The organism is Chitinivibrionales bacterium, assembly GCA_035516255.1.
GTDB lineage: Bacteria > Fibrobacterota > Chitinivibrionia > Chitinivibrionales > FEN-1185 > FEN-1185.
The window spans coordinates 1-57671 of record DATJAL010000047.1 but is presented as its reverse complement, the minus strand read 5'-3'; the positions used below and the strand labels follow the sequence as shown (position 1 = coordinate 57671).

The following is a 57671-nucleotide window of genomic DNA, read 5'->3' as shown; positions in this document are numbered from 1 at the left end:
ATTTTTTATTTTCATGGTATCCTTAATTGTTTCCTGGTCCCCGCGCAAAATCCTCCATTAAGGAGAGAAGAGCAATGCCGAAATCAGACGCCTCAATCAAGACGCTCGAGAGCAAGCTGAGCCAATCCCCCTCGTCCCTTGTGTTTTCGCGGCTTGCCGACCGGTACCGCAAGAACGGCGAGTTCGAGCAGGCCATCAGCGTATGCGAGGAGGGCCTCAAGAGCCACCCGGACAGCGTGACCGCCCGGGTCATCCTCGGGCGGTGCTACCTTGAGCAGGAGAAGCACCAGGAGGCGATCGCGGAGCTCACCAGGGCCGCACAGCTTGACAGGCGCAACCAGGTCGCGGTGAAGCTGATCGCCGACCTCTTTGCCGCCCAGGGCGAACGGGAGAAGGCGGGCGATTTGTATGCGTGGCTGCTGCGCATGGACCCGGACAACAAGCCGCTCATCAAGCTTTCGGCGACCTTCCGCGGGCCGGGCGAAACCAACATCCAGAACATCATCGGCCAGGGCAGTTGGGCGCCGCAGCCCGCTGCCGAGGAAGAATTCAGCGTTTCGGCGCCGTCGGACGTCATCGTCGACGCGGACCGGACGATCCAGATGGACCGCATTCCCCTCGAGGCGCCGCAGCAGCAGGACAGTGTTGACTTTGGAGAAATGCTCGTCAAGACGCAGCAGTTCGACGCCGCACAGCTCGGCGCGGCGCCGGAACAGGCCGTTGAGCTCGGCATGGAGACGTCCGAGACCCAGGGCGGGGTCGTCACCGGCGATGACATCAGTTCGCGCATGGACACCCTGTTCGGCGAACCCGAGGCGCCGGCGCCTGCGGCACCGGCGGAGGCACCCGAGGAGCCCGTGACCGAGGTTGCGGGCAAACATGAGGGCGCGGTCACCGGCGACGACGTCAGCTCGCGTTTGGACACCCTGTTCGGCGAGCCCGAGGCACCGCCGGTTTCCGCCGAGCCGGAACCCCCGGCGGCGGAAGTCAAGGAGATCACCCTGGAAACAGTTGACAAACACGAGGGGAATGTCACCGGCGACGATATCAGCTCGCGCATGGACTCCCTGTTCGGTGAAACCGGGGCCCCGGCGGTTGCCGCGGAGGCCGATGCTCCCGCCGAAATACCCGTACAGGTGCCGGAACCTTCGGAGTCCGCAGAGACACTCGCGGCCTCGCCCGAGCATGATGCGCTGGCCGAAACACTTGCGGGCGAGCCGGGGCCGGAAACGTTCGAGCATGTCGACATCGGCGCTGACCACGGCATGACCCATATTGAGACGTCGGCGCAGACCCGCGCCGACGCCAAAGACGACTGGGTGGTTTCCGCAAACGACATAAGTTCCCGTCTCGAGCAACTGTTCGGCCAGGGGAAACCCGAGGCTCCCGAAGATCTTGGGCCCGAGGCCGAGTTCACGCAGGCCTTTGAAACCGAGGAGATAGATGGAGCGGCAAAGGATACCCAGCCGAAGACGTCGCTTTTCACCGCGCCGACGCAGGAGCTCAAGCGCGACGAGTTGCGGCCCATGGAGGCCACGGAAATCTCCGCCGAAGACGTCACTTCGCGGCTCAACGCGATGTTTGAGGACGCACCCGCACCCGAGCCGCTGGGACAGGACACCGATCTGTCAAGCAAGCCCGCGGTTGAAACCGAGGAAGCCCCTGTTTTTGACGTTGCGTCCTCCTCGAGCGCGAGCAGCGCCACCGAAGAGATCAAGGTCCCGGACGCGGACAAGGCGGCCGCAGAGCCGGCCGGCCATGAAATTTCGGGCGACGATGTTGCGCAGCGGCTTGAAACCATTCTTGGCGATGGTGAGGAGGAGGCGGGGCACGACTCGGCCGGCACCGACGTGATCCCGGCCGAAAAACTTGAAACGCCGCGCTCGGAGGAGGAAACAAAGCATCCGCTTGCCGGCGCAGACCGTCCCATCATCGTCGGCGACGAGGATTTGGAAGGCGGAGCCGAAACAATAATCGCGCCGAGGGCAAAGCTGTCTCGGGGAAAAACCGGCGATATGGGCAAGGAGCCCGCGCCGGCCATTGACGATATGGAAGAGGAAGACGCGTCTCCCGGCATGTCGGGCGACGACGTGGCTGAGCGGCTGGACAAGATATTCCTCGACAGCGTCACCAAGGGCCGCGACGAGACGACCGCAGGGCCCGGGGCCGGTCTTGACAAGGAAGACGATGCGGTGACCCAGGCGTTTCGCCCCGGTCCGGAGGAAAACGCCAAGGCGAAGGACGCTGAAACGGACAAGACCATGCCGCCCGCTCCCGGTGATGAAGAGGAAGCGGTGCTGGAGGTGGACACGCTCGACATGGGACGCGAGCCCGAGGAAAAAACCGTGCTCATGGACGAGGACGCCGGCGGGGAGACCATGGCGGCGGAGGAGGAGATAATACCGCCCGAGGAGGAGACCATGCTTGCGGAGGAGGAGACCATCCTTGCCTCGGGCAGGGACCCGTTCCTTCCGAAACCGGCCGCGGCGCCTGCAAATATTGACGAAAGCGAAAAAGACGAGACCGTGCGCGCCGCAAAGACGCCCGCCGCGGGCGGTGACATTTTCAAAGAGGAACTTCAGGCGGAAACGCAAAAGGAACCCGGCGCGACGAAGTCCCAGGAATATGACATCCCCGACCATGTGCTCACGCCCACGCTTGCCGACATTTATTTCCAGCAGGGCCAGCCGCAGCTCGCGCTGCAGATCTACCGCAGGCTCCTGTCCGCAGACCCGGACAACGAGCGCATGGCGAAGAGGATCGCGGAAATAGAACGCAGCATCGAGACCCAGGAGGCCGAAGAAACGGTGGCCGTCGAACGCGCCAAAAAGAAAACCGCCTCCCCCAAAGAACCGGCGGCGCCGTCTCAGGAAAAAAAGCCGAAAAAATCGTCCGGACAAAAACCTCTTGCGGGCGTGCGGATCAAGCGGAAGTACAAGGCGAAAAGAAAGAAAATCAAATAGGACATTGTCGGTATCCTCGTGTCCCGTGCTATGGCCAACAAACGACTTTCCCGCATAAAAGATTTCCTTGACAAAGGCTCATTCGCCAGCGTTTTCATTTCCGACACCGTTGACGTGGAATATCTCACCGGGTTCCGGTCTTCAAACGCCTATTGCATCGTTACGCGGCGCCACAACCTCCTCTGCTCCGATTTCCGGTACCGGGAAGCGGCGGTGGCGTTCTGCAGAAAGCGCCGCGAATGGAAATTCCTTGAAATCAAGGAAAATGATTTTTCATCGCTCGCGGGAGCGTTCGGCGCCCAGGGACCGGCCGGATTTCAGTCCCACGTGATGACCGTTGACCAGTTCCGCTTGCTCAGGGCACGGTGCCCCGGCGTGCAATTTTTGCACCTTCCAAGGGAATTCCAGGATATTTTTACACCGAAAATGCCCGGAGAAATTCTTTGCATGCGTAAAGCAGCCGCCATCGGTGACAAGGCCTTCGCCGCCGTGCTCCGGTCCGCCAGGCCCGGTATCACCGAGATTGAGCTTGCCGCGGTCTGCGAAGACGCCTGCCGCAGGCTCGGCTCCGAGCGGCCGTCGTTCGACACCATCGTGCTGTTCGGCCGCAGGGCCGCGCTCCCGCACGGCCGGCCGTCCAACGTCCGGTTGCGGCGCGGGGACTGGGTGCTGTGCGACTTCGGCTGCACCGTGAGCGGGTTTGCGTCGGACATGACCCGCACCTTCGTGATGGGCAAGGCGTCGGCGCTGCAGAAAAAATTGTACGCCGTGGTGCTGCGGGCCCAGGAAATAGGCAGGCATGCCGTTGCCGCGGCCGTCAGGGCAAGCGACATTGACAAATGCGTGCGCCTGGAAATAGCGCGGGCGGGATACGCCCCGCTTTTCGGCCACGCGACGGGGCACGGCCTGGGCCTGCGCGTACATGAAAAGCCTCGCATCGGCGGCAATGACAAAACTATTTTACAAAGCGGCACCGTCATCACCATTGAGCCGGGCATCTACCACCGCCGGTTCGGCGGCGTGCGCATCGAGGACATGGTCGTGGTGCGGGACCATGGGGGCGAGGTACTCACGAAATCGCCGCGCCACCTCATCGAGGCGGGAACAAAATGATCGATATCAACAAGCTGCTCAAGACGATGTTCGAAAACAAGGCGTCCGACCTGCACATCCGCGTGGGCACGCCGCCGACGTTCCGCATCAACGGCGCGTTGTTTCGGGCGCAGATGGAGGCGGTGTCGTTCCAGGAAATGGAGCAGGTGTGCGCCAAGATCATGCGGCCCGACCAAAAGGAGACCTTTGACAAGACCAACGAGCTCGATTTCGCCATGGGCCTCAAGGGCGTGGGCCGCTTCAGAATCAACGCCTCGCGCCAGCGCGGAACGCCGTCGCTCGCCATCCGGTCCATCAAGACGCTCATTCCCGCGTTTTCGGAGCTCAACCTTCCCAACGTGATCCTCGACCTCGCCATGAAAAAGCGCGGCCTCATCCTGGTGACCGGCACCACGGGCAGCGGCAAATCGACGCTGCTGGCCTCCATGATCGACCACATCAACGAAAGCACCGCCGTCAACATCGTGACCATCGAAGACCCCATCGAGTACCTTTACAAAGACAAAAAGAGCATCATCGCGCAGCGGGAGGTAGGGCCCGACACCTTCCGGTTCGCCAACGCGCTGCGCGCGAGCTTCCGCCAGGACCCGGACGTGATCCTCATCGGCGAGATCCGGGACAAAGACACCATGGAAACGGCCATGAGCGCGGCCGACACCGGCCACATGGTCATGAGCACGCTCCACACCATGAACACCATGGAGACGATCTCCCGCGTGCTGTCGTTTTTCCCGCCGCACCAGCACCAGCAGGTGCGGCTCGTGCTGTCCAACGTGCTCGTGGCCGTGGTTTCGCTGCGGCTCCTGCCGAACAAGGCGAACAACGGGCGCGTTCCCGCCGTCGAGATCATGATCAACAATGCCGCGATCGCCGAATACGTCCTGAACCCGGAAAAGGCTCACCTTATTTTGCCCGCGATCTGCGAAGGGTACACGCAGTACGGGTCGCAGTCGTTCGACCAGTCGCTGCTGCAGTTGTACCGCGACGACCTGATCACGCTCCAGGTGGCCAAGCAAAACGCGACCAACCCCGACGACTTCGAGCTCAGGGTGAAGGGGGTGGAAGGGACCAGCGACCGTCGGTGGATCACATAAGATCGATTGATGATTGCAGAATGTAGGTTGACAAGAAAGAAAAAGGGAGAAACTATGAGAAGACTGGCGATGATTGCGGCGGCGGTGTGCATGGTTGTCTGGACCGTGGGCGCTGAAAGCGTCGCGAAGATCACGTCCTTCGAGGGGAACGTGAGCATCCTCAAGAAGGGCGCGGCCGACTGGCGCGACGCAAAGCCGGGGTCCGCGCTCGAGGTGGGCGACCAGGTTTACACCCGCGAAGAAAGCTTCGCCGAAATACGCTACGCCATCGGCACCGTGCTGCGCATGGACGAAAAGACCAAGGTGACCATCGAGGAATCGTCCGAAAAGACCATACGCACCAAGAGCGGGCTCGGGAGCGTATGGGTCAACATGCGCAAGCTCATTTCCTCGGGCAAGCAGTTCGAGGTCGCCACGCCGACTGCCGTGGCCGCCATACGCGGAACCGTGTTCGACTTTTCATATACGCCCGATTCCGCCACCTACGTCAACGTGTTCGAGGGCAAGGTGGCGGTCGGCCCTTCCGACAGCTTGAAAAAGCAGCTCGACCAGGAAAAAAAGAAGGAACAGAAAAAGGAAACGGTAAAAAAAGAGCACATCGAGGTGCCCGGCCCCGAAGAGATCCCCGGCCCCTACGAGGTGTCGCTCGAGCAGTGGCTTACCATCGTGGCCGGCCAGAAGATCTCGGTGCGCAAGGACGGCAAGTTCGCCAGGGAAAAAATGGACATGGCGGCGGTGCAAAAGGAGAAGTTCGTGAAGAAGAATTTGGAGCTGGACAAGGAGTTGATGAAGGAGAAAGTGAAATAATAAATTGTTTTCCGACTGATAAAGAACGCCGGTTGCTGGTGAGCAGCCGGCGTTCTATCTTTTCTGTCGGGGGAAGGGCTCTATACTTTTTGATATAACAATTTCTCCCACCACGCCTTGTTGTCAAGATACCATTTGATCGTCGTCCGTATCCCCTCATCGAATTTCACCCTCGGCTTCCACCCCAGCTCGCGCCTGATCTTCGCGGCGTTTATGGCGTAGCGCCGGTCGTGGCCGAGCCGGTCGGTCACAAAGGTGACGAGGCTTTCGGGTTTCCCCAGCTCCTTGAGGATGAGCTTGACAATGTCGATGTTTCGCCGTTCGTTGGAGCCGCCGATGTTGTACACCTGGCCGGGTTTTCCTTTGGCAAGCACCGCGGCAACGGCGCGGCAGTGGTCGGAAACGTGCAGCCAGTCGCGTATGTTAAGGCCGTCGCCGTACACCGGCAGCGGCAAATCGCGCAGCGCGTTAGTGATCATGAGCGGGATGAGCTTTTCCGGGAACTGCAGCGGGCCGTAGTTATTGGAGCAGCGCGTGACGATGACCGGGAACCTGAAGGTCTCGAAATACGCGCGCGCGACAAGGTCACTGCCCGCCTTGCTCGCCGAATACGGGCTGTTCGGCGCAAGCGGGGTTGTTTCCGAAAAAGCACCCTTGCGGCCGAGCGTGCCGTACACCTCGTCGGTGGAGATGTGGATGAAGCGTTTTTTGCCGGCCTTGCCCTTCCAGGCGTTTTTCGCGCTTTCGAGCAGGTTCTGGGTGCCCAGGACGTTGGTGAGCACGAATGCGGCCGGTCCCTGGATGCTCCGGTCGACATGCGACTCGGCGGCGAAATGCACCACCGCGTCGACGTCGTGACGGTCGAATGCGGCGGCGCAAGCGTTCCTGTCGCAGATGTCGGCCTTGACAAAAGTATACCTGCTGTCGTTCTCAACCGAACGCAAATTGTCCGGGTTGCCGGCGTAGGTGAGCGCGTCGAGGTTGACAATGGAGCAGTCCTTGCGTGACGCAAGCATGTGGAGGACGAAGTTCGAGCCGATGAACCCGCAGCCGCCGGTGACGAGAAGTTTCATGGAAGATGAGCTCCTGAAGTAAATTATTTAAAATTTCATTTGGTTGTCACAAGCAACATATACAATGATGACATTAAAATTGACGCTGAAATGCCATAGTCCATTCACCGCGTAATGGCAACCTTAGAGCGGGCAAAAAGCCTACGAGCGCAAATCCCGTTTTAATTCGCCATTTTCCCCCTGCTTCAGTTAGATCTGGCCCGAAAACTCCTGAATAATAAATTGGGGGATGCTTCTTTCCTTGTTCAATTAGGTGTTTTCCTGAAGTAAGGTAGGAGGCCCGAATTGGCATTTTCTTAATGAATTCTATTTTATATTCAGAAATTATGCCGTCAATTGAGCCGATCCCCGGAGTCCCACCAGTCGACAAATCATCCTGAACGGTCCCTTTGAAAGTGTGTCCGTCAAATTCGCTTATGTTAATTTCAAATCGGGTTTCAATATAGGGAATTAATTTCCGCATTAACCAACCGGAATAGCGGTACGACCCTGTCCATTTACCGATCATTTTTTAAAGATTCCAGTTTTAGGTTGCTTCTAATACCGCGACCGAGGGCCAATAATCATTGATGGCCCTTTTATACCAGCGTGTCTCCCGAGTAACTTTTATTCTTGATTTTTCTTTCCAATTCATCAATATACTTTTCGGACTCCTTCAACCCTTTTCCAGAAATGTCTTGATACTGCTTAACGGCTTCGCCCTTGCTGCCTTCTTTGAGCAGCGCGTAAAGCCGGGTGTCGAGGTTTCGCTGTTTTCTATGGTCGTGGGCGTCTTTGCCGAAATGTTCCGCGATGGCGGACAGGTAATCCTCCAGGCGGGACATACTTCTTGCGCTGTCGGCTTGGATTTTGTCAACGCCGTTGATCAGGGTTTGCTGGTGTTGATTTGAGGATTTAAGCTGCTTTAGGATTTGAAATAATAAGATTGTAGCGATAATTGATAGTGTTATCAGCAGAACAAGTAAGATTCCCATATTTTTTCCTGCCTCAGATTTTAATTATCATTAATAAATCAAGGTAAGAAAGCTTTCTCTTAATCAACTACCCTCCGCGGGTGCGCCCACCAAAAGTGTGAATCTTGCCGCTGTCGGTACCCGGCCGCACCCAGGAAGGGGTGCGGGTGCAGATCGCCACCGCTTCCGGCCTACATTTTCTTTTCTGTGAAGGAGGCGGTGGAAGCTGCACCCCAGGGGGAAACCTCCCCCTCCAATACTATATCTTTTTCTCTTCCTCCAAATATTCCTCCAACCCCATCTCCCACCTCGGCATGGTATTCATCAGCAGCTTTTTCAGTCTCTCATTCTCCAATACGCTGTTTGCCGGTCTCGGCGCGGGCCGCGGGAACTCAGCCGTCGTGCAGGGAACCACGTTTGCCTTTATGGCGTATGCCTTCACAATCGCGCTTGCAAAGTCAAACCAGGAGCACGACCCCTCGTTCGTTCCGTGATATATCCCGAAATGCTCGGATTGCATCAGGGAAAGCAGCTGCCGGCAAACGTGCATCGTGTAGGTGGGTGTGCCGATCTGGTCGTTGACCACCTTGACCGGTTCGCCCGTCACCGCGCATTTCTGTGCGCGGCTGCGGATGGTCTTGAGGAAATTGTTTCCCCTGGTGCCGTAGAGCCAGGCCACGCGGACGATGAAGCACCGGTCGTAGGTTTCGGCGAGCAGCTTCTCTCCCTCGAGTTTGGATTTTCCGTACACGGAAAGGGGGTTGGGCTTATCCGTTTCCACATAGGGCGTTTTTTTCATCCCGTCGAAAACATAGTCGGTGCTGAGGTGCACGAGCTTCGCGCCGCACTCCGCCGCGGCAAGCGCGAGGTTTTTCGCGCCGTCGGCGTTGACCGCGAACGCCTTCGCGGTCTCGGATTCGCATTGGTCAACAGCGGTGAACGCGGCGCAATTGATGACGGCCGCCGGGCGGTACCGCGCCACCGCTTTCGTGACGCTGTCAAGGCGCGTGATGTCAATGCCGGGGAAATCCTCGCCGTGCACGGCGAAGCCTTTGGCGGCGGCGGCGAGCATCATGTCCCGGCCGAGCTGGCCCCGGTGCCCGACAACGAGAACGCTCATGGGCTTGTCTCTGTTCGGGGTGGACATCATTCCTACTGCAGCAGGGTTTTGCATGAGTCAAGGATCGGGTCGGCAATGGCCCGGCCGCCCCGCATGCCCTGCCGCACCGGGAGCGAGTGCTCCTTGAATGCCCAGCCCTTTACCTCGGAGAATTTTCCGTATTCGTCCATGGCTTCCAGGGCGCTGACGTTGGTCTGGATATGGGCGAGCACCTGCTGGGCGAGCAGCGCGGTGAGCACGGTGTTTTTCGATGAAAACTCGTTGAAGATTGCTTTAAGCACCTTTATCTGCCGCGCCTTGAAATCCTCCAGGCCCGAAAGGGTGGGCTTGAGAAACGTGGAGAGCTGCTGGTTGGTGAGTTTCTGCGGCCCCCGGGAGAGGTGCATGTAGCCGGCCGCCTTTTCGTCAACGTCGACGTTGTTGATGCCGCCCAGGGCGCCGGCGACCCTGATGATGTCATCCTTCTCCAGAACGCAGAATTTCGAGACGCGCATGTCCAAGATCTGCTCCACGAGCGAGCTCACGAAACCGCCGCCGCCGAACAAAAACGCCTGGTCGAGCGTGGTGCAGCCCTGGGCGAATTCCTCCACCGAGGTTTCCGAAGGGAGGCGCACCAGGTGGAATGAGCCGGTCTGGTACTGGACCGAGCCGAAATAATAGACGGTGGGGACGCCGCAGAACACGAAGTTGAACGGCATGCGGCGCGTCATGAAGCTTGTTTTGCCTTTTGTCAAAAACGAGAAGCGCTCGGCGGGCGCGGCTCCGGCGCCAAGCGACGTCACCTGGAACGGCCTGTTATCGCCGTACACGGCCGCGGACTGGCCCGAAATCAGGTTGATCGCCTCGCTGCCCGCGACGCGCTCGACCAGCAGCATCCCGTCCAGGGTGCTCACGTCGGTGCGGCCCGGGTTGATCGTAATGGTGAAATCGGCGCCGCCGCCCCCGACCGTGACGTTGACCAGCGGCGTGGTGATCTTGAACAGGTCGGTTTTCGCCCCGTAGGCGATTTTGTACCACACGGTGCCGGATTTCTGGAACAGCGCGGTGGTCAAACGGCCGCCCTCTGCCGCGGCGATCCTGTCGGCGGCGAGCTCCGATGAATGGTCGATGTCGATGTGCGAGAATGCGGACACCGACAGCTCGGCCTGCGATTTCTCCCTGGTGACCACGCGGTCGCCTTGGTTGATCTCCATTCCCTCGGCGACGGGCCGCGCCTTGCCGTCCGGCGCGATCACCGATAGGGTGTCGAGAAAAAATTCCACGCGCAACTTGTTCGGCTCTCTTTTCAGAGTGACCGGGTTGGGCATGGTGCCCACCTGCAGCTGCTGGTTGTCGGTGATGGGCCGGGCGAGCTCGAACTGCGAGATGTCGGAGGTCGGCCGCACGCCGGCGACCTTGAGGATCTCAAAATGGGTGGTGCCGGGCGGTACGCTGTACTGGCCGGGCCTCAGCACGTTTCCGGTGATGGTGACGGTGTAATTGTCCCACGCGCCGCTCCGGTCCGGAAAAACAAGCGGGCGCACTTCGGAAACCAGCCGCCACGCGATTGCGGCGGCGAGGATCGTGTACACGACATGCCGTGCGATCCGCTGTTTGTCTTTTTGCGATGTGCTCATACTCACTCCCTGTATTTTTCCCGCACGATCCGCCATTGGCCGCTTACGAACTGCCAGATGATGGAATACACGCGGTGCGTCGAGTCCGCGCCCATGGCAACGGTGGCGGCGCAGTCAGTCTCGTAAAACGGCATCGCCACCGGCTCGGGCCAGATGCTGTCGATGGCGAGAACGGGCGCGGTGCCGTCCTGGCGGAACAGGCCGCTTTTTTCATATTCCCATTCGGTAAATCCTCCGCCCGGATATTTAAACCGCGCGGTGTCGTAAAAAGAAAGAAACCGCGTCAAGTTCTTTTCGTTGAGCGCCCTCTGCCATTGCCGCAGGCTGTCGCTGAGTCCGGCGAGGGGCGCGGCGTCGGCGGAAACGGCCTGGACGATTCGCGCGGCCGCTGAATCCGACGGCGGCGCCTTTTGCCCTGGCGCGAGCGCCTCAAGCGACGAGCCGGCGCGGGGGCCGAGAAACCGTATGGGTTCCTTGTTACCAATATAAGATATTTTTCCCCCGGCGGTGCCTACGCCGAAAAATTTCAGGGCCGCCGGGACGAAGGGGGCGCAGAACAGGAGGGCCAGGAGGATCCAGAAGGTTTTTCTGCGCAGCAGGTGCTTTGCAAATGAGAGGGACATGGCGGTGTAGTGGGGGGCCGAATACACCAGCGTCTGCATGGCGCCCTTGAGTTTGGATTCAAAGGCAAGGCCCATTTCCCGCACCGAAAGCTTGCGCTTTCCCTCCTCATGGTCGTCCTCGTAGGTGTATTTGTAGGCGTAATAGCGGTAATACCCGTAGTAGTACGGATAGTAGCCGCGCGAATGGGAGATGCCGTTGAGAACGGCCCCGGCCACCGAGCAGCCGATGCGCTTGAGCTGGTTCTTCGCCTGCTGCGCGGCCTTCACGGGCGTCCAGAGCGCCCGCACCACCATGATGCACGCGTCGACCTTCGGCGCCATGCTCAGTCCGTCGCTCACCGGCAGCAGCGCGGGCGAATCGAAGATCACAAAGTCGGCCATGCTGCGCAGCGCGGCGACGAGCTGCTCGAAGCGGGCGCCGCCGATGAGCTCCGCCGGGTTCTGCGGATGTTCGCCGGCCGTGATGACGGAGAGATTGTCGTGCACCGTTTTCTTGATGATGCCCTCCACGCCGCTCGTGCCGAGCAGGAAATCGGAGAGCCCGTTTTTTTTGGGAAGGTTGAACAGGGTGTGCATCTGGGCGCGGCGCAGGTCGCCGTCAACGAGGATCACTTTTTTTCCGTCGAGCGCGAAGGTGATGGAAAGGTTGGCGGCGAGCGTGGTCTTGCCCTCGCCCTTCACCGCGCTGCAGACGATGAACGTTTTTATCCGCCGGGTCTCCGCGAGGTGCTTGAGCGTGGCCCGCAGGGCACGGAACGGCTCGAGAATGGTTTTCCATTTGGCGACCGAACTGTCGATGACCGCGTTTTCCAGCTCGATGGTGGGCACGATGCCGAGCAGCGGCACCTCGAGCGCGCGTTCGGCGTTCTGCGGGTCCTTGATCGACTGGTCGAGGAACTCGACGAGAAACGCGAGCGCGACGCCGAGCAGGAGCCCGATGAGGATGCCCATGAGCATCTTGCCGATGTTCGTGCTGGAAACGGTGGCCTCGGGGAGCGGCGCCGGTTCCAGGATTTTGAGGTCGGATTCCTGCGAGTCGCGCTTTATTTTCGCCTCTTCGTACCGCGTCTTGAGGAGCTTGAGCACGTTCACGAGCGACTCGGTCTCTCTTGTCAATTGCGCGAACTGGAGTTCGACCGCGGGGAGCTTGAGGAGGTCCCCGTCGAGCTGCTTGATGAGCTGCTCCTGGGCGGCGCGCCTGGCCTCGTTCGCGCTCTTTTCTATTGAGAGGTTGACCACCTCCTGGAGGAGCGACTCGCGGATCGGGTTCTTGATGAGGGTGCGCGATGCCGCCTCCTGCGTGATGTCGCTCTTCATCGCCGCCTGTATCTTTTCGATCTGCCCCTTGATCATCTTGACCTTGAAGTGCTCGGGGCTGTATTCGGCGGAGGCGGCGTTGAGCTCGAGCTCGAGCTCGGCGAGCCGCGCCTGGAACGGGTTGTTGTAGGTCATCGACTGGATCACGTTGATGTCCTGCTGGTTGATCTCCTGCCGCAGCCCCGTGAGCCGCTCCCGGCTTTCCAGCATGTCAAGCTCGGTCTTCTGCTTGGCCAGCTCCATCTCCGACAGCTTGGAGATGGTGATGTTCGTTTCGGTGGACAGCTGCACCGTGCGGTTGTTCTCCTTGAACTCGCGCAGGGAGTTTTCCTTTTTGTCCAGATCCACCTGCATCTTCCCGATCTGGTCCTCGAGGTTGACGATGAGCCTCGTGAGGTCCTGTACGGTCACTTCTTTCATGTACTCGGTGTATTCACGGCAGATCTGGTTGGCCACCGTCTGGGCCATCCTTGGGTCTTTGTGCTTGAACACGATGTCGACGATGTCGGTTTTCTCGCCGTTGCTCTGGCCGCGGGTGACGGTGAGCAGCGGCAGGATTTCTTCGGGCGTGATCTTGTTGCCGAGCGATTCGGAGACGCGCTTGAGCACCACCTGGGACTTGAGCAGCTCGAGGTGCGTGTTGAACCGCTGCTCGTCCCGGGTCCACGACGCCCATGAGCCCATGTCGCCGACCATGACTTCCTGGTAGCCGGGCGAGAACAGCATGCGGGCGTGGGCGGGATAATACCTCACGGCGTGGAAATAGGTGAACAGGGAAACCAGCACCGCGGCTGCGGCGACGGCGATGATGATGTTTTTCCTGCGCACCAGAACGCCCAGGTAGCGCATGATGTCGAATTCGGAATCTTCGTCGGATTCAGCCTTCGGGTCGCGTCCGGCGGCGGGTCCGGGGGAAAAATCAGCGCCGGCGCCGGTGGCGCGGGCCGGCACGGTCGCGCCGGGCGGAACTTTGGGTCCCGGTCCGAGCTGGTCATGCGCCTGTCCCTGCGGTTCCATTTCCCCGCCGCGGGCGGATGTAAAGCTATACGGGGGGCGTGACGGGGGTTCGGGCGGCGGCTGGGCCGGGTCGGGCTCGTTGGCAACGGATTCGTCGGACGACGCCCTGCTCTCATTGAGCTTCTGGATGATGTCGCCCAACCGGAATTTTTTTTTGCCTTGGTCTTTCATCAGCCGTGCTTTCGCATGTCGTCAAGGATGAGTCCGATGTCTTCACCGCGGATTTCCGGGAGCTCCTGCGCAAAGCCGTAATTGAGCGCGAGCTTGCAGAGCCGGTTGATCTCGCGCGGAACGCCGCCGGTGGCCCTGAAAATCATCTCGAGCGCGGGTGCCGCGAAGATCCCGAGATTTTCCGGGCCGGCGATGCGCAGACGGTGGAGGACGTATTTCGTGGTGTTGTTGTAGTCGAGGGTGTTGAGGTGGAAGCGCAGGAAGATGCGCTGGTCCACCTGCCGCAAGGCGCGGATTTTCTCCCGCATCTCGGGCTGGCCCACGAAGAAAATGGTGAGGTAATTCTGCGTTTGTGAGGTGATGTTTGTGAGGTTTTTCACCTCGTCGAGGACCTCGTTGGCCATCTGCTGGGCCTCGTCGAAGATGAGCACGAGGTGGCGCTTCTCCTCGTAGGCGAGCTTTTCCAGCTTCTTTTTGAACAGGGCCATCAGCAGGTACTTGTCGTCCCTAGTCGCCTGGGCCTCCTCGCTCGAAAGATCGAGCCGCGCCTCGCGGAACGTGGTGCGGGTCACGATATCGTAAAGGATGTCGAGAAAGGTGAAATTCGAATTCTCGAACCCGATCACCTCGAAATGCTGCTTGGGGAGTGAGCTTTCGAACACGCTTTTCGTGATGGTCTTGCCGCAGCCCACCTCGCCGGTGAGCAGGCCCATGTTCATGTTGCGGTCGTTGACCACGTACAGCATCCGGTCGAGCGCTTCGCGGTGGTCGTCGCTTTCGAAAAAGAACCGCGTGTTGCAGAGCTCCTCAAACGGTTTTTCCTTGAGCTTCCAGAATTTGAGGTATCCCATAGCGCCGATGTCCTTTTGTCAAGACGCCGCGGCTGGACGCGCAGGAGCGGGGAGGGAATGGTGCGGGTTTATTTGGCCATGTACTGCGAATAAATAACTATTTCCATGGAGAGAATGATGACTGTAAGCACCGTGGTGATGAGCGCCCACGGGATTTCGAAGCTTTCCGGCACATACATGGTGTCGCCTGGGTAGAGCACATATTTTTTGGTGTCTCGCTTGCCCTCGCCGCCCCACAGCGTCTTTGTTTCCACCGTAACAATAGAACCGTCGGCCCGGATGATGCGGATAGTTTTGATCCGCAGGTTTTGCAGCCCCCCGCACATTGCGACGGCCTTGAGGATATCGATCGGCTCGTAAATTTGATATTGGCCCGGCTGGCGCACGGCGCCGATGATATAGATTTTGTTCGAATAATATTCCTCGATGGACACTGAGACAACGGGATTGTTGACGTAGGACGACAATTTGCCCTGCATGATTTTCACGAGTTGGGCGCAGGTAAGGGTGGCCACGTCGAGTTCGCCGATCACAGGATAGTTTATTCTGCCATCCGGGCGGATCTTGTGCCTGCCGGAAAATTCCGGGTGCTCCACCACCGAAATTGAAATGACGTCGCCGGGCTGAAGAACGTACTCTTCGGTTTCGCCGAAACAGAGGGTAACTAATGCCGCGATAAACAAAAGAGCAAGGGTCGGTCGCTTAATTCGTGTGTGGACAAAGCACCCGCCTCGGACTGGTGAAGAGTCTTCAGAAAACATCATGTCCCCGTTTATTCCAGCCCTTTTGTGGGAAAATTATAAATTTTTCTATATAATTACGAAGATAGAAATGTTAAATTTTCCTGCCTAAGGATTTTCAACGCAAGAGAGTTAATTATAAGTTATTTACATCCTTATTATCAAGTGAAATATACTTATTGTATAGAGTTCTCAGGGAAGAATAACTGGTTTATTCTTTGGATAAGGAATCTTGCGGGGAAACAGCCTGTTTTCTCTGAAGGGAGGCGGAAGGACCCGTTTTTTCGGGAAGAGCGGGGCTTTTCTCCGGCTCAATCTGTTTTGAGAAAACGGTCGCTGAATCGGGCAAGGGCTTGGCCGAGGGGGCCGGCGCAGGAGCGGCAGCTGGGGGCGATGATGAAATTCTCGGGTGGAGCCGCGGAGGAGAAGGTTTTTTTACAGGATTCGGATTCATGCTGTCGGAGGATTGGGCTTTATACGGTTTGACCGTGTCGGCTTTAAACGAAGCCGGGGGTACTGCAGCCATCGGTTGCGGTGAATTTACGGGTTTGTTTGTTTTTGCTGGAAGTGAAAAAAGACGGTTGCGCCCTGGCGAGGAAATCGAAAATGAAATAGTGGTACCGGACAGGGTGAAATAGAGTTGAAGTCCTGCTGCGACAAGCAGAACGCCAAGGATTGCTGCGGTAAGTTTTGCCGGAAGGCCGGAATTTGATCGCCGTTTCATCGACGATCCCTTTTTGGTCACCACGAGGTTGTGGTAGGTCTGCTGGAACACAAGCCTCATCTGCGATTCAAAATCTGAAAGGTCCTCGGCCGGTATTGGGACCGGTACCGCTTTTTCGTTCTGCGGATCAGTGTTGTTGGACAGGTGCTTTGTCTGCTGCGCTTCGTACCATTCACCAAAAGGAACGTCGCGGGAACCTGCGGCGAGGTAGTTTTTTTGGATCTTTTTTAAAAACGGCACAAGGACCGCCATTGCTTCGGCGTGGCTTTTTCCGTGCTTCCTCATGTCAATATAAGTGGTACGAATGCTTGGCGCTGCAAGCGTATAAAATGCGGAAGGATCCCCGTTGCCGGCAAGGTGGACCAGCAGGTCTTGCGGCGACTGAATTGAAGTCATGCATGTAAAATAAATCCGTGTAAAATCCGGTATTGCCTAAAGTTGTTGGAATATGACAGCATGAGGTATTTTAGCAATTGCAAAGCAAGGTAAAATTTGACTGATAAAATCGGAATTTTTACAGGATTTTTACGGGAACGTTAACATGCCCGGCAATGCCGACACTTGCACCGAACAGGATTTGCGCTTTATGTCGCTGGCCGTGCATTTGGCTGATAGCGTAAAAGGCGCCACGTTTCCCAATCCCGCCGTGGGCGCGGTCATAGTAAAAAAAGGAAACATCGTTGGAAAAGGCGCGACATCGCACTGCGGCGGACCGCATGCCGAAATTAACGCCCTTGCGGCGGCAAAGGAAAAAGCGCGGGGCGCGACGATGTACGTCACGCTCGAGCCCTGTTGTCATTTCGGAAAAACGCCGCCCTGCACCGCGGCGATCATCGGTGCCGGAATAAAGCGGGTGTGCGTTTCAACCAAAGATCCGAACCCGCTTGTCAACGGCAAGGGTTCCGGCATTCTTAAAAAAAACGGGATCGAGGTTGTCACTGGCCTCATGGCGCATGAAGCGGAACGGATCAACGAAGACTTTTTTTTCTGGATAACCCAAAAGAGCCCATGGGTGAGCCTAAAACTCGCCATGACGCTCGACGGAAGAATCGCCGACGCGGCGGGCGCATCGCAATGGATCACCTCAAAAGATTCAAGACGGTATGGACATTATTTGCGCGCCAGGAATGCGGCGGTCGGGGTCGGCCGCGGCACGCTGATCAAGGACAATCCAAAGTTGACCGTGCGCCATGGAAAAGGCTCCGATCCGGTACGGTTTGTCTTTTCTTCAAAAGCTTCAGTGCCATCCAATAGTTATTTTGTAACAATTGCAAAAAGGCGCCCGCGCAGTATTCTTGTCGTGGCAGGCGGCGATGCCGGTTCAAAAGAAAGACGTGAGAACGGCGTCGAAGTCTGGCGCACCGGCACAATCGACAGGGAAAAAAACCTGCGCTCATTTTTGCGGATGGCGGGGAGTGAAGGAATTTCTTCGATTCTCATTGAAGGCGGAAGCGCGCTGGCTTCGTCGTTCATCGAAAACCGGCTGGTCAACCGGCTCTATCTGTTTTACGGCAACAAAATTCTCGGCGGCGGTTTGCCTGGTCTGGCGTTTTCACGCCGGCTTGCACTTGACAAAAGCATGACGCTCGGCCGAATCGAAATCAAGAGGCTCGGCGGGGATGTCATGGTCACCGGTCTTCTGGCCAGGAGATGAAACATGTTCACCGGAATCATTGAGACGCTGGGCACCATTCGGGAAGTCCGCCCCGGGGACCGTGGCTTTGTGCTCGGCATAGAGCCTGTCATGGCGCCTTTTGAAGTCCTGCCAGGGGCCTCGGTATGCGTGGACGGAACATGCCTCACGCTGGAATCGCAACGCGGCGCCGTCCTGTATTTTACCGCGGTCGCCGAAACGCTGTCGCGGACGACGCTGAAGACCAAACGAGCGGGCGACATGGTGAACCTCGAACGCGCCCTGCCGGTGCAGGGCAGGCTCGACGGCCATTTCGTGCTGGGACATGTCGACGGCGTGGCAAGCATCGCGGCCGACCGCAGCATCGGCAATAGTATGGTGCGCACGCTCAAGGTGCCGGAATCCCTTTCTCCGTTCTGCGCGGAAAAGGGCTCCATCGCCGTTGACGGCGTCAGCCTGACCATCGCGGCCGCGGCCGGCAATGAGATCGGCGTGGCGCTCATCCCGTTCACGCTCGAAAAGACCACGCTCGGCCGCAAGCGCCCGGGCGACGGCGTGAACGTCGAATGCGACGTGCTCGCGCGGTACCTTTTGCGCCTGCTCGAGGCCGGGACAATTGGCAAAAAGGACATCACGGGGTCCGCCGGCTCGCTGGCGGATTCCCTGGAAAGGGCCGGATTTTGACGCAGTATAACGACGTGGAAGCGGCGATCGCCGAATTCCGAAAAGGTAATTTCGTCATCATCGTCGACGACGAGGACCGGGAGAACGAGGGCGACCTCGCCTTCGCCGCGGAGCTGTGCACCGCGGAGAAGATCAACTTCATGGTGAAATATGCCCGCGGGCTCGTCTGCACCACCATGGAAGGGGAGAGGCTCGACGAGCTCGGCATCCCCATGATGGTGTCGGTAAACACCTCGCGCTTCGAGACCGCGTTCACCGACAGCGTTGACGCGCGCGAAGGAACCACCACCGGCATCTCGGCGGCCGACCGTGCGGTCACGGTGCTTGCGCTGGTCAATCCCAAAACCACGCACAAGGATTTCGTGCGGCCCGGCCACATGTTCCCCCTGCGCGCCCGCGAGGGCGGCGTGCTCGTGCGCAGCGGCCAGACCGAGGCCTCGGTGGACCTGGCGCGGCTTGCCGGCCTGTACCCGGCGGGCGTCATCTGCGAGATCATGAACGAGAACGGCACCATGGCCAGGCTGCCGCAGCTCAAGAAATTTTCCGCCGAACACGGCATACGGATCGTCACCATCGCCGACCTCATCCGCTACCGCACCGCGCATGAGCATTTTGTCAAGTGCACGGCCGCCGCCGAGCTGCCGACGCGGTTCGGCCGTTTCGTCGTCAAGTGCTACGAGGACATCCTGAGCAAGGGCGTACACGTCGTGCTGCAGAAGGGCGACATCAAGTCCGCGAAGCCGGTGCTGGTGCGCGTGCACTCGGAGTGCTTCACCGGCGACATCCTCGGGTCGCTGCGGTGCGAGTGCGGCGACCAGCTTTCCGTTTCCCTGGAGCGGATCGGCAAAGAGGGCGGCGTCATGCTCTACCTGCGCCAGGAGGGCCGCGGCATAGGGCTGGTCAACAAGATAAAAGCATACGCGCTGCAGGACAAGGGGCTTGACACCGTGCAAGCCAACGAGCAGCTCGGGTTCCCGGCCGACCGCAGGGACTACGGCATCGGCGCGCAGATCCTCGCCGACCTGGGCATACGGTCGATCCGCCTCATGACGAACAACCCGAAAAAAATCGTGGGGCTGAGCGGGTACGGCATCGAAATCGTGGAGCGGGTTCCCATCGAGATTCCGGCGCGCAAGGAAAACGCGAGATACCTGAAAACAAAAAAGGAAAAACTCGGACACCTTCTCAAAGGAGGAGCACAATGTCAACCGTGACCGAAGGACTGCTGAATGCATCGGGCAAGCGCTTCGCGATCGTCGCGAGCAGGTTCAACGAGCTGATCAGCAAGAAGCTGCTCGAAGGGGCCATCGACTGCCTGCTGCGGCACAACGGCCAGCAGGAGAACATCACCATCGTGTGGGTGCCGGGCGCCTTTGAGATCCCGCTCGTGGCCAAGAAGCTCGCCAAGTCGGGCAAATACAGCGCCGTGATATGCCTGGGCGCCGTGATACGCGGCGGCACCCCGCACAACGAGTACATCGCGGCGGAAGTTTCCAAGGGCATCGCGATGGTCAACCTTGAGTTGGAAGTACCGGTCATTTTCGGCGTGCTCACCACCGACACCATCGAGCAGGCGGTGGAGCGGGCCGGCACCAAGAGCGGCAACAAGGGCTGGGACGCGGCGCTGTCGGCCATGGAGATGGCCGATGTGCTGGAAAAATTAAAATAAAGATAGTCACAGAAGCACAGAGAACACGGAGAAAAAAGGTGACAATTGCTATCTAGTCATTTATCCTGAATACTTTTTTTAATTTTTTCTGTGTCCTCCGCGTCTCTTTGGTGACTCTTTAAAACCCTATGCAACAGAACAGACGAAAATCCCGCGAGCTCGCCCTGCAGACCCTGTACGCCTGCGAAGTGGGCAACACCGCCGAGTTCGGCAGCGTTCTCGAAGGAATCGTTCACGACCAGGGCGACGATTCCGGGGCGAAGGAGTACGCCGGCGTGCTCGCAGGAAAAACGCTTTCGTCGATCAAGGAGATCGACGCACTACTCGGCCAGCACGCCGCGAACTGGGACCTCAAGCGCATGACCGTCATCGACCGCAACATCCTGCGCATGGCCGTGGCCGAGCTCCGCTTCTGCGCCGACGTGCCCTTCAAGGTGGTCATCGACGAAGCGGTGGAACTTGCCAAGCAGTACGGCACCGACGATTCCGGCAAGTTCGTCAACGGCGTGATTGATTCGATCCACAAGGAGATGCTGCTGAAAAAAGACGAAGGTGCGTGAAAGTACCGAATTAAAAGGTCGCGCTGATTCCAAATTTTTCACCGCTTTTCTCATTGCCGTCCGTCAAAAAAGAAGGTGCGCCAGAGCACGGAAAGGCTCGCGTTGCGATGGAGAAGACCCACAGAAGGCTGAACACCATTTTCGCCCTCATCGTGCTGGGCATCACCATGGCCACCTATCTTTACATTCTTTCACCCACGGTGAGCTTCTGGGACTGCGGCGAATACGCCGCCTCCTGCCACACGCTCGAGATCCCGCACCCGACGGGGAACCCGCTCTACATCATGATCGGCCGCGTCGTTTCGGCCTCGTTATTCTTTGTCAAGGACTTCGCCTACCGTCTCAACCTCCTCACCGTGGCGATGGACGCCGTCATCGTCATGTTCATCTACCTCATCATCGTGCGCGCGCTGGTGGGGTTCATGGGCATTCCCGACACGCGGTGGAAACGGGTCACCATCTACGTGGGCGCGGTGATGGGGGCCCTGTTCGCGGCGCTCGGCCGGACCATGCTTTTCGACTCGGTGGAAGCGGAGGTAAACGGCCCGCAGCTGCTGCCGATCGTGATCAACGCCTGGCTGCTGCTGGTATGGGCGCAAAGCAAGGACCCCAAACGCGACCGGCTGCTCCTCCTTACCACCTACCTGGCGTTTCTGGGCATCGGCATCCACATGTATTCGGGCACCGTTCTGGCGCCCATGGCGCTGTTCGTGGCGCTCGTTGACAAACAGAAACTCCGCGACTGGCGGTTGTGGACGACGGCCGCGGCGTGCGGTGTCATCATGTACGACAACGCCCTCTATTACATGTGCGGCGCGGCCGCCGTGGCGGTGATGGGCCTGGGCGCGCTCGTGAGCCGGCAGAACAAGGCCACGTGGGCGTTCTGTTTCTGGCTTGCCCTTTTGTCAATTGTCGGGTTTTCCTGCTACCTGTACATCCCGGTGCGGTCGGCGCTCAACCCCATGATCGACGAGAACCATCCCGCAACCCTGCAGGCCTTCAACGATTACCTTGAGCGCAAGCAGTATGGGTCAGAAACCATGGTCCAGCGCATGTTCTGGCGCCGCGGCACGTGGGCGCACCAGTTCGGCATCGAGGGAAACATGGGGTTCGGCGGGCATTTCATCACCCAGTTTTTCCATTTCTCGGACCTCGACACCCAGAACGACGGACAGGGAAAGCCCTACATCCTCACCAAAAACGGCGCCGCGGCCGGGGCGGGGAAAATGCTTGCGTATTTGCTGCCCGTCGGTTTCATCCTTTTTGGTTTTTATTATCTGTATAAAAAAAACCGGAATGCCGCCGTGCTGCTCATGGCGCTGGAACTCATGACCACCGTCATCCTCACGCTGTACATGAATTTCGCGGACGGGACAAAGGCCGAGCAGCGCGACTACATCGCGTGGTCGCAGCACGGCAAGCAGGGCCCCATGCCCGTGGTGCACCGCGAGGTGCGCGTCCGAGATTATTTCTGGGCCGGCGGATTTTTGTTCCAGGGAATGTGGCTCGGCCTTTCGGCGGGCTGCCTCATGTATGTTATGTTTACAAACAGGAGAAAGTTCGTCCGCACCGCCGCGGCGCCGGTGTGCGCGGTGCTGTTCGCGGTGTCGCCCGCGCTGCCCTTTTCGCAGAACGTAAACGACCAGAGCCGCCGCGGCAACCACGTGCCCTTCGATTACGCCTACAACCTTCTCATGACCTGCGACAGGGAGGGCATCCTCATCACGAACGGCGACAACGACACGTTCCCGCTGTGGGCCCTGCAGGAGGCGTTCGGCATCCGCAGGGATGTCCGTATTGTCAATTTGAGCCTGGTCAACACCGACTGGTTCATCAAGCAGCTCAAGGACCTCGACCCCAAGGTACCCATCTCCTACAGCGACTCCCAGATCGAGGGGCTCATCCACGAGGCAAACCCGTTCGCCGAGCCCACGCCGTATGTCATGCCCAACGCGGGCATAAACATCGTGATTCCGGGGCGGCAGCGGCAGCCGGTGCTGCGCGTGCAGGACAAGATGGTGCTCAACATCGTGGACTCGAACCGGTGGCGCAGGCCCATCTATTTCGCCGCCACCGTGTCGGAGGACAACTTCATGGGCCTCGGCCCGTACCTGCAGATGCAGGGGCTCGCGTACCGCATCATGCCCGTGGTGGTGCCGCAGGACAGGCTGATCGACATCGACAAGACCGTGTACCTCCTCGACCATGTCTACCGCTTCAGCGGCCTCGGCGACGGCACGTCGCACCTTGAGCAGACGTCGCGCAAGCTGCTTTCCAATTACGCCGCCTGCTACCTCCAGCTGGCGCTCGCGCTCCGCAAGCCGCTCATGGACCTGCACGACGAGGTCGACTCGCTGCAGAGGCAGCTTGCCGGCCCGACGAAACAGGCCTCTCCCGAACAGGAGGCGCTCCTGGCCTCGAAGCGCGCGGAGTACGGGGAGAAGGTCGACCTCGCCGTCTCCACGATGGACCGGTGCGTGGCGATGATGCCCTGGGACTGGCGGCCGCGCATGCTGCGCCACGAGTTCCTCACCGACCACAACCGCGCCGCCGAGGCCGAGAAGCGCGCGCGCGAGGCGCTCTCGATCGATTCCGGCAATATCGAATATGTCAAGATGCTCGCGCAGGCGCTCGACCTCGAGGGCAAGCGCAGGGAAGCCGGCGTCCTGTTCAAGGAGATCGTCGAGCGCGACCCCGACCCGTGGAACGAATGCGTGTCGCTCTCCCGGATATACGAGGAGGAGGGCGAGTACGACAGCGCGCTCACGGTCATCGAGACGTTCGCGGCGTCGCATCCGGGCGACAAGCGGGCGGCCGAGCTCTCGGCGCGGCTTCAGCGGCTCGTACGGTCGCCGCTGCCCGGGCCGGGGGCGCAGGATACGGGGAGGTTCCGCTGACGGCACGGCCGAAGCGATGATCAAGAGAAGATTTGGGTGATTAAGACGGCGGCGCTCGGGGTAACGGGCGCCGTTTTTTTTATTTGTAAATACCTGCTTAACATGGAATAATTGAACATAATGTGGTGGGGGAAGTTTCCCGCTGGCCCCCGGCTTCCGCCTCGTCCCCAATGTAAAGCAAAAAAGTGCAGCGGGGATGCGGCGGTGATATTATAGCCGACACGGGTTACTTCAGGAATATCTTTTTGCCTTCTCTGTGTCTCTGCGGTAAAATTTTTGTTTTTACTTTCTTGGCCCTCGGTGGTGTCTGGCTGCTGATGCGTTTAATTTTGACAAGGGGTTGACAAATGCGGTAGTTGACTGATTGCCGCGCGCCAGGCAGGACCGGATGCCGCGCCGGGGTGCCCTGATTTTAAGTAGCATTCTTTGGGATTTGGGGTATCGACAACCCCCGTTTATCAATTTCCTGTTTTGTAAATTACGCTCGTCTGGTTCACATTGTGCTTCGGGTTCAAGAAATATAAAAGCGCGTCGGCGATGCTCGGCGATACCGTGGTCTCGTAGGAAAGGCCGGGCAGCAGCGGCTCTAGGCGCTTGACCCGTTTGTCAAGGTTGTTTTTGGTGAGGAACACCACGCGGTTGGGCATGATGCCGCCGCGCGATTCGATCTGCGGCCGCAGCGAGTCCACGCCCGCCGTCGCCGTGACGTAATAGAGGGGGACCTGGTTCCTGCCCAGGTAGAACAGCGGCATCTGGGGCGCGGCGGCGTCGGTGGTCTCGATGAGCACGGCGCGAAGGCCGGGCTCGCGGGAAAGAAACGAGAGGGTCTCCACGCGGGACTTTTTGGAATAGGTGAAGGTGGCGAGCAGGAGCAGGAGTGTATTGACAAACCAGAACCACGCCCACAACCCCCGCATCAACGGCCTGCCGGGGGACCAGAACCGCGAGCGTTCGGCGAATTCCTGCCATCCGATCACGCAGCCCATCACGATGAAGGGAAGAACGGGAAGAATGAACCGTTCCTGCTTGTTTGGGAAAAACGAGTGCAGGAGGAAAAAGGCAAGGGCGGGCCAAAAGATGAGCGCATGTTTTTTCCAGGTCCTGCAGAACCCATACAATAAAAGGAGGCTCGTTGGCGGAATGAGAACGCCGAGGGTCAGCCCGAAATATTGGTAGACGGGCCCGGTGGTATAGGCATAGGCGGCGGATTTGTTGTAGAAGAAATAGTTCCAGAACGAAATGAACGGCGCGCCGTAGCCGGCCCAGTCGGGAACCCCCAGAAAGCAGAACGCGGACAGGAACAGTCCAAGGGCAAATATCGCGGCGGGTTTGATTTCCTTCCTGACAAGCAGAACGAGGATGATTGTTCCTGCCATTGAAAGGGTCTGGAACCGGATGGCGAAGGCCAGGCCATAGAATGCGCCCGAGAGCAGGAGCACCCGAGCGCGGCCACGGCTTTGATCCTTCACCAGCAGATACGTTCCGATCACCAGCGGCGGCACGCACACGAATTCGACCAGGTTGCGCACCGCCATGAATGGAAACGGCCATAAAATCGCCAGCAGAAGGCCGGCGAGCCTTGCCTTGTTTTCGTCCGAAACGACCAGAACGGTCTTGTACCCGAAGTAGACGGTGAGCAGGGAATAGAGCGCGTGGAAAAACCTGACCGCGTACATTTTCGCCTGGGGATCGAAGATCCCGAATTTCTGCAGCAGGCCGAAGAGCAGGAAGTGCAGCCACGGGTACAACGGGCTCAGCCATCCCTGCCCGGGGCCGTAGGGGTGTTCCGTTCCGTCAAGCCAGCGCTGGGCAAGGTCGATGACGCCGAAATGGTCGTCGTGCATGCCGTAGCCCTTGGCAAAAACGAACGCGAAAAGCCGGAAGAGGATCGCGAGGAGCATGATGACCGCGAGGGGGGATTTCCGCCAGGTCGACGACAGCGCGGCCACGGCGGGCTTCATACCGCGGCGGCCCTTTCGTCGAACAGCGTTTCCCGCTTGAAAAACACCCGTTCTTTTTCCGCATTGTCAAACGCCGCGGCGCTCCCCAGCACCGTGACCGCGAAGGAGGGATTGTCAAGGAGCATCCGCGCGGTTTTTTGCATGCTTTGGGGCGAGGCCGACAGCACGGCGTCGCGTAGTGCCTGGCGGAACTCCCTGGTGCGGCCGCACAGAAGCGCCACGGTCTCCCCGAACCCCTGCTGATGCGGCGTGTGCGGCGCGTCGATGCGGCCGATGGTGCTGATGACGCTCTGCTCGACCGCGTCGGCCGCGAGCCCCGCCGCGGCCTGCTGCAGGCCCTTCTCGAAATGTTCGAGGGTGCGTCCAAGGTTGGGGTCGCGGTACGACGCGCATTCGAACACCGGGTGGCCGGCCGACACCATTGCCATGCCGCCGTAGGCGCCGCCCTCGACGCGCACCTTGTCCCACAGATACCCCGACGAAAGGTTCCTGGCGAGCAGAAGGAAATCGCCCGCGTCGGCGGCCGTGGACGGGCCGAGCTTCCAGGCCTTTGCCACGAAATTGACCGAAGAGCTGATCTCGATCCCCGTGTAACCGGTCTGTTCGGCGTGCGTGATGGCCGCGGGGGACACCGTGACAATCGGCAGCGAGGCCATGCATCGTTCGATGCCCGGCGCAAGAACATCCGGAGTGCCGGCGGTGACGGACACGGTGCAGGCGGCCCGGTTCACGATGAGCTTGTGCAATGCGAGCATTTTTTCGGCCACCGCCGCGGGGTCGTCCTGTTTGACAAGCCTGTCCAGGAAACGCAGTTGCGCAACGCCGCCGAGAAGCTCGTCGACATGCCGGGAGCGGGCAAGCTGCGCGCCGGCATGCGTCGCGGCGAAGAGGTGGCCGTTGGCGATGATCGCGGCGTTGAGGTCGTTTCGCGCCTCAAACAGAATGTCGCGGATCTGCTTGGCGTTTGAAAGGTCGGGCGCCGTGAGCAGGTCGCGTACGATGCCGAGCATTTCATCGCCGCGCTCCTCGAGCGCCTTCGCGTGCAAGAACAGTTTGAACACGAGGTCGTCCCCGGTGCCGGCCGCGGTCTCGCACAGCATGGAGCCGCTCACGCCGCCGGTCGAGAGCGAAAGCCGTTTTGACATTTCCTCATACGAAAGGCCGGCCGCGCCTGCCCGCGGCAAAAGCTCGGAATAGAGCGGCAGGTATAACAAAAGCCCGGGGGGCACCTGGCGGCAGTCGAACGCCAGGTCGAGATAAGCGATACCTGATGTAAAGATCGGATGAAAAATCGCCTCTGCGCCGCCGCAGCGCGTCCGCAGAGCGGGAACCTCGCGGTTCTTGAGCGGAAGGTCGGACTTGCGCAGCCTGGGCAGCGAGGCGAGCGCCTCGGGCGACTGCGGCTTTTTCTGTTCGGCCGCGAGGAGTGCCGTGGCTTCGGCCACGCGGCGCCGGTCCTCGGCCGTGAAGTCTTTGGTGAGCGCAAGCGCCTGCTCGCTGGTCTGCGTCTCGAGCCGTCTTCCCATTTCCGACGACGCCCGCACCGTGATGCGGAGATAATGCGGATTGCCAAGGAGCATGGTGCGGATTTTTCCTGCAAACCAGCCGGTGCCGCCGGCGCGTGCCTCGCGGATCACGGCCAGCGGCTTTTCAAACGCGAGGTGCGCGAGCGGGTCGCCGCCGTACAGCCAGGAGCGGTAGCACCGCTCGGCGAGGATGAGGTTGTAGGGAAAACGGCCCGCGTCGCTGATTTCGCGGAGCCGAAATTCGGTCTGGCGCACCACACCCTCGAGCAGCGCCTCGTCGAGGCCGGCCTCGGCCTGCTTTTTGAGCGTGCCGAGCACGAGCGATTCGATGGCGTCCGCGTGCTCGGGCCTGGTCTTGCGCAGGCCCACCGCAAAAATGCCGTGGACGAACTCGGTCTCAAACCCGCAGAGGTCGTCGAGGTCCTCGCCCAGGCCGCTGTCGATGAGCGCGCGCTTGAGCGGGCCGCTTTCGGTGCCCATGAGGTACTGGTATAGAATTCTGCCCACCAGTGAATCGACCGGGTCGGCGGAAAGCCCGAACTTCCAGGCGAGCGCCACCGTGGCGAAACCGTCGTCTTTTTCCGGGGCGGGCGCGTCGAGCACCGCCTTCCGCGGCGCATCCCAGGAAGGCTGCGGTGCGATCACGGCGTCGGGCGCGGTTTTATCGAACGCGGCAAGGTACTTTTTGTCAAGAAAGGAAAGCGTCTTTTCGGGAGGGAGACTGCCGTAAAGCACGATGAACGCGTTTGACGGATGATAATATTGCGCATGGAAGGCGCGGAACTGCCGGTAGGTGAGGCCGGTGATGTGCTCGGGCTCGCCGCCGCTCTCGAACCGGTAGGGCGTGTCCGGGAACAGAAGCGACACGGTCTTGCGCTCCACGTGGCTTGCGAAATCGGAAAAAACGCCCTTCATCTCGTTGTAGACGATGCCCTTGATGTCGATGGGGCCGTTTTCGCTTTCCGCCGCGAAGTGCCATCCCTCCTGGCAAAAGGTGTTCTCGGTGAGCAGGGGATGGAACACGGCGTCGCAGTACACGTCCACGAGGTTGAAGAAGTCCGCCTCCACCTGGCTTGACACAGGGTAAACGGTCTTGTCGGGATAGGTGAGCGCGTTGAGGAACGTCTGGAGCGATCCTTTCAGGAGCTCCTGGAACGGATCCTTGAGCGGGAACTTGCGCGATCCGCCGAGCACCGAGTGCTCCAGGATGTGCGGCACGCCGGTCGAATCGCTCACCGGCGTACGGAACGCGATGGAGAACAGGTTGTTGGGGTCGTCATTGCGCAAATGGAGCAGCCGCGCGCCGGTCTTTTCGTGGTAATACAGCGAAGCGGTGCAGCGCAGCTCGGGAATGTCTGTCGTCGATTCGAGGACGAAACCGGCGATGCGCTTCGGCGAAGTAATATCGGAATGAGGCATATTGTTTGTTCTTTCGGAAAATCACCACGGAGACACGAAGAGCACGGAGATACCGCACAGTGTTGGAGGTTAAAAGCGACAATACGTTCAACTTTCAACTTCCAACTTTAAACTGTTTTATTTTCTCCGTGCCTCCGTGTCTCTGTGGTTATCTTTATTATCTTTACTTTGTATAAAACAACAATTGAATCGCGTCCGCCTTCGACACCTTGTTGAGAAACGCCTTGAGCTGCTCGTGGCCGCCGGCCGGGATGACCGTGGTGAAATTCATGACCGCGGTGCGCTTATAATACAGCGTATTGCCTTTGCGCTTGAACTCGAGGCGGTACGAGCCGAACGGCGAATCCGCCGAGACATTGTCGGGCAGGCTGATGGGCCGCCACGCCGCCGGGTAGGTGAGCTCGCCCGACAATTCGCACGACGAAATATCGTACCATGCCCAGTACATGTCGATGGGGAAGGTGCGCTTTTCCTCCACCGGATATTCGTTCGGCTGGATATTGTCCGAAATCCGCAGGGGGAAAATCGCGGTGCTGCCGGAAAAGGTCACGGTGTTGCGCGCCGTGCACGCGTAGTTGTAGGTGAGCGTGTCGCCCACGGTGTTGAGGCCCTGCAGCGAGAACGTGTCGAGCGAGATGTCGGGATACTGCTGGGCAAGGCTCTGGTGCAGCGTGGCGTTGCGTTTCTCCTCGGAGAGGAACCGGTAGCTGTCGCGGAACGAGCCGGCGAAAACGCCGGTGCGCAGCGTGGCCGCCTTTTCCGTGAGCGTGCCCTTGTCGTCGAGCGCCGACGTGATGGCCCTTTTCCGCGCGCGTGCTTCCGGTTTGTCAATCGGCAGCAGGATGGTGCCCGTGGTGCCGGGCCTGATGACCAGCGCGAGCGCGCCCTGGTCTTGCCGCGGCAGGGTGGCAAGCGGCAGGTTGTTGTCGGTGCAGTCGAGGAAGCGGTCCTGCCCGGCGACGGTGTAGCAGAGGATGCAGTGGTTGAAATCCGGGCCCACGCAGGCGTGGCCGTCGAAATGCCGGATCTCGGTGTTCACGAGCACGAGGCACGACGGGATTCCCGCGCGGTCAAGCAGGCTCTTGCCGAGCGACGCCATGTCCTTGCAGTCGCCGATCTTCGTGGCGAGAACGTCGTGCGCGTCCTGGGGGATCCAGCCCGACTGCCTGAACGGCACGTAGCTGTAGCGGATGTTGCCCGTGACATACTCGTGGACCTTCTCCACCTTCGCAAGCTCCGTTGCGCACCCGGCGAACAGCGAATCGGCGAGCGCCTTGAGCTCCAGCGTGTTGTCCTGCTTACGGCGCGTGAGGTCGTCGTACCATTTCACGATGTCGGCCCACCCGGAAAAGGTGGAGTAATTCACTTTTTCCTTGGCCGGCCAGTCTGTGGCGGTGAAGGTCTCGTCGAGCGCGTTTTTATACGCGGGTCGCAAGAAACGGGTGACGCGGTAGTCGCCGGCCGTGGAGGTGCTTACCAAAATGGAATCGCCGAACACGTGATAGGGGATGGTGTCGTTTGCCGGCATGATGAGCCGCAGCCTCGTGTCGAACGCCGGGTGGCTTCTGTCGAACTCCTGGCTGCCGTGCACCTGGCCGGCCATGTCGCCGGTGTAGAAGTTCTTGAGCGACCATTCAAGCACGATGCAGTCGCCGGGCTGCAGCGATTTGAACACGACCTTCCCTTCGTGGACGTCGGCCTGCACCTGCGAACCGTTGGCCCGGTACGACAGGGCGCGGACGACGTGCATGACCTGGAAATAGCTGTTGTACTCGATGTCGCGTTCCTTCCATGCGTCAATCGCCTTCTGGGTGCCCAGATACACCACGAGAAAGTGCCGCTCGCGGGAACAGCGGCTCGGATAATAGAACACATCCTTTGTTCGCGACAAAACGGCGCCGTTTTCATGCGAGCGGTAGGGCCATTGTTCGCTGGCCCTGACCAGGCTGTCGACCGGCGGCAGCGGGGCAAGCGATTCGAGCGGCGGTTTGCCGTCGAGGCCGCGCAGGTTGTCCCACGCGTTGAAATCGTCGCTCGTGAAATCTATCGCATCGGTAAAGGCCTGTTTGGCCTCCTGCTTGTTGCCCAGCGAGAGCGCGATGTTGCCCCTGAGGTTCAAGGCGTCGGCGTCCGCCGGCATCACGGCAAGGCACCGTTCGATGTTCTCATGCGCCGCGGAGAAATTTTTGGCGGTGTAATTGAGGCTTGCGAGAAGGTAATACATGCTTGCGTTGTGGGGGGAATATTTCAGGCTTTCCTGGATGATGTCGGCGACCTTCCCCATGTCGCCCTGCTTGAGCGCGAGTGTGGCGAGCGTCTTGTACATGAGCGTGCTTGTGTGCTGGTGCGCAAGAAAGTCCCTGATGAGCGTTTCCGCCTTTTTGACCTGCCCGTCCTGCACGTACACGCCGGCCAGCACCATGAGCGCGGTCTGGTTGAGCGCGTATTTTTGTTCAATGTCGGCGACAATCTTGAGCACGTCCGCCTTGTTTTCAAGCTGGTAATTGGCGTAGAGCTCCGCCACCAGCGCCGAAAGCGACGAGCGGAACACCGCGGGCGACGAGGCGATGAAGTCCAGCACCTTGCGTGGCTCGGACGTCTGCTGCATGATCTGCATTTCGTTTTGCCAGCCCGCTTCATTGAGCGGGCAGAGGGTGTACGCCGTTTTTATTTCGGTTTCGCCGTCGGTGTATTTCTTCGAGCGCGTGAGCGATTCGCTGTAGAGCTGGTGCCACAGGCTGCTTTTGGGGAATTTGGCGAGGAAGCTTTTGGCAAGCACCTGGCCCTCGTCGAATTTCTCCATGCCGTTGTAGGCGAGCATGAGCGAAAGCGCCGCGTCCATGTCGCCGGGATTTTTCGCGAGCCGTGCGGAGAGCGCGCCCGTCACGGTGTCGATCAGGGGCGACGGCGCCAGGCGGGAGACAACGGTTTTCTGCTGCGCCGGCGCGGCAGGGACCGTGGAATAGGAAATATTTTTAAGCGGGGAGTAGCCTTTGTCGAGAAACCGCACAAAGAAATTGGAAAGCCTTGTCTCGCCGGAAAGCCGGCTGCTCCATTCGTGGCAGAGCTTTACAAGAAGTGAATTCGCCCCCTTGCAGAGCGTCACCCGCTGCATGAACGCGTCGGCGCCGGTGTTGCGGTACACCGAATCGGCGCATACGCACACGCCGTTGAGGAAAATTTTAAAAGACCCCGACGCGCCGAACGCAAGAATGGCCTCCCGCGCCTCGTCGCACTCCACGGTGCTGTAATAGTATAGCACCGCGTTGCGCGATTCGCAGTGGTGCTCGGTGAAGATCCAGCCCGTGGGCGCCGTGTTGTCAAGCGGGTTCCACTTTGCCTTGTTCCCGTCCTTGGCCGGATACACTTTTGCCAGGTTGATTTCGGTTTCCGGCGGATACACCTTGTTGTAACCCGAATTCGAAATGTTGTCGAACGGCCCGATGAACATCCACTTGCGGATCGCGCCCATGCCGTCCACCAGGCGGTTCGCGGCATTGACGTCGCCGTCGTTCGCGTAACGCTCGGCGAGCAGATCAATGAATTCGCCGGAAAAAATCGATGGCTTTTTCACCAGGTCGCTCATCAGGCGGTAGCCCTCCTTGATCTGGCTGCCCGTGGCGAAACGGCCGAACACGTAGGTGTTGAGAACGCCCGCCGAAAACATGAGCACGTTATTGTCGTTCTGGCACGCCTGAAAATAATAACGCGCGTCGTCCTCCTCCTGGCCGAGGAAACGCGCGATGTGCGAAAGCCCGCGGAACGCCTCGCCGCGCACGGTTTTGTCCTTGTCTGTTGTGTTTTTTAAAAACAGTTCCTTTGCTTCCATGGGCTTATTATCAATAAGCAAGGACCATGCCTGGCCGTTAGGGTTGGCAAAAGAGGGAACATTCAACTGCAAGATTGCAAAAAAGGAAAGTAATTGAAGAAAACAGCATTTTTTAATCGAGATAGGATTTTTCATGGCGCCTCGGCGATATGTCTATTATGGAAAAGTGCGATTGATAAGATACAATATCCCAGGCCGATTTTGTGGAAAAAACGGAGCGGTTCATTCGGAACGAAGGCGTCCTTGATAAGAGGTGAAACAACATGTCCCTGATATATATTTCTTACGTCTCTATCGCTTCGATGGGCGCTTCTGGAACTTGTTGACTAATTAGAACTTTATCGCCGCGGTAGGGGCGACTGGAGGCCGCGCTGGAGCGCGGTGCTGCCCGGCCCTCGCCGGCAGGCATACAGGGGCCGTGGCAGCCCGAGCCGAAGGCGAGACCGAAAGGAGAACCGACCCCGCCTCGTGCGGTTGCGCGAGGCGGGGGAACGCCCAGATTAATCAAGATAAAATGAAGGGGAATTACATATGCCTAAGTACCAAAAATCAAGCAAGCTTGACAACGTGCTGTACGACATCCGCGGGCCGGTGCCGCGCGAGGCGAAGCGCATGGAAGAGGAAGAAGGGCTGCAGATCATCAAGCTCAACATCGGCAACCCGGCGCCGTTCGGGCTCATGGCGCCCGACGAGATCATCCATGACATGATCCGCAACCTTCCCGCAACCGAGGGCTACTGCTACGAAAAGGGGCTGTTTTCCGCGCGCAAGGCCATCATGCAGTATTACCAGGAGAAGCGCGTGCCGGGCGTCGACGTTGAAGACGTTTACACGGGCAACGGCGTGAGCGAGCTCGCGGTCATGGTCATGCAGGGCCTGTGCAACAACGGCACCGAGGTGCTCGTGCCCGCGCCCGATTACCCGCTGTGGACCGCCGCCGTCAACCTGTCGGGCGGCAAACCAGTTCATTATTTGTGCGACGAGGAATCGGGCTGGCTGCCGGACCTTGTTGACATACGGAAAAAGCTGACGCAAAACACCAAGGCCATCGTGGTGATCAACCCGAACAACCCGACCGGCGCGCTGTACCCGAAGGACGTGCTGCAGAAAATCGTCGACATCGCGCGCGAGCGCGGGCTCATCGTGATCAGCGACGAGATCTACGACAAGATCCTCTACGACGGCAACGAGTTCACCTCGCTCGCCACGCTCGCCGACGACGTGCTGTTCATCACCATGAGCGGGCTTTCAAAGACCCACCGCATCGCGGGGTTCCGCGCCGGCTGGATGGTGGTGTCGGGCAACAAGAAGGACGCGGCCGATTTCATCGAAGGGCTCGACATGCTCGCGTCCATGCGGCTGTGCAGCAACGTTCCGGCGCAGTCCATCATCCAGACCGCGCTGGGCGGCTACCAGAGCATCCGGGACCTCGTGGCGCCCGGCGGACGGCTGTTCGCCCAGCGCGACGCCTGCTGCAACGCGCTGGCGAAGATCCCGGGAATATCGTTTGTAAAGCCCAAGGCCGCGTTCTACGTGTTCCCGAAGCTCGAGGTGAAGAAGTTCAACATCAAAGACGACATGCAATTCGCCTACGACCTGCTTCGCGAGCAGAAGGTGCTCATCGTGCACGGCAGCGGGTTCAACTGGCCCATGCCCGACCATTTCAGGATCGTTTTTCTTCCCGCCGTGGATGAGTTGACAATTGCGATGGATAGGTTGGGGAAATTCCTTGCGGATTATAAGCAGCAAGCGTAAGGCAAGTCCACCCCGTCTTATAACCAGCTTAATGATCATGGCGCCTGCCGGTCACGGCACCGGTTCTATCCCTTCGGCTCGGGCCGCCACGGCGCTAGGTTTTGTTGGGGTGGTTCGCGTACCTCCCCAACAAGACGGCGTCCGGGCAGCACCGCGCTCCAGCGACGGCCTCCGCTCTCGCCCCTGGCGCGGAACATCCTCCTTTTCTTTGCAAACTCATCAACCGACTTTCGGCACATGTTCAAGGCTTCCATACGATGTGCTCTTCGTTCTTTGTGGTGGAGTTTTTCTTGCCTTTCCATAACAATCGCCGATGCCGTATTTTAATTTAATATGTGATCCTCGTCACTGCCGCGACGCACGCCTAAAAATTAGATTTTACTTGGAAAAAAGATCTGCCCGATAGGCAGGTCATACGGTCGTCAGACGAGTTGCGCCAATCGGATGTGTCAATGTATTTCAAGGTCGTGCCCCCGCGAAGATAAGTGGTATAAGTAAAGTGACGTTTTGTTTCTAAATGTCACAGGATTTCGGTTGGAGCCGCTTCTGATTGGATAGAATCGGTAGCTTCTCGACGCGCCAGGCAGGATATCATGGATTCTCAGTTTACCAAACACACCGACCAGAAACACCGCATCAAGCTCGAGTCGCAGATTATCTACGCGCTCTGGATGTGCAGGCGCGCCTGGGCCGGCGCGGACGCGCCGTTCGAGGTGCGCACCGCGCTCGTGGGCGAAGGCGCGGAAATAAAAATCAAGCTCAAGAACGGTTCCGGAAAGACGCTCGAAAAAAAGTCCGACAAGATATTCGCCAACCGCTACCGCGGCGCAATCGCCGTGCCGTCAAAGGTGGACGCCAACGACATGCTCCTGCTCGAGGTGGAGCTTTCCAAGCACGGGCTTTCCATCGAATCCAACCAGGTCCCGGCGGGCCCGCCCGTCCAGGTGGAAAGCATGGAATGGGACCGCACGGAAGTCCGCCGCGGCGACGTTGTCAAACTCAAGGCCAGGTTCAAGGACCTGCCCGACAACACCGAGGCGCTCATCGCCATTTACGAATACGACAAAGACGGCAACCACGATCCGGTATGCACCATTCCAACCGAAATAAACGGAAGCACAATGGAGCTTTCGTGGGAATTCGTTTATGGCGACGCAGGCGCGATCCCGACCGAGGCGGAGGTAAAGCCGTACAACAACAAATACCGGCACCCGGAATATTTTTTCGTGATCGTCATTGACGGAGTAAGAGTCGGGGTGAAGCAGGAAAGCGGGCTGCTGAGGTTCGTGGATTCGTTTGAAAAGATTTTGGTGGACGGGTATGGTCAGTTGATGAAAGATCATGAAGTTGAAATCTATCTGGCGGACGGGTCGACGAAAAAAGCGAAAACCGATGACGAGGGCAAATTGACCGTGAAGGACGTTCCGCCCGGGCCGGTGTATATAAATTATCAGCCTTCGAAAGAATGACAAAAGGGAAAAGGCATGTCTGAGAAATACGGCCATAATTATATAGTCCGGTCCGGCGATACGAATGATTCTATTGTCAAGCACTTCGTCATTCAAAATTGGGCAGAGATTTACAACCATCCTAATAATCAAAAGGTCAGGGAAAAATATGGTGCGTCCGATCAGATCAAGCCCGATGAAATCATATGGATACCCAGCCGCAATGTCCAACCCACAAAGACCGGTACCAGCCATGCGGTGCAGCAGCCGACGTGGCGGTTTTTCTTCAACGCGCATATGCATATACAGAGCAACAACTGCTGCCCGATGCCGCTGCAATGGGGAATCCTGACCAAGGCCATTCATGCGATACCTGTGCTGAATCTTTTTATACAAGAGCGATCGTGCAGCAGCCGAAAAAAAACAAACGAAATGGCGCGAGGGGTGATCGGCACCATTACCACGGGAAGGCTCGGGAAAATCGGGGTGCTGAGCACCGACCTTATCGCCGGAGTCTACAAGCATGACCTGAAAGACCAGGATATGCGCGAGGACATGGTCTGGGCCGTTATGGATGAGGAAGAGTATGAGGCATTAAAGAAAAGAAATAACGCCGCTGCACTAACCGAGGCGGGGAAAAAAGCAAAGCTCCGAAGTCTCGGCGCCGAAACCGATAAATCATTTAAAGATTCATTTTATATGCCAACCGAATATTATTACCATAACTGCCCGCTCACCATGTTCAACGCAGCGCTGCTCATGGATATGTCGCTGGCGCATTACTGGGGCCGGTGGAATATACCGGTCACCATTGACTGGGGCACACAGGCAGTCTATATCAACGACTGGTGCGCGGCGTATGTTTTACCGCCCGAAAAGGATGACACAGGATACGAGTGGGAGGCGCCCGAGCGGATAGAAGGGCATGTTATTGAGCCCACCGGATACAGCCCGCGTTACAGGCATATTTTTGCAAAGGCCACGAGAGACAAGGACTTTTCGCTGGAAAAAGCGTGGGAACAGTTCAATGCACGGCAACAAAAAAAGCCGGGAGCTGCGGTGAATTCCGACATGATTATAATGACTTTTAATTCTGAAAAAGATACGGATTTATGCGCCAAGGAATTTGTCCATATCATTGACCAAATTCCGGGTGGTACGGGCGTTTCGGAAGACGGTAAGCTCGAATCCAATGAAATAAAATGGTTTGAAGATTACAAATTGCAGAAAAAACTCAGCGAAGGCGCGGCAGTCAAGTATCCCCTGGAATTCTTTCTCTTTTATCATTACGATCCGCGGCGGCACTGCGGCGGCTTGGACGCCGAAGCGTATGCGGCCGACCAGGCAAAGGAAATAATCGCCAAACACGCTTTTTACCGTTACCAGCAATCGTTGCAGTCGGGACCGGACGAGCCAACGATGATGGTACCTGATGAAAAGTTGAATGACGGAAAAAATTGGGAAAAAATCTTAAAGAATACCATCATGACGAATAAAGAAGCTTTGGATTCATTGTTTTTTAATAATGAGTCCGGCATTTACTGGGGCGTGAAGACCTATCCCCGGCTGGGCTATGATCCCGGTGATTTTATCAAATATCCCCAGCTCAGAGAATTCTATCAGGAGTGCGGCAGTGACGTGCCCATCATGACCCATTGCTCGCGCGGCGGCATGGCGGGCGCGGACTATTATTGTTATGCCAAATACGACCAATCCGCTCCAGGTCTTATTGGTAAAGAAAAAGAGCGTTACGATGCGATTAGCGCAGACCCGAGCAGCCTGGAGCGCACCGAATACTGGTTTACGGACACATTTGCTGCGCCCGCCAACTGGGAAAAAGTTATGAACCAATTCCCCAGTCTTCGTCTTTGCCTTGCTCATTTCGGGGGATACGATACTTGGTGCCAGGTGGGAGTATTTGAGGACATCGAAGCGCTATATCCGGTAAATCCCGGTATTTTTCCAAAAGGCGAGGCAATAGAGAAGACCGCTGAAAACGAGAAAATGCGCGCGACCTTGTACCATGCCTGGATAAAAAAAATAGCGGAGCTTGCCGACAGCAAGGAAAACCTCTATACCGATCTTTCCTATTTTCATTTAGGAAGCGACCTCTATGCATCGGACATACGGCTTAAAAACAGGGAAACCGATGTGGACCTGCTTGACATGGAAGCGCAATATTCAATGATCGACTGTAAGAAACTCGTGGCAAAGAACATCGTTTACCTGCTCGGCAAATTCACCAATTTGAAAAAGAAGATCATCATCGGCACCGATTGGTACATGATAGAGCGGGAAAACCAGAAGGGCGTGGGCGATATTTTAAGGAACCTGTTCATTGTCATGGAAATGGTGAGTGAAAAGGTGGGGTATGACGCGTGGCACCAGTTCGCGGTGGTGAATCCGATGAGGTATTTGGGGGTGGGGAAGGAGGATGATAAGGGGGAGAAGATGGTGATTGGGAAGGAGAGGTTGGAGAAGTATGGGGAAGTTTTACAAAATAAATTTATAGAAAAAAAATGGGTTGAGGATAGCAGGATTAATACTGTAAAATCGCATGTAAAAGATCAGGTTACTAAAATGATTGAAAGGGTTTCTTCTTTTCCTTCTGTACCCTTGAAAAGAGAATCGAATAAATAGCAAATAAGAAGTGGTTAGGTTACTTAAGAAATTAAATGAAAAATTTACTTTTTATCTGTTCCATATTAATAATTTGTTCACAATCACATGCATTTGTTATGAAAAAGTATAAAGAAAAAGGGAACTCATTTATGAATGGTCAAATTACTCCAATTGAATTAAAGGTGAAAGATGGATTGACTGCAACAGCTTCTTTGAAACAAAATAACAAATTTGCTTGCATAACAAATAGCCTGACTTTCGCTTTTGCGTCGATAGATGAAAAATTACATGTCACATGCAAAATTATCGATGAAAATTCCCCAGGGAGTGCTTATGCAGGCGTCTTTGGCGCTGACGAAAGTGGCAGATTTATGTGGTGCAAGAGTGGTTTGAGAGAGGCGATAATGGTTGATTCGGAGTTAAAAAAGGTAATAAGGAAGATGGCTTCTTTTAATGGAAACACTTTCATCAATGCTTTTTTGTCTATTGTGGCCAAGGATAAATTTGTCTATTGCAGTGTAAATGAAGCAGAAGGCCCTCAGACGTTTTCCGTATTTGATTTTACACAAGATGACCCGGTCGCAAAAATAGAAAAGCTGTATTTTTGTTTTATTTTAAAAAAGCAAGAGGACAGTTGTTTGATTGTTTCGTATGACAAGAAAAATCAAAAAACTTGGAAAAATGCAGTACTCTTAAAAACGGATATTGCTTTTTTACCAGATGATGATCTTACAAAAGAGCTGACTGACAGACAATTCCAATACGGAGTTCATCAACGAGCGTTCAATTTCTTAAAAAATATCATTATAGGAGAAATGGCCATTGATAAATGGCCAGAGCCTTTCTCCGTCCGCTGGAATGCTGATAAAACTGACATTAAAATTGAGCCCATTATCCTTCAATGTCCCAAACCAGATGATTTCGCAGACAACTGGGAATTCTCCCTTGACGGTAAATGGTGCATCAACAAATGCATTCGTAACAGAGAAACCCCCAACGAATACCGCGCCATCGTCTTCTACCAAGTCAACGACTCCTTCCCCAACGGCCTGAGCATGCCCATTTACGGCGGCATCACTTCTGAAGAAAATAAAGGCTGTTTCATCAACCAAGATGTTTTGGGGCCGCTGTATCTGGACATCCCGCCGGACGGGAAGCCGGTGGTTTACAAATTGAACCAGATTCCGGAATTGCTGAAGAACTTGGCAAGATAATTTCTTGCAAATATAAAAATCCCCGCCTCACCCCGCGGGGATTTTTATTCCGCACAAACTATTTGTCAAGAAATATAATTCTTACTTACCGAAAATCCCCTTCAACTTTCCTTTTGCCGCATTCCCTATCTGGTCTTCCACCTTCTTAACGGTCTCCTGTTTTTTCTGCTCCACCGCCTGCTGCACCTCCTGCTTTTTTTGCTGAATCACCTGCTGCGCTCGCTGCTGCACCTGCTGCTGGGGCGTGGCAACGCGCTGGGTGCCGCCGGGGCTTCCCGCGCCGAATGAGAGCCCGGTTATTTTAGGGCTGCCCACCGGTCCGCCGAGGCCGAAGTTGAGCGTAACGCGGCCGTCCTTGTCGCGCGGGATGATGCTCGTTTGATCGAGCAGGCCCGACGCGCCGGCGAGCGAGGTGCGGCTCAGGACGCCCTTGAGCCCGCTTTTCACCGCGCCTTCCGCGCCGAGGATCACGGCAGAAAGGTTTTTGTTGAGCCTCGAGGAGACCGCCATGTCCATGAGCGCGTCGAACCCGACTTTTCCATGCGCGTTCCAGTCGGCGACGTCCGACATGATCTTGAGATTATCGAACTGTGCTGCGCCGCCGGCGAGCCTGACCGCGGCCGAGAGGTTCTGGATATTGATCGCGTCGAAATTTCCGAGCTTATTGGTCTTGGTAAACGAGGAAAACGAGCTCCCGATTACCTTCTGGACCGGCGCGCCCTGGATTTTTCCATTCGCCATCTGCGTGCCGATGTTGCCCGCGAGGCTTTTCATGAGCGCGTCGGTGGTGCCGCCGCTGCCGGTGATGCTGCTCTGCAGGTTGATGCGGCCGAACAGGCACTTGTTGATGCCCGAAAGCTCCTTGTTGAGCGGCGTGACCGGCTTGAGGTATCCGCCGAACTGCTGCATGAGGTCGTTGACCTCCACACTTTTCACCGTGAGCGTGTTCTTGACCACGACGTTCTTCGGGTTGCGCATGTCGGCGTTCAGCACGGTGCCGATGGTGCCGCCCGCGAACCCGGTGGTGAAGTCCACCAGCGCGACGTCGTTGATGACCTTTACTTTTGCGACAAGGCGGTCCATGGTGATGCCGTGGTAAATGATTTTGCCTGCCGTGACCAGGCCGTTGATGTCCGCGGGGATGGGAACGATGGGCAGCTCGCTTGAGCCGCCGCCCGTTTCGGGCGGCTCTGTTTTCGGCTCGGGCTTGGGCGGCGCCAGGATGTCGTCGGCGTTGAGATAGGGCGAGTTCATCTTGAAGTCAACGGTAGTGCGCGGGAATTTTTTGGTCTTGTCGGGAAGCAGCAGCGAGAGGAAATTCTTGATGGTGGTGTTCATGGTGAACGACGAGGAGCCGATGCGCACCGCCATGTTCTGTCCCACGGCAACGGTCGAGATGGTGAGCCCGCCCGAGATCTCGGCAGGCTTGATGAGCGGCGACCACACCATGCGCACGTTCTGGAGGTCGACATTCCCCTTCAGGTCGAGCTTGGTCGGGTCGGCCGGGTCGGCCTCGCCCCGCGCCTTGATGTCGGCGGTCACGCGTCCGTCAAGCATGGCGTCCTTGGGCAGCGCCACGATGTCTTTGACCTCGCCGAGCTTGATGTCGGCGAGCACGGCCGCGTCGACATACGGTTTCTTGAAATTGTTCACGGTCGCGTGGATGTCGATAGGGTTGGTGCCGAATTGCATTTTCATGGTTTTTATGGCAAGGCTGTTGTCGGTGAAGGCGATGTCCGCGTTCAGGCCGCTTATCGCCTGCGGCATTCCCGCGTATTTCATGGTGATGTCCTTGAGCTCGAGACGGCCCTGAAGGGGCAGCGGGCCCTTTGCCGCGAGCACGCCCTTGACCGCAAGGCCCAGGACAATCGCTCCGGTTGCCGAAACTTTTGTGACAAGGGGGACCAGTTCAACCGGCACTTCCTTGAGCGCGTCGGCGACGGAAATAGGGTCGGACGCCACCGCGAGGTCGAATTCGGGCGCTGGCGTCATGGCCTTGCTTACCGTTCCCTTTACTTCAAGGAAAATTTTCTGCAGCGACAGCCGAACCTTGTTCACCGTCACGGTGCCGCCCGCATCAACCAGGTTCGCCGCGACGTCGTGCGACAGGGTGATCTTCAGGTTGGAAAGCGGCTTTTTAATTTCCTTGGTCTTGACGGACACGTCGGTGAGCACAAGATCGCCGGAGGTCGTTATGTTTTTCAGTTCCTTGTCCATGGACACGGCCACGGTCTCGTTCATGTTCCCGATGATGACCTGGCTGCCCGATTTGCGGTCGTTGTAAACGATCTCTCCGTTTTCTATGGAGAGTTTTTTGAGCGTGACCGGCACCGGCAGCTGCGGCGGGCCCTGCGTCGTCGCCTCCGGCTTTTGTGTCGTGTCTTTTGCCAGCACCGCGAGGTCGTTGAAATTGAACGCGCCTTTGGCATCGGTCTCCACGCGGACCTGCGGCTTACGGATGAGAATCGAGGTTATCTCCGGATAGCCCTTGAAGATCGACATGAGTCCGATAGCGGCCGTGAATTTCTCCACCGAAACGAAAGGCTCGCCGGAAAATCCCTCGCGGCCCGTATTCGCCACCTCAAGGCCGGAAAGCGACACGCCGAGCCGCGGGAACAGGGTGATCCCCGCCTTCTGGAGCGTCACCTTCCTGCCGAGGGCCTTTTCCACCGGCGGCACGATGATGGCGGCAATCCTGTCGGGCGGAAACAGGATATACATCGCGGCAATGCCGCCGCCGATCAAAACGGCAATGACGATAAGAATGACGATGACGATGGTGAAGGGCGATTTTTTCATGCGGTTCCTCCTGCTTTACTTATGATTCCTGGTTTGCGTTTGTCATTCCCGCGAAAAGCGGGAATCCAAGCCAATAGTATTATGGAAGAAGATGGACTCCCGCTTTCGCGGGAGTGACAGAGAACCTGTGCTTTAAAATTTTTTAATGTCCTCTTTATTTTAATTTCTCTGCGTCCTTTGCGTCTTTGCGGTGATTTTTTTGACAAGCCAATAAAATTTACAACTTCGCCTTTATCGCCGCGTATTCGGCGGGATACGTCCATGTCGTGTCGTCGGGGGGCACATTGGCGGTCTTGCCGATGATGCGCTGCACCGCCGTGATGCGGTCCGCGGTGGCCGGGTGGTCGGAAAGCACCTCGTAAGGGCCGTTGCCGTCGGGATATTTCGCCATGAGCGTCTGGAAGAAGTGAATCATCCCGTACGCGTTGTACTGCGCCGCGGTCGAGTACTTGACGGCGCAGGAATCCGCCTGCGACTCGTCGTCGCGGCTGAACTTGAGGAAGACCATGTTTTCGCACGCCTGGGCCACGGCGTTGGCGATCGAGGTCGAGTCGCTGCCGAAAAGGATCGTGTTCACCAGGCCCACAGCCTCGGACTTCATGAGCTGTTTTGCGCCGTGCCGCATGGTGACATGCCCGATTTCGTGGGCAAGCACGCAGGCGACCTCGGCGGCGCTGTTGGCCGCCCTCAGGGTTCCCATATAGATGAAAATGTGGCCGCCCGGAATCGCGAACGCGTTTATGATGGTGTCATTGGCGATGATGTTGAATGTGAACGTGATGTTCGTCCTGTCCTTCTGGGCGGCCGCGAGCCTTTGCCCCATGGCATTAACATAGCCGATGACGCTGTCGTGCTGCAGAATGCCGGGTTTGTACTGGGGATAATCCACCGTGTCGGAAAGGATCTGCGCCTGGAACTTGTCGCCGAGCTCCACCTCCTGCTCGTCGGAGATGAAGAAATTGGTCAGCGTCTGGCAGTTGAAAAGAAAGGGAATGATGGACGCGGCAAGGATGGTTCGCTTGATTTTGGCCATACACGACGCTCCTGAAAAGTACCTGCACGACGCGGTCATTGTAAAAATCAATCCGATGCAGCCGCTAACGCAAATTTATTTGTGAATAAAAATAAGAAAGGCACCCCTATACCAAAGGTGCCTTGCGAATGATAATCCTTTGTCAAAAAACTAATATTTAACGGTAAGTACGGCAGTGCCGGACGTGCTGGCATCAAACGAAGTGATCTCAACCGCCGCGTAGGCATTCTGGTCGGTCTTCACAATAAGAACATCGCCCTGCTGGCACGAAACATTATCCGAAGCAGACGCGGCGTTAAAGAGAGATTGAATTTGTTGTTTGGTCGTTATGGATGCGAAGGCGGTGCCGGTCTCTTTGCAGATCTGTGTCGCGGCCGGATTCTGCCAGTTAGCAAAAGCATTGATGCCGCTGGAGTTCGCCGCGTACACCGGGTTGAATACCCTGAATGCAGACATAGAAGAAGAATAGGTCCCAACGATGTCAACACCGGAACCCGACGCGGTTGCGTCAGTGGCAAGCATAACATCCGGAGGATTGGCATCGAGGTCAACAGAGCTGCCATACTGAGAATTGCCGTATGAGCCGATGGTGACCGCATTGGTCGTTACCCCTGTTCCGGTGTTTCCGCCAACCGTAAAATCAAAGGACGCGTCGGCAGTCGCACTGGCAGTGGCTGAAATCTTCAGTTTGTAACTTCCCGCGGTCGCGTTGGCAGAGACGGTGATCCTGAGCTCGTTTGCCGCTGTGTTGTCGAAAGACATGGAGTTGGTGTTGGAAGCCGACGGCCCGGTTACCGTAATTGTGGACACTGCGCCGCCATTGGCATCGGTAACGGAATAACTGACCGAGGTGATCGCCTGGTCCGCCTTGATGGTGCCCTGGACATCCTTGAAGGTGCCGGCATTAATTGAACCAATCGCGGAAATCGTGATGGTCGGTGCGCCAATCGGATTGGTGAGTCCGCAGCCGCTCATCATTGCGGCAACCACACCCGCGCACACCAGTCCTAAAAACTTCTTCATACAACCTCCCTATTATGGTGAATAATTGAAAGTTTAATGGATGAGATTTTGTTATTGCGTTTTCAGAATCGAATTATGAATATATATACCATATTTGAAAAAAAAATACAAGTCTTTTTCAAGTTTTATAATTTATCAGTATGAAAATGCTGCTGGCCTGTTTCTCACTTGTTCAGCTTCATCGGGTACTGCCACGCATAAAAGCTCGCCGAAGAATACGTCGGCTCTATTTTAAGCGTGAGTCCGGGCTCGCGGACGCGTTTTTCGCCGTCAAGGCTGAAATCGAAGATCGAGCTTCCCGCAGGGACCCAGCGCCGTTTGAAATAGAACGCCGTGTCTTTACGCATAGCGGAAAAAAGCGTCGCGATGGTATAATCGGTCACCTGCATCGAAAGCGAATACCTGCCGCCGGTTTTGTCCAAGAGAGAGGCTTTTTTAAGGTCGGTGCCGATCCAATAATATTGTGCGCCGTTCTTCTCCGCCACAAAGGTCTGGCCGAAGCGTTTGTAAATCGCTATTCCCCGCGGTTCAATGAACTGGTTGTCGCCGTCGCCTTTTGAGCCGAAAGTGTCGAGCACGGCAAGATTGCGGTCGAATTTGAGGATGCAGCACCGCTCCCGGTCGGTCACCCAGAAATTGTGGTAAAAGTCCGTGGCGCCGTAGCAGGCGGCGTACCCCTCCGGAATGCCGGCACGCCCGAGCACGTTGCCGTCGAGGTCGAATTTCCAGAGCCGCTTGCCGCCGCTGTCGCAGCAGAAAATGCACCGTTCGTCGCGGAAGTGGGAATACCGGTTTTTCCCATCCGCCACGGCAAGGGTGACGGGTCCGTTGACAAAAGAAAAAGGCCCGGCGGGCGCGATGGACCGCAGCAGGCCGCCGCCGTAGTTGAAAACGGCGATGCGCCGGTTGCCGGGGTCCGAGACATAGACCCGGCCGCTTTCGTCAAGCGCGACCTGCTCGGGGCCCGAAAGCCCGACACCGTTTTGTTGCGCGCCGGAAAACGCGGAGACCCAGTGCACCCTTTTCTTCGGGTTGAACAGGTGGACGATGCGGTTGTTGCCCCAGTCGGCCACGAACACGTGTCCGTCCGCGTCGCAGGCGACGCCCCTGGGCGAGCTGAACTGGTCAATGCCGCCGCCCTTTTCGCCGTACAGGGCAAGTCCCCACATGCTCGTGTTGTAAATAAGCTCGTTTCTGCCGGAATTGACGCCGTACACCACGACCTCGTCGTCGTCCTTCACCGTGGTCGTGTCGTCACGGCTTTTCATCTTTACCGTTGCAAGTCCCTGCGGGTCTGAAAACGAAGTCGCGGGCCCGAAAAACATGAACAGGTGTTTGGGCGTGGCCTTTCGCAGGCCGTACGAATGGGTGTAAGGCGGAAATACGAGGGAAGCGGCAAAAATGCCGTGACAGAGAAATGCCATTGCCAGAACAGCGGCCGCCAGCGGCGCCGGGTTCAATTGTGTCTGAAGAAAAGGGAGCATGCTTGTATGGGTGTTGAAATCCGCGACGCAACAGTGCTCAATGGTCCAGCGACCCGAATACTTTTTGAAGAATTTCGCTCACCCTCGCGACCGGGTCGGTGCGGATGCGCTTTTCCTCCTGCCCCACCATGTAAAAAAGGCCGTCGAGCCCTTTTTGCGTCGTGTAAAGCGCCAGGTTGGTCTGGAGCGTGTCAAAGGGCAGGGTGTCGATCAGACTGGTGACGGTCGAGGGCAGGGACCGGTAGAACGATGCGAACGAATTGTAATTGCCCGAAAACTGCTGCCACAAGCGCTGCGCCCCTACTTGTTGAAGCGCGGAATCCACGAATGGCTGATAAACCCCGACGAGGGGATCATAGGTTTTTCCCTTGAGGTAGGCCGTTGCGGCGGTGGAATCGCCATTGAGGATGGAGAAGCCGTCGGTGATGGTGATGCCGGTGATCGCGTTCTTGAAAATGGGCACCGAGAGCGGCGCGGCGGTTTCCGCGGCGCGGTTCATTGAAAACATCAGTGAGTCCCGTGCGTTGATGATCGGATTAAGATCAAAGGCCGTGATGCCCAGCAGGTCGAGCGTGGCTTGTATCGCCACCAGCTCGCCCTGGACCTGCTCCGCGTATGAAATCACCTGCGAAACGTCCGGCGGCAAAAGGATTTTGACCGCCTGGTTAAGGTAGTAGCCGCCCACGGCACTTAGTTCCGACGAAGAGCTGTCAATGCCCACCGAAAGCGCGGCCTTGAGTCCTTCGACAACTTCATCCTCGGTAAGACCGCCGCTCGAAGATCCGGTATTAAACAGATCGAGCATGCTGCAGGATATCACGGAGAGCAAAGCGCTCAGGCATATGGTCTTGATGGATTTTTGGAAAAAGGGCATGGACATCTCCCTTTTGCAAATATACGGTCTTTTGCGATTTTTGTCAACGCTTGTGAAGGCCTTCCATGGATTGTTGTACATAACAAGCGCATCATGAATAAGGCCGCCTTTGCTTCGCTGATACTGGCTGGCTGCGGCGTGAGCGTGTATGCCGGTTTCGGCAGGAAGGTGAGGACCTTTACCGGTGAGTGTCCCGGGGAGATTTTCGGCCTGGGTGCCTGTTTTCTCGGGCGGAAGGCACAAAGAAAGGACTAATCCGGATTGTGAGGATGCAATAAGCCCGAGGAAGATACTGGTGTTTTGTCAAGGAGACAGCCATTGTTTAAAACAAATAGGTAAGCGATATCCCGTTTATCCCCAGCCCCACCTGCAGCCGCTGTTCGTATTCCCGCTGCTTTTTGCCGCCGATGTTGTTGAGCACGGCACCCGCAATCAACATCTCTGGCCCGAAGCCGATGCCGACCTCGCCGACGATCAACAGCGCTACACTGGAAGGCTGGCCATTGGACAGCATGGCAATGCCGCCGGCAAGTCCGACAATGCCTGCGCAGGTGAGCGGGATGCCCACGCCGAGAAGGGCTCGTCCGGCATTGTGCATGCGGGCATATCCCGCGAGTTTTGTCTGGAGTTCTTCGCGGGAATATTCCTGGTCCCGGGACGCGTTGCTGGTAACAACGGCGGGCGCCGCGGGACCGGGAACAACAACTTTTGCCTCGGTGGTGTCGGTTTTTTCCATGATCGTGTCTTGCTGGGGAAACGCTGCAAAGGCAAGAGAGAGCATCAATAAAAGCATTTTTTGGTTCATAGAAGAGTTTCCTCCAAGAAATACTGAATGCGAAGGCTTTCCGGCATCATGTCACCGATAAACGTTTTACCTTACCGCACCACGACGAGCCGCTTGACATACCGGTATCCGTTGTCGAGCGTGCAGCGGAAGAAATACACGGCCAGGCCTTTTGACGCGCCCGCCTGCTTCGCCTGTTCCGGCCGCACCCGGTGCCAGCCTGCGGCGCAAAGCGCGCGCGGAACGTCCGCGATGAGCCTGCCCCGCGCGTCGAGCACCTGAATTTCGGCATAGGCAGCTTTACTTATGAAATAACGTATCTCGCCTCCGGTCGTCAGAACTGAAATGCCGGGCACGCTTGCGGCGATCCTGTTTCCTGGCACCGGCCGCTGCAGCGTGACGATCGGGTTTGCCGCGACCGTGGTGAATGACGCGGTCCCCTGGCCCAATCCGGTGGAAGTCGCGGTGACGGTGACCGCGCCCGCCGTGAAGCCGGCCTTCACCGCGATCTTGCACATGCCGCCCTCGGCGAGCATGTACGGGTCGCCCGGGTTCGCGCCCGCGTCCTGGTTGGCGCCGCCGCGGTAGATGCACGGCCCGGAAACCGAGAAGTTGATCTGGTTGGTCGCGGTGGGGCACCAGAGGCCGGTTGCGTCGACCACGGTGGCGAGGATGAACGCGCAGTCGGAGCCGTTGGCGCTGATTTGGAATGCCTCGCCGCTCGGCTTGACAAGCTCAGGTTCAACGGTGAGCACCACGTGATCGGGATTGCCCGCGGTCTTTTTCTCGTCAAAGCAGACCACATTGCCGGCTGAATCGAGGCCCTCGGCGCGCAGCGTTCCCGCCGCCCAGGTCACGGTGTCCCACCAGCACTGGTAGGGCAGCGACGTTGACGTGTTCGTCTTGTCGTCGCTTGCCGTCAACTCGGGGTTCGGCACTTTGTCGCCGAGGCTCGTGCCGTTGAGCAGCAGCCGTACCGCGGGGCAGTTGGAAAACGCGTTCACCCGCACCGTGCCGGAGCGGTTCCAGTGGTGTGCGAGGCACACGGTGGGCTTGACAGAATAGGGAATCCAACAGGCCTTGTAGATGTGGTAGAGCAGCTTCGGGATCCGGCTGAAATCCATGGCCGACGTTCCGAACGACCTGCCCAGCCCGGTCTCGCCCGGCGATTCCGCAAGGTACCATTGCGCCAGGCCGAACGCGTTGGCTTTTATGTCGTTTTTCCAGTTCTGAAGGTATTCTCCGCAAAAAAGCAGTTCATTGTCGTAGTCGTACCGGAACCCCTTGGTGCCCCAGTCCTCGGCGCCCCAGCCCGGGAAATTCGTGCACAGCGAGTTGAGCTTCTGTCCAGCTTCGCATCCTGTCAAGGAGCACGAGATGAGGTCCGACACCTTGTCCTGGCAGGCGCGCAAATAGCCGCGGTCCGACTGCGGGTGCTGCGTGATGGGGTCCCACTGCTTGGCGAGGTCCTTGAGCGACTGGGCGTAGCTCGCGGTGATGCCCGCGTTGCTCACCTCCCAGGCGAGAATGCTGGGATGGTTGCGGTCGCGCACGACCATGTCGCGGTGGCACTCGTTCTTGAGCAGGCACGAGGGCTCGGTGCCGGTCACGTTCGCGAACGACCCCTCGCCCTCGCCGCTGGGCTGCACGAGCATGACGCCGTAGGCGTCGCAGGCCGCGGTGAGCTCCGGGCTGTGGCAGGAATGCCCCGGCCGCCAGAGCCGGGCGCCGCATTCGGACGCGAGCTTGACATCGCGCCACTGCTGCTCCTCGGGGATCGCCGACCCCAGCGCGGGATAGTCATACCGGCTGGCCACGCCCCACAGGTAGTGCTGGTGGCCGTTGATATAAGGGAAGTTCGTGTCCCAGGTGATCACGCGGACGCCCAGCGGGCTCTCGAACACGTCGACCGTGTTCCCGCCGACCTTTACAATATGGAACACCTTGTAGAGGTACGGGGCGCCCCACGGGCTGTTGGCCGGGTACCACAGGTGCGGGCCGGCGATGTCGCCGCTCTGGTCGAACACGAAGCTCGAGTCGGCCGCGATCGCCTGCGAGCTCTCTTTTGTCAAAACCACGGTGTTCGTGGCGTCCACCACCTTGGTGGTGAGCGCCACGGTCTGGCCCGCGCCGCTCTCGTTCTGTACGTTGGTCATGATCCGCACCGTGGCCGAGGCGTCGGCCGCCGACACCGTGCCCACGCAGGTGCCCCACTTGTTCACCACCGAATAAACGTTTTCGGGGATGTACACCTTGTCGGTGATGTGCATGTACACGGGGCGGAACAGGCCGCCGTCGTTCTGGCCGAACCGAAACGACATGGAGAAATTCGGGTCGGCGAACAGCACGCCGCTGTTGTTGCTGATGCGCACCGCGAGCACGTTGTCGGCGCCGCCGAAGCTCACCTTGTCCGATATGTCAACAATGAACGGGATGAACCCGATCACGTGCGTGGCCTGCGGGTTCACCGCGCTGTTGCCCGGGATGAAGGTGCCGTTGATGTACACCGCGCACCCCACGTGCGCGCCCTCGAATTCGACGAAGATCTTTCTCCCGGCATAGGAACTGTCGAGGGTGAAATGCTTGCGGTACCAGCACATGCCCGCCCAGGCGTTGCCGGTGCCGGCCGGCGTGTTGGTGTAGGTGTCGTTGTCGTTCCAGCAATGGGGGATGCCCACGTCGGTCCAGGTAGCGTCGTTGAAGGCCGGGTCCTGCGCGCCGCTGGGGTCTGACTTGATGAATTTCCACGGCGTTGCGCCCAGGTTGATTTTCACCCGGTGGCTCGGCTCGGGGTAATAGGTCTCGGCACGGCACGCGGTTGCGGCTATCGCCGCGGCGATAAAGAGAGATACAAAGGTTTTGTTGGACATGAGATGCCCCCCTGTAAAGCGTTTAATTTTTATTAAGAGTTTGCCTCGACCTTGGATGAGACGATTAAAAGCTTCCCGCGCAGTTTGGAATCCAGTTATCAATTTTAGGACGGATTCCCTCGGATAAAACCCCGCAAATGAACCGCACCCAGGATCATTTAGGAAATTCTGTCAACAAAATAATAATACCATCCGGTAACTCCAAATTTACCCACTTTTTAAATTAAATACTGGGAAATCTATTTTCACTATCGATATAATACTGAAACGGGCGGACGATCAGTCGGCAAATCATATATTTAATTGATATCATAGAACAAACAATCGGCATTCTCTTATCCTCTGAAAGGAGCCCTCCATGGCAACCGTCCTCCTGCTCATCATCCTCGGCATCATCGTCGTCGGCATCATCGCCATCGTGGCCATGTACAACGGCTTGGTTTCAAACCGCAACAGGTACAAGAACGCGTTCGCGCAGATCGACGTGCAGCTCAAGCGGCGGCACGACCTGATCCCGAACCTCGTCGAGGTGGCCCGCAAATACATGCAGCACGAGCGCGAGACGCTCGAGGCGGTGATCGCGGCGCGCAACGCGGCGAGCAGCGCGCGCAGCCAGGCGGCGGCCGATCCGGGAGACCCTGCCGCGATGCAGAAGCTGATGTCGGCGGAGACCGCGCTCAGCGGCATGATGGGCAAGCTCTTTGCGCTGGCCGAGGCGTATCCGACCCTCAAGGCAAACGAGACCATGATGCAGCTTTCCGAGGAGCTCACGTCTACCGAGAACAAGGTGTCATTCGCGCGCCAGGCGTTCAACGACGCGGTGATGGTTTACAATACGCAATGCGAGCAGTTCCCGAGCGTCCTGATCGCCAACAGCTTCGGCTTCAAGCAGGCCCAGCTGTTTGAGATCGAGGACAAGACCGAGCGGGAAGCGCCGAAAGTAAAGTTCTGAGAAGCGACCCATGGATTTCTTTACCCAGCAGGACAAGGCCCGCCGCCATACCGGAGTGCTCGTTTTTTATTTCGTGGTGGCGGTGGCGCTGATCATCACCGCGATTTATTTCGGCGTGGCGGCAGGCCTTACCTATGGCCGCATCAAGGTCGAATGGTGGGCGCCGCTGTGGAACCCGTATCTGTTTGCGGCCGTGGCGGGCGGTGTGTTACTCGTCGTGGGCGGCGCGACGTACTATAAGGTCCGCCAGCTTTCAGGTCCCGGCAGCGGCCGCCGCGTTGCCGAGCTTCTCGGCGCTCGGCCGGTGTCGCCCGACACCAGGGACATTAACGAGCGCAAACTGCTCAATGTCGTGGAGGAGATGGCCATCGCATCGGGCACGCCGGTGCCCGCCGTTTACATAATGGAAGAGGGGTCCATCAACGCGTTTGCCGCAGGCACCTCACCCAGCACCGCGGTCGTGGCAGTGACCAGGGCCGCAACCGCGCTGCTCAGCCGCGAGGAGCTCCAGGGCGTCGTGGCCCACGAGTTCAGCCACATCTTCAACGGCGACATGCGGCTCAACATCAGGCTCATCGGGGTGCTCAACGGCATCATCTTTATCGCGCTCGTGGGCGCCTTCATCCTGCGCATTTTTTTCCAGGGCCGGAGCGGGAGCAGGATACGCATCTCGGGCGGCTCCGGAAAGGGAAAAGGCGGCGCCGGCGCGGTGATTCTCGTCATCCTTGTGGTCGCAATCGTGATCACGGTGGTGGGGTACATCGGCGAGTTTTTCGCGCGGCTTATCCAGATGGCGGTGTCGCGGCAGCGCGAGTTTCTTGCCGACGCGAGCGCGGTGCAGTTCACCCGCAACCCCGGCGGCATTGCCGGTGCGCTTAAAAAAGTGGGCGGCCTTGCCACGGGCTCGCTCATCGAGTCGCCGCACGCGAAGGCGGTGGGCCATTTGTTTTTCGCCGACGGCATCAAGCACATGTTCTCTTCCATCATGTCGACGCACCCGGACCTTACGACGCGCATCAAACGCATCGACCCGTACTGGAACGGCTCCTATCCTGTCGTGACCATGCCCAAGCTTGATAAGAAGGAGTTGGCCGCCGCGGCGGCCGCCGCCGCGGCCGGCGGCGATGAAGAGGACGTTCTGGCCGGGATATCCATTTCGAAATTCGCGCAGCCGCAAAGACACGCGCCGGCGGTGCGGGCGACGCCCGCGCAGGTGGTGCAGGCCGTGGGGACGGCCACGCCGCAGCACGTGCAGGCGGCCCAGGATCTCATCGACGGGCTTCCCGCCGCCTATGTCAAGAGCGGCCGCGAGCCTTTCGGCGCGCGGGCGGTGGTGTTCGCGCTGCTCATCGACCCTTCGGAAGAAATCAGGCGCGCCCAGCTTGACCGTCTCAAGGGCCACACCGATGCCGAGGTGTACCAGGAGGTTGTCCGCCTTGTCAATGATGGGCAGGCTGTGAAGCCGGAGCACCGCCTCCCGCTTCTGGCGCTGGCCATGCCCGCGCTGCGGTCGCTCTCGCGGTCGCAGGCCGACGAATTTTTCTCAAACCTCGATTTTCTCATCATGGCCGACAACACCGTGACCATGTTCGAAATGTCGCTGCGATATCTGGTGCTGCGCCAGTACCGGCAGAGCATCGGGATGACTGGTCCGTCGGGCAAGGCAGTAAGCCTTGCCGCGGTATTTTCTCCCGCCATGCAGCTTTTGTCGATGCTCGCCTGGTTCGGCAATGGTCAAAACCGCGAATGCGCCCTGGCCGCGTTCGCGGCAGGCGCGGCGCGCATCCCGGGCGCCGCTGCGGTTCAGCCCGTGCCGTTCGATTCGCTGCGGCCCTCGCAGCTTGAGGCCGTGCTCGACGCGCTCGCCGTTGCCACGCCCGCGGCGAAAAAAAGCATCATTGACGCATGCGCATCCTGCATCATGGCCGACCGCACCGTGACCGCCGAGGAGGCCGACCTGATCCGCGTCATCGGCAGCGCATTGGAGTGCCCGGTGCCGCTGTTTGTGCCGACGAAGAAAAATGATAGTATATAGAAATCAGGGCGTTCCCCAAAGTAAGGTAATAACGCTTCGCGCTTCATCAATGCAACTTAAAAACCAATCCGGCTTTCCCATGATTGCGATCTTGGTGGTCGGCCATGACGGCGGCGCGGCGCAGGTGGCGCAAAATGTAGGAATCGCAACTTCTAACAGCTGTACCTACATGCCGTTGGCTTGATTTAAGAGAGAGGCCATGGGGCGGAATAATGTTGACCAACAAAGCAGAAGTCAAGCAATGGGAGAAGTGATTTGATCAATTTCCCCCTTTCCAAGGGGGTGCGGCGTCTTCGCCGCGGTTGTTGTTATAATAACATATTGCATCACTATTACCCTCTAGAGTATATTATAGGGGTGGAGGGAGGGATTCATCCCTATGGATAACCCAAGAATCGCATACAGCTATACTCGATTTTCTACGCCCGAGCAACGGTTGGGTGCAAGTGGAGCACGGCAGTCAGAACGGGCCGTTGCGTACTGCAAGGCGCACAACCTGCACCTGGACACCACCCTGCACCTGAATGATGAAGGCATATCAGCGTATCATGGCAAGAACGCCAAAGTGGGTGCCCTGGGGAGATTTCTGGCAGCGGCTGAGGCTGGACGAATCCCGCCCGGGTCTGTCCTGGTGATAGAAAACCTGGATAGGCTGTCACGGCAGAACATCGGGGAAGCCCAAGAGACCTTCAAGCGAATTTTGAAACTAGGCGTTGATATCGTGACCCTGTGTGACGAGAAACTTTATACCCGCGAAACTTTGGAAGTCGATGCCTTTGCGACTATTCAGGCCATTCTTTTTATGTCCCGTGCTCACGAGGAGTCGGAAATCAAATCCAAACGCGTTGCGGATGCCTGGGCCAGGAAACGAAAACGAGTGGTTGAGGATCACCACACACTATTGACGCATAGATACCCCGCATGGCTTAGATATGATGATACCAAAAAGAAATTTTCCCCCATTCCCGAAAAAGTCAAATTAATCAAGAAGATCTTTGAATTTGCCTCAGAGGGGCATGGGCACGAGAAAATTTCGCGGGAGCTCAACAAAAGACGAATCCCCGCGTTCCGCCATCCTACCTGGGACCCTACTGCAGTGAGAGATATGATGAGCAACCGAGCTTTGATCGGCGAACTTCAATTATGCAGGATGGTAAACGGCAAGCGGGTTCCTGACGGGGAGCCGATTCGGAACTATTATCCCGTCGTGCTTGATCCCGCCGTGTTCCATCTCGTACAGAGCAAGCGTCAAGCTCCGTTAAAGGGTCCTCGGCAACACAACGGTGAAGTCCATAGTCTGTTTTCTGGTTGCTTGACCTGCGGATACTGCGGTGCGTCGATGTTGTACCTCGATAAACGGCAAGGCAACCAACGATATCTCGTTTGCGCTGAGGCAAAGAAGGGGTCACCTGCCTGCAAATACACATCCATGAAATATGACGAATTTGAGGAATCATTCCTCGGTCTATGCAAAAAGGAAATTGACCTACCCACACTGTTCAACGACCGCGAGTTAAAAAAACTGTCCGAGTCCATCATTCACCTCCAGAAATCCATTTCGGGAACTGAGGCCACGATTGCCGACAACAGAAGCCGTACAGAGAAATTAATAGCCAAGTTTGCGGACACAACCAATAAAGAATTGTTGCACAACTACGAGTCCTATTTGACAAAACTTACGGCTGAGACGGACACATTACTCAATGTGGTTGCCAAAAAGAAACAGGAATTGATAAAACTGAAATCTGCCCAAGGCACCATCCATGATATGGTCAAAACCGTTGCCGAAGCATACGATGAGGGTGACCGGATCAAGCATGACCATGAACTTCGTGCCCGGATACGAAACGTCATTCGTGACATAGTCGATGAAATTGTGGTATTCCCCGGTGGGGCGAACCGGAAGGCAACCGTTGACAGACTATTTGCATTTCTAAAGGGCGAGCGCCCGTCTGGGTCTGTTGCGGCCGAGACTGATAAGTACATCAAATGTTATGCCGTGAGATTCAAAAATGGTGCAACAACGCGGATGTCACTCATGGCACCCAACAAGGGAAAAGAGGCACGGGCGTGAAGCGGAATCTTGAACCCCTGAGATTGACCTACAAGCGGGCCGTGACCCGTTGGGAGCAAGGCCCGACGATCTATCGTGGCAAGATCATCATTGGCCAGGGCAGGCGGGCACAGTCGATCTATGCGTGTGAGCCAGGCCATCCGGGAGGCCCTGGTTGTGGCCCATGACCTGGCACGAGAAGAGGAATACACCAAGAAGGTCATTGCGGAATGTCAGCGGAAATAGCTTGACATAATTCTGTGCATTTATTTGTTTGTTTAACAATGAGTGGGAGTTGACAGCCTCTACTTGAAGAACTGCCAACCCCCTGAGCGTTGCACATGTAGGGCATGCACAAGACGCGTGATTATATCATCTCGCAAATTTCTCGCCATTTCAAGCCTCACACGAATTGCCCTACCTGTTCTTGGTCTTGCATTGTTGTAAATCTCTAGCGAATAAAAATAATTCCAAGCAGCTGATCTATTCTAACACAGCTGTTGGCTGCGATAGTTTCATCCTTTTTACGCTATCTATAGAAAGGAGCCGGGGAGCGACTCGGATGTTTGCTTTATGCAGGATTTCTTTTCATAGTTACAAGAGAAAAAATGAACAATAACTTTTTACAAAGGAGATTCAATGCTTAAGAAAGTATTGATGATCGTGGCTTCAGGTTCCGCAATAGCGGCACTGATGGTCACATGTTCGCAGAACCCGACGCAGGTCAAAACCACAGGTCAAAACAGCGCGAGCGCTGCGGTAATCCCGGCGGTCAAAAATCATAATGCAATGCAGGCGCTGAAAATAGCAGCAGGGTCAAATGTTTATATTATTGGAACTGATAACCATGTATACAGATATGATTCTACGACCGGGACAAATAGCGCGTGGCGTAAATTTACCAATTATGACACATCCGCGTCCGGGACTGGGTATCTGCCTACGCTCGTGAATATTGCCGTTACTGATGATTATGACACGATATTTGTACTAGGCAATGACAATAAAATATACAAGCATATTCCATGGCATGTCCCACACGACACTTCTGTCAAATGGACAATCGCAGACGCGGGAACCGCGCCTGTCGCCAAAGATATTGCCGCCGGATGTGACGTACAGTACGGCGGTGGTCCAGAAGTGTTATGGAAACTCGGTTCGGATAATAATGGGTGGGAATTTAGTCATAGCCACTGGTATTCTATCGCACCTAAGCCAGCCCCGAGAGACACTCCACTTCAGTGTGAAAAGGAGACCCCACTTACTGCGGTTCCCACTAACCTAGCCGTGGATTTCCGTGGTAATGTCTTTGGTCTACTTCCAGTCACGTGCTCACAGTGTTCCGGTTTAAAGGGACATATCGCGTGGATGTACGGGCCAAATGGGGCAGATCACGATACTAATGATTATAATTCCGGGAACTCTCACCTGTGCCCCGGCTATGGGTACGCCTGTGGCGGACTGGACATATATGGTGTAAAGTTCGTTTCCTTAACTAGTTTTTGGATGAGTTTCGCCAGGGTAACAGATACTACAACGAATCCGAAATGGGAGATTTACACGATTACCAGTAGCTATAAGACAGGAGTGCCCAATAGTTTTTCCGCTGACACACAAATTACTTGGTGGTCTAAGAATTGGAGCATAAATGGCTTGGCAAAGGGCATTGGAACCGGAGTTCAAAGAGGAAACTTCTGTCCATGGGTTATTAAAGGTTCGAATAAATATGTAATGGCATGGGATGGTCTTGTTCAAGATTCTACGCATTGGGTATATCCATAGGGTAAAATTTTCAAGCGCTAAGCATGCGGTGGCAGGCATCCTATAAAAAATAGGATGCCTTACAAATCCCCCTCACGACCCTGTATCAGAACACCTGAAAACCCGCATTCGAATCATCGCAACACCCCATCTTTGACCAGATCGCACGGGTTAAACCCGCGTAGCCGGCACTTCAGCGCCGGTTCATCATTTTCACGGGAACAGAACTCCGATTGATTCCCGGTCTCCTTTTCGCATGACAACCCAAGGCCCGAACCTTCCGCCAACATTGCTTCAGATTTTGGCACCTAACGCCGCGCTAATATGCCGGACTACGACCGCATTTTCCCGCCGCAAACCACGAATCTTGTATGAAGAACCAACCGCCCGCGAAACAGGGGAGTTTGCAGATGCGGACGGTCATGATTTAGCGCGTTGTTAGATTTTCGTTTCGTTCTTACAGTCATAAATTGCCTTTAACTTTCAATTTCTTTTTGATTAACCATTCTTGAAATTGAGTTTTCATCAAATTGTATTCATCCTCTGACATATCCTTATATTCTGGATAAGCCCACTTTCTACCATTTCTTGGCCAAATAAAGAA

At 57.3% G+C, this 57671-nt stretch carries 38 protein-coding genes; 19 read left to right on the top strand and 19 right to left on the bottom strand.

From position 1 onward, the window contains the following. Window positions 1-74: 74 nt before the first annotated feature. From VLX68_13485 to VLX68_13470, 4 genes are read left to right on the top strand one after another with little or no spacing between them, the layout of a single operon-like run. Window positions 75-2963 carry a tetratricopeptide repeat protein gene (locus VLX68_13485; protein HUI93254.1) on the top strand — a complete coding sequence of 963 codons (2889 nt, stop codon included), beginning with the start codon at window positions 75-77 and terminating at the stop codon, window positions 2961-2963. 30 nt (window positions 2964-2993) lie between these two features. Further along, window positions 2994-4076 carry a Xaa-Pro peptidase family protein gene (locus tag VLX68_13480; GenBank protein HUI93253.1) on the top strand — a complete coding sequence of 361 codons (1083 nt, stop codon included), beginning with the start codon at window positions 2994-2996 and terminating at the stop codon, window positions 4074-4076. Next, complete coding sequence (locus VLX68_13475; GenBank protein ID HUI93252.1) at window positions 4073-5170, top strand: PilT/PilU family type 4a pilus ATPase; 1098 nt, start codon at window positions 4073-4075, stop codon at window positions 5168-5170. Before VLX68_13480 ends, VLX68_13475 begins: the two co-directional genes overlap by 4 nt. Before the next feature lie 54 nt (window positions 5171-5224). Beyond that, on the top strand, window positions 5225-5977 hold the full coding sequence (locus VLX68_13470; GenBank protein HUI93251.1) for a FecR family protein: 753 nt from the start codon (window positions 5225-5227) through the stop codon (window positions 5975-5977). Window positions 5978-6057: 80 nt separating this feature from the next. On the opposite strand, the gene rfbB is transcribed toward VLX68_13470, so the two are convergent. The 9 genes from rfbB to VLX68_13425 all read right to left on the bottom strand — a co-directional run bounded on the left by rfbB (window position 6058) and on the right by VLX68_13425 (window position 16578). After that, the gene (gene rfbB, locus VLX68_13465; GenBank protein ID HUI93250.1) at window positions 6058-7050 is read right to left on the bottom strand and encodes a dTDP-glucose 4,6-dehydratase; all 993 of its coding nucleotides are present in this window, start codon (window positions 7048-7050) and stop codon (window positions 6058-6060) included. Window positions 7051-7123: 73 nt separating this feature from the next. Next, a complete protein-coding gene (locus tag VLX68_13460) occupies window positions 7124-7558 on the bottom strand; it encodes a hypothetical protein (GenBank protein HUI93249.1) in 435 nt (144 codons plus the stop codon). 70 nt (window positions 7559-7628) lie between these two features. Next, a complete protein-coding gene (locus VLX68_13455) occupies window positions 7629-8024 on the bottom strand; it encodes a hypothetical protein (GenBank protein HUI93248.1) in 396 nt (131 codons plus the stop codon). 238 nt (window positions 8025-8262) lie between these two features. Then, window positions 8263-9153: a dTDP-4-dehydrorhamnose reductase gene (gene rfbD / locus VLX68_13450; protein HUI93247.1), complete on the bottom strand. Its 891-nt coding sequence runs from the start codon at window positions 9151-9153 to the stop codon at window positions 8263-8265. Window positions 9154-9155: 2 nt separating this feature from the next. Then, complete coding sequence (locus VLX68_13445; GenBank protein HUI93246.1) at window positions 9156-10739, bottom strand: FecR domain-containing protein; 1584 nt, start codon at window positions 10737-10739, stop codon at window positions 9156-9158. Between the two features lie 2 nt (window positions 10740-10741). Further along, window positions 10742-13867, bottom strand: coding sequence for a polysaccharide biosynthesis tyrosine autokinase (locus VLX68_13440; protein ID HUI93245.1), 3126 nt, complete (start codon window positions 13865-13867; stop codon window positions 10742-10744). Continuing rightward, window positions 13867-14718, bottom strand: coding sequence for an AAA family ATPase (locus tag VLX68_13435; GenBank protein HUI93244.1), 852 nt, complete (start codon window positions 14716-14718; stop codon window positions 13867-13869). The genes VLX68_13440 and VLX68_13435 overlap by 1 nt, the downstream gene beginning before the upstream one ends. 68 nt (window positions 14719-14786) lie before the next feature. After that, a complete protein-coding gene (locus VLX68_13430; protein ID HUI93243.1) occupies window positions 14787-15482 on the bottom strand; it encodes a polysaccharide biosynthesis/export family protein in 696 nt (231 codons plus the stop codon). 187 nt (window positions 15483-15669) lie between these two features. Then, complete coding sequence (locus VLX68_13425; GenBank protein HUI93242.1) at window positions 15670-16578, bottom strand: hypothetical protein; 909 nt, start codon at window positions 16576-16578, stop codon at window positions 15670-15672. 145 nt (window positions 16579-16723) lie between these two features. Between VLX68_13425 and ribD the strand changes: the two genes are divergently transcribed. The 6 genes from ribD (at window position 16724) to VLX68_13395 (ending at window position 23625) form a co-directional block, all read left to right on the top strand. Then, window positions 16724-17836: a bifunctional diaminohydroxyphosphoribosylaminopyrimidine deaminase/5-amino-6-(5-phosphoribosylamino)uracil reductase RibD gene (gene ribD / locus VLX68_13420; GenBank protein HUI93241.1), complete on the top strand. Its 1113-nt coding sequence runs from the start codon at window positions 16724-16726 to the stop codon at window positions 17834-17836. Window positions 17837-17839: 3 nt separating this feature from the next. Then, complete coding sequence (locus VLX68_13415; GenBank protein ID HUI93240.1) at window positions 17840-18499, top strand: riboflavin synthase; 660 nt, start codon at window positions 17840-17842, stop codon at window positions 18497-18499. After that, window positions 18496-19713 (top strand): bifunctional 3,4-dihydroxy-2-butanone-4-phosphate synthase/GTP cyclohydrolase II, encoded by a 1218-nt coding sequence (locus VLX68_13410; GenBank protein ID HUI93239.1) that lies wholly within the window; start codon window positions 18496-18498, stop codon window positions 19711-19713. The genes VLX68_13415 and VLX68_13410 overlap by 4 nt, the downstream gene beginning before the upstream one ends. Beyond that, window positions 19701-20168, top strand: coding sequence for a 6,7-dimethyl-8-ribityllumazine synthase (ribE, locus tag VLX68_13405; GenBank protein ID HUI93238.1), 468 nt, complete (start codon window positions 19701-19703; stop codon window positions 20166-20168). Before VLX68_13410 ends, ribE begins: the two co-directional genes overlap by 13 nt. 128 nt (window positions 20169-20296) lie before the next feature. Then, a complete protein-coding gene (gene nusB, locus VLX68_13400; GenBank protein ID HUI93237.1) occupies window positions 20297-20728 on the top strand; it encodes a transcription antitermination factor NusB in 432 nt (143 codons plus the stop codon). A gap of 107 nt (window positions 20729-20835) precedes the next feature. Beyond that, window positions 20836-23625, top strand: a complete 2790-nt coding sequence (locus VLX68_13395; protein ID HUI93236.1) for a DUF2723 domain-containing protein — start codon at window positions 20836-20838, stop codon at window positions 23623-23625. Between the two features lie 458 nt (window positions 23626-24083). Here the strand turns inward: VLX68_13395 and VLX68_13390 are convergent, their stop codons facing one another. The 3 genes from VLX68_13390 to VLX68_13380 all read right to left on the bottom strand — a co-directional run bounded on the left by VLX68_13390 (window position 24084) and on the right by VLX68_13380 (window position 32495). Continuing rightward, entirely contained in the window at window positions 24084-25586 is a 1503-nt protein-coding gene (locus tag VLX68_13390; protein HUI93235.1) for a glycosyltransferase family 39 protein, read from the bottom strand. Continuing rightward, window positions 25583-28531 carry an insulinase family protein gene (locus tag VLX68_13385; protein ID HUI93234.1) on the bottom strand — a complete coding sequence of 983 codons (2949 nt, stop codon included), beginning with the start codon at window positions 28529-28531 and terminating at the stop codon, window positions 25583-25585. The genes VLX68_13390 and VLX68_13385 overlap by 4 nt, the downstream gene beginning before the upstream one ends. 163 nt (window positions 28532-28694) lie before the next feature. Beyond that, window positions 28695-32495: a DUF3857 domain-containing protein gene (locus VLX68_13380; GenBank protein ID HUI93233.1), complete on the bottom strand. Its 3801-nt coding sequence runs from the start codon at window positions 32493-32495 to the stop codon at window positions 28695-28697. 396 nt (window positions 32496-32891) lie between these two features. Between VLX68_13380 and VLX68_13375 the strand changes: the two genes are divergently transcribed. From VLX68_13375 to VLX68_13360, 4 genes are all read left to right on the top strand, one after another. Continuing rightward, window positions 32892-34115, top strand: a complete 1224-nt coding sequence (locus VLX68_13375; GenBank protein ID HUI93232.1) for a pyridoxal phosphate-dependent aminotransferase — start codon at window positions 32892-32894, stop codon at window positions 34113-34115. A gap of 593 nt (window positions 34116-34708) precedes the next feature. After that, on the top strand, window positions 34709-35584 hold the full coding sequence (locus VLX68_13370; GenBank protein ID HUI93231.1) for a hypothetical protein: 876 nt from the start codon (window positions 34709-34711) through the stop codon (window positions 35582-35584). A gap of 15 nt (window positions 35585-35599) precedes the next feature. Continuing rightward, window positions 35600-38203 carry a hypothetical protein gene (locus tag VLX68_13365; protein ID HUI93230.1) on the top strand — a complete coding sequence of 868 codons (2604 nt, stop codon included), beginning with the start codon at window positions 35600-35602 and terminating at the stop codon, window positions 38201-38203. Window positions 38204-38301: 98 nt separating this feature from the next. After that, window positions 38302-39399 carry a hypothetical protein gene (locus VLX68_13360; protein HUI93229.1) on the top strand — a complete coding sequence of 366 codons (1098 nt, stop codon included), beginning with the start codon at window positions 38302-38304 and terminating at the stop codon, window positions 39397-39399. Window positions 39400-39480: 81 nt separating this feature from the next. Here VLX68_13360 and VLX68_13355 read toward each other — a convergent pair whose 3' ends face one another. The 5 genes from VLX68_13355 to VLX68_13335 form a co-directional block, all read right to left on the bottom strand. Further along, window positions 39481-42198, bottom strand: coding sequence for an AsmA family protein (locus tag VLX68_13355; GenBank protein ID HUI93228.1), 2718 nt, complete (start codon window positions 42196-42198; stop codon window positions 39481-39483). A 217-nt stretch (window positions 42199-42415) separates the two neighbouring features. Continuing rightward, window positions 42416-43231, bottom strand: coding sequence for a M48 family metallopeptidase (locus tag VLX68_13350; protein HUI93227.1), 816 nt, complete (start codon window positions 43229-43231; stop codon window positions 42416-42418). Between the two features lie 150 nt (window positions 43232-43381). Beyond that, on the bottom strand, window positions 43382-44254 hold the full coding sequence (locus VLX68_13345) for a hypothetical protein (protein HUI93226.1): 873 nt from the start codon (window positions 44252-44254) through the stop codon (window positions 43382-43384). A gap of 164 nt (window positions 44255-44418) precedes the next feature. Beyond that, on the bottom strand, window positions 44419-45738 hold the full coding sequence (locus VLX68_13340; protein HUI93225.1) for an NHL repeat-containing protein: 1320 nt from the start codon (window positions 45736-45738) through the stop codon (window positions 44419-44421). A gap of 37 nt (window positions 45739-45775) precedes the next feature. Next, window positions 45776-46612, bottom strand: a complete 837-nt coding sequence (locus tag VLX68_13335) for a DUF4197 domain-containing protein (GenBank protein HUI93224.1) — start codon at window positions 46610-46612, stop codon at window positions 45776-45778. Between the two features lie 93 nt (window positions 46613-46705). Here VLX68_13335 and VLX68_13330 point away from each other — a divergent pair, with 93 nt between their 5' ends. Next, window positions 46706-46867: a hypothetical protein gene (locus VLX68_13330; GenBank protein ID HUI93223.1), complete on the top strand. Its 162-nt coding sequence runs from the start codon at window positions 46706-46708 to the stop codon at window positions 46865-46867. A gap of 67 nt (window positions 46868-46934) precedes the next feature. Here the strand turns inward: VLX68_13330 and VLX68_13325 are convergent, their stop codons facing one another. Both VLX68_13325 and VLX68_13320 read right to left on the bottom strand, forming a co-directional pair. Further along, the gene (locus VLX68_13325; protein HUI93222.1) at window positions 46935-47417 is read right to left on the bottom strand and encodes a hypothetical protein; all 483 of its coding nucleotides are present in this window, start codon (window positions 47415-47417) and stop codon (window positions 46935-46937) included. A gap of 71 nt (window positions 47418-47488) precedes the next feature. Next, a complete protein-coding gene (locus VLX68_13320; protein ID HUI93221.1) occupies window positions 47489-50266 on the bottom strand; it encodes a glycoside hydrolase family 2 TIM barrel-domain containing protein in 2778 nt (925 codons plus the stop codon). Window positions 50267-50624: 358 nt separating this feature from the next. Between VLX68_13320 and VLX68_13315 the strand changes: the two genes are divergently transcribed. The 4 genes from VLX68_13315 (at window position 50625) to VLX68_13300 (ending at window position 57088) form a co-directional block, all read left to right on the top strand. Continuing rightward, complete coding sequence (locus tag VLX68_13315) at window positions 50625-51218, top strand: LemA family protein (GenBank protein ID HUI93220.1); 594 nt, start codon at window positions 50625-50627, stop codon at window positions 51216-51218. A gap of 10 nt (window positions 51219-51228) precedes the next feature. Beyond that, entirely contained in the window at window positions 51229-53253 is a 2025-nt protein-coding gene (locus VLX68_13310; protein ID HUI93219.1) for a M48 family metallopeptidase, read from the top strand. A gap of 379 nt (window positions 53254-53632) precedes the next feature. Then, a complete protein-coding gene (locus VLX68_13305; protein HUI93218.1) occupies window positions 53633-55327 on the top strand; it encodes a recombinase family protein in 1695 nt (564 codons plus the stop codon). 618 nt (window positions 55328-55945) lie between these two features. Continuing rightward, complete coding sequence (locus VLX68_13300) at window positions 55946-57088, top strand: hypothetical protein (protein ID HUI93217.1); 1143 nt, start codon at window positions 55946-55948, stop codon at window positions 57086-57088. Window positions 57089-57671: the final 583 nt, after the last annotated feature.

What these genes read in the sequence shown, in the direction of transcription:
- VLX68_13360 (HUI93229.1), top strand. Translation starts at nt 38,302, where the DNA reads ATGAAAAAGTATAAAGAAAAAGGGAACTCATTTATGAATGGTCAAATT.
- VLX68_13435 (HUI93244.1), bottom strand. Translation starts at nt 14,718, where the DNA reads ATGGGATACCTCAAATTCTGGAAGCTCAAGGAAAAACCGTTTGAGGAG.
- VLX68_13380 (HUI93233.1), bottom strand. Translation starts at nt 32,495, where the DNA reads ATGAAAAATCCTATCTCGATTAAAAAATGCTGTTTTCTTCAATTACTT.
- VLX68_13375 (HUI93232.1), top strand. Translation starts at nt 32,892, where the DNA reads ATGCCTAAGTACCAAAAATCAAGCAAGCTTGACAACGTGCTGTACGAC.
- VLX68_13445 (HUI93246.1), bottom strand. Translation starts at nt 10,739, where the DNA reads ATGAGCACATCGCAAAAAGACAAACAGCGGATCGCACGGCATGTCGTG.
- VLX68_13390 (HUI93235.1), bottom strand. Translation starts at nt 25,586, where the DNA reads ATGAAGCCCGCCGTGGCCGCGCTGTCGTCGACCTGGCGGAAATCCCCC.
- VLX68_13440 (HUI93245.1), bottom strand. Translation starts at nt 13,867, where the DNA reads ATGAAAGACCAAGGCAAAAAAAAATTCCGGTTGGGCGACATCATCCAG.
- VLX68_13335 (HUI93224.1), bottom strand. Translation starts at nt 46,612, where the DNA reads ATGCCCTTTTTCCAAAAATCCATCAAGACCATATGCCTGAGCGCTTTG.
- VLX68_13430 (HUI93243.1), bottom strand. Translation starts at nt 15,482, where the DNA reads ATGATGTTTTCTGAAGACTCTTCACCAGTCCGAGGCGGGTGCTTTGTC.
- nusB (HUI93237.1), top strand. Translation starts at nt 20,297, where the DNA reads ATGCAACAGAACAGACGAAAATCCCGCGAGCTCGCCCTGCAGACCCTG.
- VLX68_13460 (HUI93249.1), bottom strand. Translation starts at nt 7,558, where the DNA reads ATGATCGGTAAATGGACAGGGTCGTACCGCTATTCCGGTTGGTTAATG.
- VLX68_13305 (HUI93218.1), top strand. Translation starts at nt 53,633, where the DNA reads ATGGATAACCCAAGAATCGCATACAGCTATACTCGATTTTCTACGCCC.
- VLX68_13365 (HUI93230.1), top strand. Translation starts at nt 35,600, where the DNA reads ATGTCTGAGAAATACGGCCATAATTATATAGTCCGGTCCGGCGATACG.
- VLX68_13345 (HUI93226.1), bottom strand. Translation starts at nt 44,254, where the DNA reads ATGAAGAAGTTTTTAGGACTGGTGTGCGCGGGTGTGGTTGCCGCAATG.
- VLX68_13340 (HUI93225.1), bottom strand. Translation starts at nt 45,738, where the DNA reads ATGCTCCCTTTTCTTCAGACACAATTGAACCCGGCGCCGCTGGCGGCC.
- VLX68_13415 (HUI93240.1), top strand. Translation starts at nt 17,840, where the DNA reads ATGTTCACCGGAATCATTGAGACGCTGGGCACCATTCGGGAAGTCCGC.
- ribE (HUI93238.1), top strand. Translation starts at nt 19,701, where the DNA reads ATGTCAACCGTGACCGAAGGACTGCTGAATGCATCGGGCAAGCGCTTC.
- VLX68_13355 (HUI93228.1), bottom strand. Translation starts at nt 42,198, where the DNA reads ATGAAAAAATCGCCCTTCACCATCGTCATCGTCATTCTTATCGTCATT.
- rfbD (HUI93247.1), bottom strand. Translation starts at nt 9,153, where the DNA reads ATGATGTCCACCCCGAACAGAGACAAGCCCATGAGCGTTCTCGTTGTC.
- VLX68_13485 (HUI93254.1), top strand. Translation starts at nt 75, where the DNA reads ATGCCGAAATCAGACGCCTCAATCAAGACGCTCGAGAGCAAGCTGAGC.
- VLX68_13315 (HUI93220.1), top strand. Translation starts at nt 50,625, where the DNA reads ATGGCAACCGTCCTCCTGCTCATCATCCTCGGCATCATCGTCGTCGGC.
- VLX68_13475 (HUI93252.1), top strand. Translation starts at nt 4,073, where the DNA reads ATGATCGATATCAACAAGCTGCTCAAGACGATGTTCGAAAACAAGGCG.
- rfbB (HUI93250.1), bottom strand. Translation starts at nt 7,050, where the DNA reads ATGAAACTTCTCGTCACCGGCGGCTGCGGGTTCATCGGCTCGAACTTC.
- VLX68_13480 (HUI93253.1), top strand. Translation starts at nt 2,994, where the DNA reads ATGGCCAACAAACGACTTTCCCGCATAAAAGATTTCCTTGACAAAGGC.
- VLX68_13320 (HUI93221.1), bottom strand. Translation starts at nt 50,266, where the DNA reads ATGTCCAACAAAACCTTTGTATCTCTCTTTATCGCCGCGGCGATAGCC.
- VLX68_13385 (HUI93234.1), bottom strand. Translation starts at nt 28,531, where the DNA reads ATGCCTCATTCCGATATTACTTCGCCGAAGCGCATCGCCGGTTTCGTC.
- VLX68_13325 (HUI93222.1), bottom strand. Translation starts at nt 47,417, where the DNA reads ATGAACCAAAAAATGCTTTTATTGATGCTCTCTCTTGCCTTTGCAGCG.
- VLX68_13470 (HUI93251.1), top strand. Translation starts at nt 5,225, where the DNA reads ATGAGAAGACTGGCGATGATTGCGGCGGCGGTGTGCATGGTTGTCTGG.
- ribD (HUI93241.1), top strand. Translation starts at nt 16,724, where the DNA reads ATGCCCGGCAATGCCGACACTTGCACCGAACAGGATTTGCGCTTTATG.
- VLX68_13395 (HUI93236.1), top strand. Translation starts at nt 20,836, where the DNA reads ATGGAGAAGACCCACAGAAGGCTGAACACCATTTTCGCCCTCATCGTG.
- VLX68_13300 (HUI93217.1), top strand. Translation starts at nt 55,946, where the DNA reads ATGCTTAAGAAAGTATTGATGATCGTGGCTTCAGGTTCCGCAATAGCG.
- VLX68_13310 (HUI93219.1), top strand. Translation starts at nt 51,229, where the DNA reads ATGGATTTCTTTACCCAGCAGGACAAGGCCCGCCGCCATACCGGAGTG.
- VLX68_13370 (HUI93231.1), top strand. Translation starts at nt 34,709, where the DNA reads ATGGATTCTCAGTTTACCAAACACACCGACCAGAAACACCGCATCAAG.
- VLX68_13350 (HUI93227.1), bottom strand. Translation starts at nt 43,231, where the DNA reads ATGGCCAAAATCAAGCGAACCATCCTTGCCGCGTCCATCATTCCCTTT.
- VLX68_13455 (HUI93248.1), bottom strand. Translation starts at nt 8,024, where the DNA reads ATGGGAATCTTACTTGTTCTGCTGATAACACTATCAATTATCGCTACA.
- VLX68_13330 (HUI93223.1), top strand. Translation starts at nt 46,706, where the DNA reads ATGAATAAGGCCGCCTTTGCTTCGCTGATACTGGCTGGCTGCGGCGTG.
- VLX68_13425 (HUI93242.1), bottom strand. Translation starts at nt 16,578, where the DNA reads ATGACTTCAATTCAGTCGCCGCAAGACCTGCTGGTCCACCTTGCCGGC.